The following is a 57671-nucleotide window of genomic DNA, read 5'->3' as shown; positions in this document are numbered from 1 at the left end:
GGAGGCGGCGGACGCGGACGTCGACAACGAGGCCGCCGAGGACGAGGCGAATCCGAAGGTCACGTTCCTCCCTTCGGCTACGCGCCCATACTGCGGGCGAGGTCGGATTCGGGGGAGCGCGCACCGCAGCGGAGCCCAGCCGGATCACGGACGAGCCGTGCGGGGAGCGGACCTCAATTCTTCCTGCCGAACTTGGTTGCGGCAACGAGCAATTGAGGCCGCCGACTGTTATCAGGTGGTGCGTGGCTTATATCCCTACCCAAAGGGTTGGCCGGTGACGCCTGAGGCGCCCCACCGGCCCCCGGCGATCCGCCGCGCGCGGCCCCGCGGACCTCCTTGGACTCCCGAGGACCAGCCACAACACACCGCTCGGCCACCGGGAGGCGCAGAAGGTGACGAGTCGGGGTCACCCCTGAACGGCGAGGACCAGAGGCAACACGCCGCGCGCCCCGGACTTCCGGAGCAGGCGTGCCGCGATGGCCAGGGTCCAGCCCGTCTCCGTGAAATCGTCGACCAGCAGCACCGGACCCTGCGCCTCGGCCAGCGCCGACGCCAGGCCGGGCGGCACCGTCAGCGCGCCGTCGAGGGCCTTCAGGCGCTGCGCGCTGTTGCTGCGCGGCAGCCGGGGCGCGTCGCCGGCGTATTCCACCGAGCCGAGCAGCGGGAGCCGGCCGATCTCGGCGATCCGCGCGCCCAGCGAGTGGACCAGCCGGGGGCGGCTGCGCGAGGCCACGGTGACCACGCCCACCGGCCGGGCGTGCGCGTCGGACGCACCGGAAGCCCAGCCGCCGGGACCTCGGGCCCAGTCCGCCAGGACATCGACCACGGCTCGCGCCACGTCGTCCGGCACCGCTGCGTCCGGGGTCTGGGGCGCGAACAGCGGGCGCAGCCGGTTTCCCCAGCCGATGTCCGACAGGCGCCCCAGAGCCCGTCCCGCCGAGGCCTGTTCACCGGCCGGGATACGGCCCTTGAGGTCGATACCGATGGCGGGGAGGCCGGTCGGCCACATGCGCCGGGGCTCCACCTCCACTCCCGGACGCCCCAGGTCGCTCCGCGCCGCGTCCAGCGCCGTGGCGGACAGGTCGGATGTGAAGCGGGGGCCCGCGCAGTTGTCGCAGCGGCCACAGGGTTTGGCGCCCTCGTCGTCCAGGTGGCGCTGCAGAAACTCCATCCGGCACTCGGTGGTGGTCGCGTACTCGCGCATCGCCTGCTGCTCGGCCGCGCGTTGCCGGGCCACCCACGCGTAGCGCTCGGCGTCGTACGACCAAGGCTGCCCGGTCGCGATCCAGCCGCCCTTGACGCGGCGCACCGCTCCGTCCACGTCGAGGACCTTCAGCATGGTCTCCAGACGTGAGCGGCGCAGCTCGACCAGCGGTTCCAGGGCGGGCAGCGAAAGGGGGCCCTCCGCTCGGCCGAGGACGTCCAGCGTGCGCCGCACCAGGTCCTCCGCGGGGAAGGCCAGCGAGGCGAAGTACTCCCAGATCGCCTCGTCCTCCTTGCCTGGCAGCAGCAGTACCTCGGCGTGGTCGACGCCGCGGCCGGCACGTCCGACCTGCTGGTAGTAGGCGATGGGGGAGGAGGGCGAGCCGAGGTGGACCACGAAACCGAGATCCGGTTTGTCGAAGCCCATGCCGAGCGCGGAGGTGGCGACCAGGGCCTTGACGCGGTTGGCGAGCAGGTCGTCCTCCGCCTGCTGCCGGTCGGCGTTCTCCGTCTTGCCCGTGTACGAGGCGACGGCGTGCCCGCGCTGCCGCAGGAAGGCGGTGACCTCCTCGGCGGCGGCGACGGTGAGCGTGTAGATGATGCCGGAGCCCGGCAGATCGTCCAGATGGTCCGCGAGCCAGGCCATCCGGTGCGCGGCGTCCGGGAGGCGCAGCACGCCGAGGCTCAGACTCTCCCGGTCGAGCGGCCCGCGCAGCACCAGCGCGTCGGAGGTGCCTCCCGTGCCGAGCTGCTCGGCGACGTCCGCGGTCACCCGCGCGTTGGCCGTGGCGGTGGTGGCCAGTACCGGGACGCCGGGCGGCAGGTCGCCGAGCATGGTGCGCAGGCGGCGGTAGTCGGGGCGGAAGTCGTGGCCCCAGTCGGAGATGCAGTGGGCCTCGTCCACGACCAGCAGGCCGGTGGCGGCGGACAGCTTGGGCAGGACCTGGTCGCGGAAGTCGGGATTGTTCAGCCGCTCCGGCGAGACCAGCAGCACGTCGACATCGCCCGCCGCGATCTCCGCCTGGACGGCCTCCCACTCCTCGGTGTTGGCCGAGTTGATGGTCCGGGCGTGGATACCGGCCCGGCCCGCGGCCTCCACCTGGTTGCGCATGAGGGCGAGCAGCGGCGACACGATCACCGTGGGCCCGCTTCCCCTGGCCCGCAGCAGCGACGTCGCCACGAAGTACACCGCGGACTTGCCCCATCCCGTGCGCTGCACGACCAGGGTCCGGCGCCGGTCGGCGACCAGTGCCTCGATCGCCCGCCACTGGTCCTCGCGCAGCCGGGCGGCGCCGGTGGCATCCCCGACGAGACGGGCGAGGACGGCGTCTGCCTGTGTGCGGAGATCCGCGTTGCTCGTGTGCTCCATGCGTCCCATACAACAGGACGGGACCGACAACCGGGCAGGCCCGGGACGGGTCTGTGGACAACGAGATCGGGCTTGTCGTGTCCCTGATTCGACTTATCCACAGGCCCAACCGGAATCTCAAGATCCGCGAGATCGTCGGTGCATGACGAACCACAGCGAAACCACCGGACCCAACGAAAGCAATGACATCTTCGGGCAGGAGCCGCTGATCGGACCGACCGAGCACGCCACGCAGGTCACTCTGCGCACCCCGGCCGAGCTGGCCGACGCCCTGCCCTACCTGCTCGGCTACCGCCCCGAGGACAGCATGGTGCTCGTCGCCCTGCACGACCACGCAGGCCGCGGCAGGTTCGGCGGCCGCGCCCGGCTCGGCATCCCCGCCAACGACGAGGACTGGGAGGCGGCCGCCCGGCAACTGGCCCGCGGGCTGGTGACCGGCAGCGAGCGGCGCGGCGGCCGACCCGAGCGGATGGTGGCCTACGTCTGCCAGGAGCCGGGCCCCGGGGAGTCCGGCCGGGACGTCAAGCGGCGCCTAGAGAGGCTGTCCCACCTGATGCGCATCGAGTGCGGCACCCTCGACGTGCCGGTCATCGAGGCCCTGTGCATCTCGGACGGCCGTTACTGGTCGTACTGCTGCCCGGTCGAGGGCTGCTGCCCCGAGGACGGCTCACCGATGGGCCTTCCCGGCACCTCCGTGCTCGCCGCGGCGGCCACCTACGCCGGCATCCAGGTGCGCGGCACCCTGCGAGAGCTGCGCGCCCGGCTGCAGCCGTGGGAGACCAGCGCGGCACTGGAACAGGAGATCGTCCTGGACGCGGTAGGCCTGATCCTGGTGCCCCGCATGCTGGACGAGACGAAGCGCCTCGAAGTGGCGGACGAGACCATCGCCCTCGCGGAGAGGCTCATCCGCCGCTACGCCTCGGCGGCACGTGTCCACGGCACACACCCCGCGGACGTACGCGACGACGACCTCCTCGCGGACGACGAGGCGGCCTCCCTGATCCTCGGCCTACAGGACCGCACGACCCGCGACCGGGCCGCCGCCTGGATGGAAGGGGACGAGGCAGGCCCGGCGCTCCGGCTCTGGCGCGCCCTGGCCCGTCGTTGTGTCGGTCCCTACGGCGAGCACGCCGCAGCACCGCTCACCCTCGCGGGCTGGGTCGCCTGGTCCATGGGCGATGAACTGGAAGCGCGTGAAGCACTGGCCATGGCCCTGGCCGCAGACCCCGACTACCTGTTCGCCCGGCTTCTGCACCAGGCCTGCAACGAAGGACTCGACCCCGAATCCATCCGCCGCTGCCTGCGCGTGGAACGGGCGGAGCGCACGCCGAAACAGCCGACGGAACACTTCCCGGCATCCGCGACTGCTCACTCCGAGCCCTTGCAAACCCCGCCGCTGACCTCCGGAGCCAACACGCAGGAGAGCGACCAGCCTGCCGAACCCGGCTCACGTAAGCGTGCGCAGCGCCGCCGCCGTGCGCGTGGCGCGGAGGAAGACGGCCGCCACACGGCCAGGGCGAAGCGAGACCGACGCAGGCCGGCAGACTCCCGCCCCCGAACACTCACCAGTGACGCCACCGGGCCGGGCACCACACGCGCGCATGCGGCGGCGTCGGGCGAGGCCACGCCTGATGGCGTTCCGTCGGAGAGTTGACGGCCTGAGGTGGACGGGTGAGCGTCGTGCCGGTGGAAGTCGCGCAGATGCGGGGCTCACCGGAACCGCGCGTCACGCCGCCCGGCGGACGCGGCTCGGCTTGGCCGGCACGCGTACGGATGCGGCGGCTCGCGACGACACCACGACCGACGCCGTGCCGTCGGGCAACCGACTACCGGCAACCGGCACCCAGCCCGTAGGAGTAACGACTCCCGCGCGCCTGCACTGGTGCTGGCGCTCACCGGACACCTCGCCGGCGGCCACCGGAGGCGGCACCGCAGCAACCGGAGCGCACTCCCGGCGCAGGGGCGAGGCAGGGAGACGAGTGTGCTCCGACGTCCGCCCCCAGTCGACGGGTCACACCTTCTTTCGGTCGGCTTACGCCGGGCGAGCCGTGACCCCGACGAGTCCGCTTCCGTTCACCTGAGTGGCGGAACGCCTGGACGGGCCCCGCCGCCGTACCTCTCCTGTCCTCTCCTGTCCTCCGAGGCGACCCACCAGCCGCCCAGCACGCCCAAGGCCCACCGAGCGCAGAAGAAGCGATCCCATGCACCGACAGCCGACTCCGCCCTCCGCCGCCGGCGAACGTCCGCCCCGGAGCAGGCACGAGCCGTTCCCGACGGCAGGCACCCACCCCGACACACCGACGGCGGCCGGCGATCCGCCGCCGTCGCCCGCGGACCCGCGTCCACCGACCCCGGACCCCCAGGGGAGCCCTCCGACTCCCGCAACCACCCGACCCCGCCGTCCCACCACGGCACCGCCGCAACGCACACCCCCGGCCCGCCGCCTCGCACCCGAGCTGCCGCCCACGCACATGGCGCTGATCTGCGTGGCCCTGCCCGGCCTCGTCATCTCCGGAGAGCCGGGGCAGCTGACCGGCCAGGGCCTGGACGGTTTCTACCGAGGCGGCAGACGACTGCTCTCCCGGTGCCAGGTCCGCGTGGCCGGCCGCGAACCGCTGCCAGTGCAGGCCAGGATGACCGGAGCCGACACCGCCCGCTTCGTGGGGACGCTGCGCGTGTCCCCGGCCGCAGGCCCCGACCCCGATGTCGTCGTCGAACGAACCCGCCAGGCCGACGGCACCGAACGCATCACACTCCGCAACGCCGCCCCATGCCCACTGCGCCTCCCCGTCGAGGTCACCCTCGGCACCGACCTGGCGGAACTCGCCGCCATCGCCGCCGGTGCCGCAGCGCCCGAACTCCCGGCCAGCGTTCACGACTCGGGCCTGCGCTGGGCCACGGCCGACGCAGCAGCCTGCGTCACCACCGATCCGCCGCCCTCCGACGCCCTGGCGTCCGCCGGACTGCTGCGCTGGGAACTGGATCTGCCGCCGGCCGGGACGGCAACGGTGGAGCTGCGGGTGCGGCCAGAAGGCGCAGGCCCCCTGCGGCCGGCCGGACACGCTGCCACCAGCCCCCTGGCCCCCGCGCGAGCGGCAGGCGACGACCCCCGAGTGGCCCCACTAGTGCACGCGGCCATCGCGGACCTCCGGGCACTGCTCCTGCGCGACCCCGCACACCCCTCCGACACCTATCTCGCGGCCGGCGCCCCTTGGCGCTGCGGAATGGCTCCGGCCGAGGCCATCGCCGCCGCCCGCATGACGCTTCCCCTGGGCACCCGCCTCGCCGCGAGCACTCTGCGCACCCTGGCCCGCACCCAGCTGCAGGGCCTTGGCCCCCGGGCCGGCATGATCCCGGGCCCCCGGCGCGACGCCGGCCCGCACCTCCCACCGGGCTGCACCGGAACGGACGCCACCCTGCTCTTCCCCGTCCTGCTCGCCGAAGCCCGCCGCTGGGGGCTGCCCGAGCAGGAGACACAGGAACTGCTGCCCGCGGCCGAGCGCTGCCTGAGCTGGCTGCGGACGACCGTCGGCGACGGCACCTACCTCCCCGATCCGCACCCCGATGGCCCGGCCCGTTGTGAAACGCAGGCCCACGCCTACCGCGCCGCCCTGATCGGCGCCGATCTCCTCGACGCCTACGACAGACCGGGCGCCACGGAGTTACACCAATGGGCCCAGACCCTGCGTACCGCCTTCCAGACCGACTTCTGGGTGGAGGACCACGGCGGCGGACGCCCGGCCGCGGCCCTGGCCCCCGACGGCCGCCCCGTGCCCCACCTTTCCGCCACCACCGTCCACCTCCTCGACACCGGCCTGCTCGGCGGCGGCCGACTCGCCCCCGGCCTGCTCGACAAGGTGCACACCGAACACCTCGCCCGGCTGCTCGGCACCCCCGCCATGGACGCGGGCTGGGGACTGCGCGGCCTCGGCGCCAAGGAGGCGGGACACAACCCGTTCGGCCATCGGACCGGAGCCGTTCGAGTCCAGGAGACCGCACTCGCGGTCGCGGGACTGGCGGCGGCCGAGTACGACAAGGAGGCGGCCGGACTGCTGAAGGGGCTGCTGGAAGCCGCGGAACACTTCGGTCACCGGCTGCCCGAGATGTTCGCCGGCGAACAGCGTTCCACCGGCACCGCGCCCCTGCCGCACCCCGCTGCCTGCCGCCCGGCCGCCACAGCCGCGGCCTCCGTGGTCCTGCTGCTCACCGCCCTGGCGGGTATCCGGCCCGACGTCCCGGCCCGCACGGTCACCCTGCGTCCCCTGCGGAGTGCCCCGCTCGGCGAACTCAACCTCAGCGGAATGCGTGTCGCGGGCGCCCCCTTCGCCGTACGGATCAGCCGACTGGGACTGGCCATGGTGGAAGAGGCGGCGGACGGCCTGCAACTGGGCGCGTGACCTCCCCACCAGGCCGGTGACCTGGAACGACACCGCCGGACCGGCCCACCGGGAGCCGGCCTTGCGGGCCGTACCGGAATGAAGCGGAACCACGACCGATACGGCCGACCGAGGGAGTGTTTATCGTCAGGAAGACGACTATGATCGCGGCATGCCCTACGACCCGTCAGCCTTTCCGCCCTTCGCCGTCACCGTGGACCTGGTCGTGCTGACCGTGCGTCGCCATGCCCTGTGCGCGCTGGCGGTCCGCCGGGGCGAGCCCCCCTTCCAGGGGCGCTGGGCGCTGCCCGGCGGCTTCGTACGGGACGACGAGGACCTGTCCCAGGCGGCGGCGCGGGAGCTGGCCGAGGAGACCGGGCTGTGCGCCCACGACGCCTCGGTCCCGGCCCAGGACAACGGGGCCCACCTGGAACAGCTCGCGACCTACGGCGACCCCAAGCGGGACCCGCGCATGCGCGTGGTCAGCGTCGCGCATCTCGCGCTCGCCCCCGACCTGCCGGCACCGCGCGCCGGAGGCGACGCCAGCAACGCCCGCTGGGCCCCGGTCGAGGAACTGCTCCAACAGGGTGGTTACGGCCGCGACGGCGAACCCGTGGCGCCGCTCGCCTTCGATCACGTCCAGATCCTCGCCGACGGAGTGGAACGCGCCCGCTCCAAGATCGAGTACTCGTCGCTGGCCACCGCCTTCTGCCCGCCCGAGTTCACCGTCGGAGAGCTGCGCAGGGTGTACGAGGCGGTGTGGGGCGTGGCACTCGACCCGCGCAACTTCCACCGGAAGGTCACCGGAACCCCCGGATTCCTCGTCCCCACCGGCGGTACGACCACACGCCAGGGAGGCAGGCCGGCCCAGCTCTTCCGCGCCGGCGGCGCCACCCTGCTCAACCCCCCGATGCTGCGTCCCGAGGTCTGACCCGAGGCCTGAGGGACGTAGCGGGACCTGCTGCACGGCCGGCGGGTGCCGGTCGCCCCTGTGGAGGGCACGTTCCGCCGAACGGCGGACAGATGAGGCGACAGATCACACGGCATATGGTCGCAAGTCGCCCTATACCGGAAAAACCGGATACGTAGCGCTATCTTGCTGCAGGTGATCCAGGCCTTCGGACTGACCAGCAATCCCCGCAAGGCGCACCCGCCCGCCGTCGACGACGTCTCCTTCGAAGCGCGTGCCGGGCATGTCACCGCGCTCCTCGGGAGCGCCGGCGCGGGCAAGACGACGACGCTCAGACTGGCGCTCGAGCTCCAACAGGGGCGCGGCATCACGCACTTCAGAGGCCGACCCCTGCACCTGATCGCCCATCCGTCGCGGGAAGTCGGCGTACTGCTCGGTGACGTACCCGGCCACCCGTCCCGCACGGTCCGCGGACACCTGCGCATGCTGTGCGCCGCGGCCGGAGTCACCGCGCGACGAGCCGACGAGGTCCTCGAAGTGGTCGGCCTCGTCAGCCTCCGTGAAGAGCGCCTCGGCACGCTGTCCCGCGGCATGGACCGCAGACTCGGCCTGGCCTGTGCCCTGCTGCCCGACCCGCACACGCTCGTCCTGGACGAACCCACAGACGGTCTCTCCGTCCGGGAGGCCCAGTGGTTGCACAGCATGTTGCGGGCCCACGCCACCCAGGGCGGCACGGTGCTCTTCACCACCGCCGACCCCAAGGAGGCCGCGCGCACCGCCGACCGGGTCGTCACGCTCGACGGCGGCAGACTCGTCGCCGACCAGGAGGCCAAGGCCTTCGCCCGTACCCGGCTGCGCCCACGCGTGGCCGTCCGCAGCCCCCACGCCGCCCGCTTGGCGGCCCTGCTCACCAAGGACGCCCGCACCGCCCGCCGCTCGGTCGAAGTCGTACGCGAGAGCGGCAACCGACTGTCGGTGTACGGCACGACGACCGCCGACGTCGGCGAGATCGCCTTCCGTCACGGCATCCTCGTCCACCAACTGGCCAACGAGGTCGGTGATATGGGGCCGGACGCCGGTACCGACGGCGATGACGGGAAGTGCCTCGCCGAGCCCCAGCAGGCCCTGGAGGGCCCGTCGGCGGACCGGGAGGCCCATCCGGAGGACGGTCCGGCGGAAAGGGCCCCGGCAGCTCACGACGACGCGTATGACGACGCGTATGGGGAGCGGGAGCACGCCTCGGCCTGCCGCACGCGGGCGGGTGGCGAAGGCGTGGAGTCGCGTGTATCCGCGCCGGAATCCGGCCCCGCCGCGCTCGGCGGTTCACCCGCGGACCGGAGCCGAGCCGTGGACGAGACGCACACCACCGGGCTGACGGCGGAATCCGGCACCATGGCGCCCGGCCCGGGGGCAGCGGCCGAGCCGCGCACCGGCGCCCTTGCCTTGTCCGCGCCGGGACCGGACACCCCGGCGTCAGCGTTTGCGGCAGGAAACGCCACAGGTTCCGGGCGCATGCGGGGCGGGGGAGAACACCGCACCCCGGCCGACCCGTCGGAGTCGGAGCCCGCCACCCGGATGACGGCCGGCCTCCTTCCGGTCGGACCAGAGGAACCGGAATCCGGCCAAGCAGTCGTTCAAGAACCCACGTCGGACCAGCCGTCGACCCGCGACGCCTCACCCGCCGCCACGGCCTCGCAGGAGGACGGCACGGCACGCGAAGCCACCGCATCCGGTGAGAAGAGCGCCGCCGGTGGTGGCTCCGACGAGCCACCCGCCAGGGCCCTCGCCGGCCCGTCCCACGGTCCGTCGACCACACCCGGTGCCGGCTTGGGCGCAGTGGTGACAGCCCCCGAGCCGCGGACCGACAGTGCCCGCACCCCGACCAAGACCGTCACCCGCGCCCGCACCTTCCTCCCCGGCGCCAGGAACCCGGACGCCCGGCAGTGGCAGGCCGGACGCGCGGCCCGCACCGACGGTGTCCGCCCCCTCGCCGCCCCCTCCCCCCTCCCACCCCCCATCTCCGTCCGCCCCGCCCGCAGTCCCCTGCGCCCTCTGCGCTACGAACTCCGGCGCGCCACCGGAATCGGCACCGGCTTCCTCATCTGCGGTGCCGTCCTGGTGGTGTCCGCGCTCACCGCCGTACTCCTGGCACGACTCGGTCACACTCCCAAGGAACGGCTGTTCGCGGCATGGCCGCGGGAGCTGCCGCTGCCGCCCGCGGCGCTCGCGGCAGGGCTGCTCGGCGCGCTGGCCTTCGGAGACGAGTTCCGCCACCCCGCCCTGGCCGCGGACCGCGGCACCGTCCCCCGCAGGCTGGGGCTGCTCACCGCGAAACTGCTCGTCTCCGGAGCCACCGCGGTGCTGCTGGCCTTCCTCACCGTGGGCTGCGACGCCGAAGTGCTCTACATCGTCTACGGACGGGAGCTCTCGCAAGTTCCCGCGGACTGGCTTTCGCTCACCGCGAGTTGGTTCGGGCTGGTCCTCGGCTGCGCCTGGGCCGGTGTACTGGCGGCCGGCGTGTTCCGGTCCACGACGGCCGGACTGGCCGCCGTCCTCGCCGTACCCGTGCTCGTCGTACCCCTCGTACACAAGGCCCTGCAGGGGCCGGCTGTGCGGATGGCGGCCGACTTCCCGGTGCGGTTGCGGGAGGTCCACCTGCTGCGGTGGCCGTTCGGAGGGGAGCGGTACCTGCTCGCGGCGGCACGAGTCCTCGCTCAACCCGTCGGTGCAGCAATGGCGTTGTCGCTCGCGGCGCTGCTCTGCGCCTATCTGTTCACGGCACTGCGCAGCCGGCTCCGCTGACTACCATCCGTATACCCCCGGTTTCGAACTGCACACAACTTCCCGCAGAAAGCTCACTTCTTTCCGATAAGGCGTCAATTGCGACGGCGTGAGCGATCACCCTTTCGTGTGCTTTTCACCAAAGACCTCAAGGGAGTTGTAAGCGACGCCGACAAAGGATCCGTGAGTACCCTTGCGCACACCATGATGACCGCCGCCCGCTCCGCCGACTCTGGTCTGGCCGGCCCGGGCGAAATCGACCGCTACCCCTACGCCGAGGCCCCGGTGGTAGCCGACCGCGTCGGCGCGCCCCACTGGGACACCGGGGAGCCGGAGCTGGGCCGCGTCGGCCGGCGGGCCGCGGGCAGCCGCGGACGCGGGCTGCACGGCCAACTCGTCCAGCAGCTGGGGCAGATGATCGTCTCGGGTGACCTGGGCGCGGACCGCCCGCTGGTGCCGGAGGAGATCGGCCAGCGTTTCGAGGTGTCCCGCACCGTCGTCCGCGAGTCCCTCCGCGTCCTCGAGGCCAAGGGCCTGGTCAGCGCCCGCCCGAACGTCGGCACGCGCGTACGCCCCGTCAGCGACTGGAATCTGCTTGATCCGGACATCATCGAGTGGCGGGCCTTCGGGCCGCAGCGCGACGACCAGCGCCGGGAACTGAGCGAGCTGCGCTGGACGATCGAGCCGCTCGCCGCCCGTCTCGCCGCCGGGCACGGGCGCGAGGAGGTGCAGCAGCGCCTCTGCGACATGGTCGAGATCATGAGCCACGCCATGGCGCAGGGCGACGTGCTCACCTACTCGCGCGCCGACGCCGAGTTCCACGGGCTGCTCATCCAGATCGCGGGCAACCGCATGCTGGAGCACCTCTCCGGCATCGTCTCGGCGGCCCTCCAGGTCTCCGGCGGCCCGGTCACGGCCTGTGACCGACCGAGCGAGGCGTCCCTGGCGCAGCACGCGCGGATCGTCGACGCGCTGGGCACGGGCGACGGCACGGCGGCGGAGGCGGCCATGCGCCAGCTGCTGACGGTCCACCCCGAGGTGGAGCGCGTGGTGCCTGCCCCGCGCGAGCACTGACCCCGCGAGGGGTGCGGTGTGGTCGCCGGTGTGCGGCGTGTGCGTGGTGCTCGCGGCGGCGCCGGGCCATGGGCGCCGGCCTCGCCGGACCCGCCGGACCTTCTGGAGTCCGGCGGGCCCGGCGGGTCCGATGGTGTGACGACCGGACCGTGTGGTGGGTGTGGTCGGGACGAAGGTCGATGATGTCCCTCTCTGTGCATATCTGACAGCTTTTGAACGCTTACGGGGTGTGACTCGGGCCACGTAGATTGGGCGTAACGCTCGTGGAGACAGCGCGATGACCTAAGAGGTATAGCCGCGGAGGGAATACGGACGCCGTACAAGGCGCTGTGCATCTCCCCGGCCCCGCCCGCGCCGTCGGCCGATCCCCAGGCCGGTGGTCGGCTCCTGTCCGCAGTGGACGGTGCCGGAAGCCGTTTTCCAACGTTCCGAGAGGTTGTTCGTGTCGGCCAGCACATCCCGTACGCTCCCGCCGGAGATCGCCGAGTCCGTCTCTGTCATGGCGCTCATTGAGCGGGGAAAGGCTGAGGGGCAGATCGCCGGCGACGATGTGCGTCGGGCCTTCGAAGCTGACCAGATTCCGGCCACTCAGTGGAAGAACGTACTGCGCAGCCTCAACCAGATTCTTGAGGAAGAGGGTGTGACGCTGATGGTCAGTGCCGCAGAGCCCAAGCGCACCCGCAAGAGCGTCGCAGCGAAGAGCCCGGCCAAGCGCACCGCCACCAAGACGGTCGCGGCGAAGACGGTGACCACCAGGAAGGCCACCGCCAACACGGCCGCCCCCGAGGTACCCGCCCCCCCGGCCGTCGCCGAGTCCGCCGAAGAAGCCGCACCCGCCAAGAAGGCGGCCGCGAAGAAGGTCACCGCCAAGAAGACGGTCGCGAAGAAGGCCGTCGCGAAGAAGACGGCAGCCAAGAAGACCACGGCCAAGAAGGACGACGTCGAGCTCCTCGAGGAAGAGGTTCTCGAGGACACCAAGGTCGCCGACGAGCCCGAGGGCACCGAGAGCGCCGGCTTCGTCCTGTCCGACGAGGACGAGGACGACGCGCCCGCGCAGCAGGTCGCCGCGGCCGGTGCCACCGCCGATCCGGTCAAGGACTACCTGAAGCAGATCGGCAAGGTCCCCCTGCTCAACGCCGAGCAGGAGGTCGAGCTCGCCAAGCGCATCGAGGCCGGCCTGTTCGCCGAGGACAAGCTGGCGAACTCCGACAAGCTCGCCCCCAAGCTCAAGCGCGAGCTGGAGATCATCGCCGAGGACGGCCGCCGCGCCAAGAACCACCTGCTGGAGGCCAACCTCCGTCTCGTGGTCTCCCTGGCCAAGCGCTACACCGGCCGCGGCATGCTCTTCCTGGACCTCATCCAGGAGGGCAACCTCGGTCTGATCCGCGCGGTCGAGAAGTTCGACTACACCAAGGGCTACAAGTTCTCCACGTACGCCACCTGGTGGATCCGCCAGGCGATCACCCGCGCCATGGCCGACCAGGCCCGCACCATCCGTATCCCGGTGCACATGGTCGAGGTCATCAACAAGCTCGCGCGCGTGCAGCGCCAGATGCTCCAGGACCTGGGCCGCGAGCCCACCCCGGAGGAGCTGGCCAAGGAACTCGACATGACCCCGGAGAAGGTCATCGAGGTCCAGAAGTACGGCCGTGAGCCCATCTCGCTGCACACCCCGCTCGGCGAGGACGGCGACAGCGAGTTCGGTGACCTCATCGAGGACTCCGAGGCCGTCGTCCCGGCCGACGCGGTCAGCTTCACACTCCTGCAGGAGCAGTTGCACTCCGTTCTGGACACCCTCTCCGAGCGCGAGGCGGGCGTCGTCTCCATGCGCTTCGGTCTCACCGACGGTCAGCCGAAGACCCTCGACGAGATCGGCAAGGTGTACGGCGTCACACGCGAGCGCATCCGCCAGATCGAGTCCAAGACCATGTCGAAGCTGCGCCACCCGTCGCGTTCGCAGGTGCTGCGCGACTACCTCGACTAGGTCGCCCGCGGCCAGGCCGCTACGACGGCGAAGGCCCGGCCCCCCTCGCGGGGGCCGGGCCTTCGTGCTGCGCGCGTGCGCGACCTGGATCACTCTGGGTGTCCCATGAGCACCACTGAGTGAGGAGCATGCATGCGCCGTTCCATTGCCCGGGTACTGATCCGGCCGCTGGCCCTGGCGGCCGCCGTGACTGCGATACCCCTGGCGAGCCCCCCTCCCGCAGCCGCCGGCAGTGTGGTGGTCGGAGGGTTTCCGATAGACGTTTCCCAGGCTCCCTGGACGGTGGCGCTGGCCAGTCGTGACCTGTTCGGAGGAGCGAGGGCGGGCCAGTTCTGCGGTGCTGTGGCCATCGGGCGCACCACAGTGGTCACAGCCGCCCACTGCCTGGCCGAGGAGGCCCTCGGGGCGCCGCTGAGCCACCTGCGCGACCTCAAGGTCATCGCGGGCCGCACGGACCTGCTGTCGGCGCAGGGCCAGGAGATCGCCGTACGGGAGGTCCGGGTCAATCCCGCGTACGACGTCACGACCAACTCCGGCGACTTCGCGGTCCTCGGACTGGCCGCCCCCCTGCCGCAGAACGCGGTCGTCGCCATGGCGGGCCCGGGCGACCCGGCCTACGCGCCGGGCACCGAGGCCCTGGTGTCGGGTTGGGGTGACACGACCGGCGCAGGAGCGTACCCGCGCCGGCTCCGCGCCGCACGCGTGCGCGTCATGCCCGACGAGCAGTGCGCCCGCGCCTACCCGGGCGGTCTGAACGGGGCCTACCGGGCCGGCACCATGCTGTGCGCCGGTGAGGCCGCCGGGGGCCCCGACGCCTGCCAGGGGGACAGCGGGGGGCCTCTGGTGGCCCAGGGGCGGCTGATCGGCCTCGTGTCGTGGGGGAGCGGCTGCGGACAGCCGGGGCTCCCCGGCGTCTACACGCGCGTCTCCGAGGTCGTACGAGCGCTGCGGTCGGCCTCGGCGACCGCGCGTCCCTCCGGGCACGTCTGAGCGCGTGAGGGCATGAGCACGGGCGGCCGCTCCCTGGTGAGGAGCGGCCGCCCGTTCACCGGCCTGTGCCGGAGCTGGCTCGTCGTGGGTGCGAGATTCAGCGCTCTTCTTCCGAAGTGGTGTTCGGAACGGAGGTGAGTCGCTCCGTCTCGTCCTGTATCTCAGCGGCGATCTTCTTGAGTTCCGGCTCGAACTTGCGACCGTGGTGGGCGCAGAAGAGCAGTTCTCCGCCGCTCAGCAGGACGACGCGCAGGTATGCCTGGGCGCCGCAGCGGTCGCAGCGATCGGCGGCCGTCAGCGGGCTCGCGGGGGTCAGAACAGTAGTCACGTCGCCTCTTCTCTAGCTCGACGAGCTGTCGTACCAGGGTCAACATCCAACCAGCCCGAAAACGTTCCCGCTCGTGGCTTTTCCTCGAAAAAAATCTTCCGGGGCGGCTGTCTGCTGCCGGTTGGCGGCGAATGTGCCGTATTGCGTCTCTTGTGTGCTTACGGGTTCGCGCTGTCTTGCTCTCGGTCCTCCCGGCCGGGTTGCCGGTTGTTCATGAGGACGTGCCCGGAGCCTAAATGGTTCATGCCTCGAAGGGAACGTGATGTGTACTTCACTCCATCGAGGGATCGAACGTGTATGCGAGCGTGGACTAGTGTGAGTTGCCGACGAGGGTGGCGTTACACCGGCTCTACCAGGGCTCGGTACCCTCTGAGCGGCGACCGAAGCCGCCCCCTTACCCAAAAGGGGGCCACCTGAAATTCAGCGAGGAGCGAACCGCGTGACCGCCGATACGTCCGTGCCGTCCACAGCGCTGCTGGCAGGAGCAGACCGCGACGGTTCCAACTACACCGCGCGGCACCTGCTCGTCCTCGAGGGTCTTGAGGCGGTGCGCAAGCGCCCTGGCATGTACATCGGCTCGACCGACAGCCGCGGCCTGATGCACTGCCTCTGGGAGATCATCGACAACTCGGTGGACGAGGCCCTCGGCGGCTACTGCGACCACATCGAGGTCGTCCTCCACGACGACGGCTCCGTCGAGGTCCGCGACAACGGCCGCGGCATCCCCGTGGACGTGGAGCCGAAGACCGGCCTGTCCGGCGTCGAGGTCGTCATGACCAAGCTGCACGCGGGCGGCAAGTTCGGCGGTGGCTCCTACGCCGCCTCCGGCGGCCTGCACGGCGTCGGCGCCTCCGTGGTCAACGCCCTCTCCGCCCGTCTCGACGTCGAGGTCGACCGCGGCGGCCACACCCACGCCATCAGCTTCCGGCGCGGCGTGCCCGGCGCCTTCGCCTCCGACGGCGCCGACGCGAAGTTCGAGGCCAAGAGCGGTCTCCGCAAGGCGAAGAAGATCCCCAAGACGCGCACCGGCACGCGCGTGCGGTACTGGGCCGACCGGCAGATCTTCCTCAGGGACGCCAAGCTCTCCCTGGAGAACCTGCACCAGCGCGCCCGGCAGACCGCCTTCCTGGTGCCGGGGCTGACGATCGTCGTCCGTGACGAGTTCGGTCTGGGCGAGGGCGGCAGCAAGGGCGAGGAGTCCTTCCGCTTCGACGGCGGCATCAGCGAGTTCTGCGAGTACCTGGCCAACGACAAGGCGGTCTGCGACGTCCTCCGCTTCTCCGGCAAGGGCACCTTCAAGGAGACGGTTCCCGTCCTGGACGAGCACGGCCAGATGACCCCCACCGAGGTCACCCGCGAGCTGGGCGTCGACGTCGCGCTGCGCTGGGGCACCGGCTACGACTCGACCGTCCGGTCGTTCGTCAACATCATCGCCACGCCCAAGGGCGGCACCCACGTCGCCGGCTTCGACCAGGCGCTCACACAGACGATGAACGACGTGCTGCGCGCCAAGAAGATGCTGCGCGTGGCCGAGGACAACATCGTCAAGGACGATGCCCTGGAGGGTCTCACCGCCGTCGTCACGGTTCGGCTGGCCGAGCCGCAGTTCGAGGGGCAGACGAAGGAGGTCCTCGGTACCTCGGCGGCCCGCCGCATCGTGAACGGCGTGGTCAGCAAGGAGCTGAAGGCCTTCCTGACGGCGACCAGGCGTGACGCCGCCGCCCAGGCCCGGGTCGTCATGGAGAAGGTGGTCGCCGCCGCCCGTACCCGGGTCGCGGCCCGCCAGCACAAGGACGCCCAGCGCCGCAAGACCGCCCTGGAGTCCTCGTCCCTGCCGGCCAAGCTCGCCGACTGCCGCAGCGACGACGTCGACCGCAGCGAGCTGTTCATCGTCGAGGGCGACTCCGCGCTCGGTACGGCCAAGCTGGCGCGCAACTCCGAGTTCCAGGCGCTGCTGCCGATCCGCGGCAAGATCCTCAACGTGCAGCGGTCGTCGGTGACCGACATGCTCAAGAACGCCGAGTGCGGCGCGATCATCCAGGTCATAGGGGCGGGCTCCGGCCGAACCTTCGACATCGACCAGGCCCGCTACGGCAAGATCATCATGATGACCGACGCCGACGTGGACGGCTCCCACATCCGCTGCCTGCTGCTCACGCTGTTCCAGCGCTACATGCGGCCCATGGTCGAGGCCGGCCGGGTCTTCGCCGCGGTGCCGCCGCTGCACCGCATCGAGATCGTCCAGCCGAAGAAGGGGCAGGACAAGTACGTCTACACGTACTCCGACCGCGAGCTGCGCGACAAGCTCATGGAGTTCCAGAGCAAGGGCATCCGGTACAAGGACTCCATCCAGCGCTACAAGGGTCTGGGCGAGATGGACGCCGACCAGCTGGCCGAGACCACGATGGACCCGCGCCACCGCACCCTGCGCCGGATCAACCTGTCCGACCTGGAGGCCGCGGAACAGGTCTTCGACCTGCTGATGGGCAACGACGTGGCACCGCGCAAGGAGTTCATCTCCAGCTCGGCCGCGACGCTGGACCGGTCGCGGATCGACGCGTAACCGCTGCGCTGGGCTTCGGGCGGCGGGGGCGCGGGCAGGGGGTGACGGACTTGGTGCGCTTCCCCGGCCCCTGGGCAGGAACGCTGCCCAGGGGCCGGGGAAGCGGCTACGGTCCCGCTGGCCGGGCTGGGCTGCTTGGCAGCACGACTCCTGCCCCGCACGACTCCTGCCCCGCGCGTCCTCCGCCCCGCACGACCTCTCCACCCGTGGGTGGAGGCGAGCCGCTTCGAGGTTCCACCCTTGATCCACCCTGGCTCCGATCCCCTGGGCTGCTCGTTTCCGTAACTTCGAAGGCGTCGGCAGCGCTCGCTCCCGGCACCGCCTTCTCGTTCACGGGGGTTCTGATGTCCGGGCTCGTCAACGCATTGGTGATCGTGGCCGTCGCCGCGACAGTGATCGTGCGGCAGTTCCGCGCCCGGGCGATCAACACGGACCGGCGCTGGTGGCTGCTGCCCGTGGTGCTCGCCGTCGTCGCACTGCGCGAGCCCGGCGTCCTCGACGCCCACCACCGCGTCGAATCCGCCGCCCTGCTCGCGGTGGAACTGCTCATCGGGCTGGCCACCGGCATCGGCTGGGGCTTGACCACCCGCATCTGGACGGCGCCGGACGGCGTCCTGTGGACCAAGAGCACGAAGGCGAGCATCGCCGTCTGGGCCGTGGGCATAGCCCTGCGAGCCGGCCTCTTCGTCCTCGGTTCCGCACTCGGCCTGCACCAGGACAGCTCCGCGCTGATGCTGGGCCTCGCCGGCACCCTGCTGGTGCGCGGGGGGATCCTGGCATGGCGGGCCCAGTCAGCCGGCGTCGTGAGTCGTCCCGCCCCGGCGTACGGTGCGGACGAGCGGTCGGCCTGGAAGGAGCGCGTGTGACAGAGAACGCCTGGACACGCTGGCCGTCGCGGGAAGCGCTCGGCCGCGCGGGAAGGACCCGGCCCCGGCGCGTGCTCGTCTGGGCGGTCCGGCTGGTCGTGCTGGCCATGCTCCTGTGGGGTGCCTTCACCCAGAGGTCCGTCGGTGTCTGGGAGGCGGTCGCGGCAGCGGCCGGAGTCGTCCTCGCCGCCCTCGTCGCCTGGGCCTTCTTCCGGACCACCTATGAGCACCGGCTGCTGCACTCCCTCGCGCTCGTGAGCATCCTCCTGTGCATCGCGGTCGCCGCCGAAGCCACGGGATTCAGAGGACCCGCCCTCGTGATCTGGTGCGGCTGCGGCGTCGGTGCACTGGAGCGGCTGCCGCTCGGCGCCGCGGTCCCCGTCGCGTCGGCGGCACTGGCCTCCTACGCCGCGTTCACCAACGACGTCTGGCTGTCCACGGCCGCCACCGTGGCCGGTATGGCCCTCGCCGGGTACGTGCTGCGGCTGGACGCGGAGGCCCGGGGCAATGCGCAGAGGCTGCTCGCCCAGGAGCGTGCCGCCCGCGTGGCCGAGGCCGAGTCCGCGGCGCTGGCCGAACGGGCCCGCATCGCCCGAGAGATCCACGACGTACTGGCCCACAGCCTCTCGGCGCAGCTCGTGCACCTGGAGGCGGCCCGGCTGCTGATCCAGAACGGCGCGGACCGCGAACGGATCCTGGAGCGGGTGGTGGCCGCCCGGGGCATGGCCCGCGACGGACTCGACGAGACCCGTCAGGCGCTGTCCGCCCTGCGGGGGGAACTGACCCCGCTGGAGGAGTACCTGACCGGACTCGTCAGCTCGGCCGACGGGGCCGAGGTCACCGTCACAGGTGAACGCCGCCCCCTGCCGGCCGAGGCGTCCCAGGCCGTACGGCGGGTCGCGCAGGAGGCGCTGACGAACGTCCGCAAGCACGCCGAGGGCGCCAAGGTGGCCGTGTGGCTCGACTACAGCGAACACGAGGTGACGCTGAACGTCCGGGACTCGGGCGGACGGCCGGGCGAACTCCGGGGAGCCGGAGGCGGGTACGGTCTGCTGGGCATGCGCGAGCGCGCCGAACTGCTGGGCGGTTCACTGGACGCGGGGCCGGACGAGGAGGGGTTCGTGGTGACGCTGAAGGTGCCTGTATGACGGAGACGGAGGGAGGGAAGAAGCCCGCACGGGTGGTGGTGGCCGACGACCAGACCGTGGTCCGTGAGGGCATCGTGATGCTGCTCGGGCTGTTGCCGGGTGTGGAGGTCGTGGGGGCCGCGGGAGACGGCGAGGAGGCCGTGCGGCTGGTCGGCGAACTCGCTCCGGACGTCGTGCTGATGGACCTCAGAATGCCCCGCTGCGACGGCGTGGAGGCCACCCGGAGGATCCGGGCCCGGTACCCCGGAACCCAGGTCGTGGTGCTCACCACCTTCGCGGACGACGAGTCGCTGTTCCCGGCGCTGCGGGCCGGCGCCCGGGGGTACCTGACCAAGGACGCGGGCGGCGACGAGATCGTGCGGGCCGTGCACAGCGTGCTCTCGGGGGACGCGGGGCTGTCGCCGAGTGTCCAGCGACGGCTGCTGGAGCGGCTGTCGCAGGCGGAGCCCGTGCCGGCGGCGGCAGCCGAGGCGCCCGACGGACTGACCACGCGCGAGATCGAGGTCCTGGTGCTGATCGCCGAAGGCCTGAGCAACCAGGAGATCGCCCGCAGACTGCAGGTGTCGACCGCGACCGTGAAAACCCACATCAACAACCTCTTCGCCAAGACGGGCCTCAAAGACCGGGCGCAGGCCGTGCGGTACGCCTACAGCAGGGGACTGGTGCGGCCGCCCACCGGCTGAATCACCTGATGGGGTGAAGGGCGCGACGAAGAAGAGTCAGCGATCCTGCCGTTCTGTCCATCCTTGGGCATGCAGTCAAGCAACGGTCGCCCCGGGGGCGCCGGGGACGGCCCCGAGAGCTCCGCCGAGCACCAGGCAGACCACGCCGCGCCCTCCCGGGAGGTGCGGTACGAGGACCCGTGGTACGACGCGCTGGCCTCGGGCTGGGGCGAGCCGGACGGCACGGGCAGGCCCGCGCCGGCCGTGCCGCCCGCGCGCGCGGAGCCCGGTGCGACGGCGGCGGACGCCCGCGACGTGTATGTCCGGGTGCAGCGCAGCCAGGCGTTCCAGGAGGTGCGCGGCAGGTACCGGCGGTTCGTGGTGCCGGGGGTCGTCGGCTTCCTGGTCTGGTACGTGGGGTATGTGGTCGCCGCGACGGCCGCGCCGGGATTCATGGCCCGGCCCCTGGCGGGGGCGGTGAACGTGGGGATGGTCGCGGGGCTCGGGCAGTTCCTGAGCACCTTCCTGCTCACCTGGGCCTACGCCCGGCATGCTCGGCTGCGCCGGGACCGGGTGGCGCTGGAGCTGCGGTGGGACACCCAGGAACTGGCCCGCGGTGCGCGAGGAGGCGCGTCGTGACCGGTCACCAGACGCCGGCGCTGTTGCTGTTCGTCGGGTTCGTGGCGGTCACCCTCGGGATCACGACCTGGGTGAGCCGCAGGCGGCGCGGGTCGGCGGAGGAGTTCTACGCCGGCGGGCGGCTGTTCTCCCCGATGGAGAATGGTTTTGCCATCGCGGGCGACTACATGTCGGCCGCCTCCTTCCTCGGGATCGCCGGGCTCATCGCGCTGTACGGGTACGACGGGCTGCTGTACTGCGTGGGGTTCCTCGTGGCGTGGCTGCTCGTGCTGTTCCTGGTGGCCGAACTGGTGCGCAACTGCGGGCGGTTCACCCTGGCCGACGTGGTGGCCGCGCGGATGCGGGAGCGGCCGGTGCGGATCGCGGCGGGAACGTCCGCGGTCACGGTGTCCGTTCTGTATCTGGTGGCGCAAATGGTCGGGGCGGGCAGTCTGGTGGCGCTGCTGCTGGGGCGGACGGGCGGAGCAGCCCAGGCCTGGACGGTCATCGGCGTCGGTGCGCTCATGGTGATCTATGTGTCGTTGGGAGGGATGCGGGCCACCACGTGGATCCAGATCGTGAAGGCGGTCCTGCTGCTCGGCGGGACGGTCGTACTGACCGTTCTCGTCCTCCTGCGCTTCCACGGTGACGTCGACCGGCTGCTGCTCACGGCCGCGGAGCGCAGCGGTCACGGGACGGCGTTCCTGGCGCCGGGCCTGAAGTACGGCGGGGACTGGACCGACCGGCTCGACTTCATCAGCCTGGGCCTCGCGCTGGTGCTGGGCACGGCCGGACTGCCCCACATCCTGTCGCGCTTCTACACCGTGCCGACCGCCCGGGCCGCCCGCCGCTCCGTGGTGTGGTCCATCGCTCTGATCGGCGGCTTCTACCTGATGACGATCGTCCTCGGATTCGGCGCGGCGGCGGTGGTCGGGCCGGAGGCCGTACGCGGATCCAACGCGGCCGGGAACACGGCCGTGCCGCTGCTCGCCCTCGACCTGGGCGGCGGGGCGGGTTCCACGGGGGGCACGGTGCTGTTCGCTGTGGTCGCCGCCGTGGCCTTCGCGACGATCCTCGCGGTGGTCGCGGGCATCACGCTCGCCTCCTCGGCGTCGGTGGCCCACGATCTGTACGCGTCGCTGCGCAGACCGCATGGCAAGCCCCGCAGCGAGGTCGCGGTGGCACGGTGGGCGGCGGTCGGCATCGGCGTCGTCGCGATCGTGCTCGGCCTGCTGGCCCGCGATCTCAACGTCGCCTTCCTCGTCGGCCTCGCCTTCGCGGTCGCCGCGTCCGCGAACCTGCCCGTCCTGCTCTACTCGCTGTTCTGGAGCGGCTTCACGACGCGTGGCGCGGTGTGGGCGGTCTACGGCGGGCTGCTCCCGGCGATCGGGCTGGTGCTGCTCTCCCCGGTGGTGTCCGGCAGCCCGGACTCCCTCTTCCCGGCCGTCGACTTCCAGTACTTCCCGCTGGACAACCCGGGCATCGTCTCCATCCCGCTCGGCTTTCTGGCCGGGTGGCTGGGCACGGTCACCTCGGACGAGGCCGCGGACGAGGCCAAGTACGCCGAGACGGAGGTGCGTTCGCTGACCGGGGCCGGAGCCGCGTAGCGCGGGCACGGCGTCTCGCTAGGGTGCCACCCAGGCGTACCGGTGTTCCGGGCGGCCGGTGTCGCCGTACTTCAGGGAGAGGCGGAGCCGGCCCGCCTGTTCCAGGTGGCGCAGGTAGCGCTGGGCGGTGGAGCGGCTCAGGCCGGTCCGGGCGGCCACCTCGTGGGCCGAGAGCGGATGGTCGGCGCGGTGCAGGACGCCGCAGATCAGGTCGGTGGTGGGCTCGGAGTGGCCGGTCGGCAGACCGGGCGCGGAGGGGGCGGGAGCGGTGCGCAGGGCGCCGAAGATCCGGTCGACCTGTTCCTGGCCCGTCAGACCCCGGCCGCCCACCCGGTCGACCGTGCGGCGCAGGGCGGCGTAGGAGTCCAGGCGGGCGCGCAGCGCGGCGAAGGTGAACGGCTTGACCAGATAGTGCAGGGCGCCCAGGCGCATCGCCTGCTGGACGGTCGTGACGTCACTCGCCGCCGTGATCATGATGACGTCCGTGCCATGGCCCTGCTCCCGCATGCGGTGCACGAGTTGCAGGCCGGTGCGGTCCGGCAGGTAGTGGTCGAGCAGGACCAGATCGATGCCGCCGCGTTCGACGGCGGCCAGGGCCTGGGCGGCGCTGTGTGCGCGGGCGGCCACCCGGAAGCCGGGAACCTTTCCCACGTACTTGGCGTTGATCTCTGCGACGCGGAAGTCGTCGTCCACCACCAGGACGTCAATCATCAGGCCTCTCCTCCAAGGCCGGCGAGCATCGAGCCCGTGTTCGGCTCCGCAGTTGTAGCGCGAGCAAAACGAGCACAACAGGTCCTTGCGAGCAAAAGAACGGCTTGCGCCCACAAGACTGCTGCTGTGGCGGGGGCCACACCTACCGTCCCGGCCCATGAGCGCAGACACCAGCCCCGCCATCGAGCTGCGGGGCGCGAGCAAGATCTTCAAAACCCCGTCCGGGGGACTGCACACGGCCGTGCGCGGTCTGGACCTCGCCGTCGGGCGGGGCGAGTTCGTGGCCGTCGTAGGGCCGACGGGCTGCGGCAAGTCCACCACGCTGACCCTGGTCAGCGGCCTGGAGGAGCCGAGCGAGGGCGAGGTGCTGGTGGCCGGGGAACCGGTCGACGGCGTCGGCGACAAGGTCGGTTTCGTCTTCCAGCAGGACGCCACCTTCCCCTGGCGGACGGTGCTGTCCAACGTCATGGCGGGTCCCCGCTTCCGGGGCGTGCCCAAGGCGGAGGCCAAGCAGAAGGCCCGCGAGTGGCTGGCCCGGGTGGGGCTCGCCGCCTTCGAGGACCGCTATCCGCACCAGCTCTCCGGCGGTCAGCGCAAGCGCGTCGCCCTGGCGGCCACGTTCGTCAACGACCCCGAGATCCTGCTGATGGACGAGCCGTTCTCCGCGCTCGACGTGCAGACCCGGGCACTGATGTCGGACGAGCTGCTGGAGCTGTGGGAGGGCACCGGTGCCTCCGTCGTCTTCGTCACCCACGACCTGGAGGAGTCCATCGCGCTGGCCGACAAGGTCGTCGTGATGACCGCCGGACCCGCGACCGTGAAGCAGGTCTTCGATATCGACCTGCCCCGCCCGCGGAAGGTGGAGTCGGTGCGTCTGGAGCCGCGGTTCATCGAGATCTACCGCGAGATCTGGGAGTCCCTCGGCGAAGAGGTCCGCATCACCCGCGAGAGGGGTACCGCCCATGTCGCCTGAGGTTCTCAGCACCCCGGTCGTCGGCACCGCCAAGGCACCCGGCCGCGCGCAGACCCGCGCCCAGGCCGCCCGCCGGCGCAAGCTCCTCGTCGGCGTCGCGCGCGTGGTGCTGCTGGTGGTCGTCCTCGGACTGTGGGAGACGCTGTCCCGCGCCAAGGTCATCGATCCGTTCAACTTCTCGATGCCCTCGAAGATCTGGGACCAGATCTACACCTGGGTGGCCCACGGGACAGCGCTCGGTTCCCTGGGGGAGCAGATCTGGTACACGCTGCACGAGGCACTGCTCGGCTGGGTCATCGGTGTGGTCGCCGGCGTGCTCTTCGGCATTGCGCTCGGGCGGATCCGATTGCTCGCCGAGGTTCTTGGTCCATACATCAAGGTGCTCAACTCGATTCCCAGGATCGTGCTGGCGCCCATCTTCCTGATCTGGTTCGGCCTCGGCCCGTCCTCCAAGGTGGCCTCAGCCGTCGTGCTCGTCTTCTTCCCGGTGTTCTTCAACGCCTTCCAGGGCGCCCGCGAAGTGGACCGCAACCTGGTGGCCAACGCCCGCATCCTGGGCGCGAGCGACCGCAGGGTGACCCTCCAGGTGGTCATCCCGTCGGCCACCTCCTGGATCTTCACCAGTCTCCACGTCAGCTTCGGTTTCGCGCTCATCGGCGCCATCGTCGGCGAGTACATCGGTGCGACCAAGGGCATCGGCCTGCTGGTCGCGCAGTCGCAGAACACCTTCAACGCGGCAGGCGTGTACGCCGCGATGGTGATCCTCGCCGCCGTCGCCCTCGTCGCCGAAGGGCTGCTCACCTTCGCCGAGCGCCGCATCTTCCGCTGGAAGCCCAGCGGCTCCGACAGCTGACCGGCCCCTCGCCGCCGCTCCTTCCTCCCGCACCGCCCTCTCACAAGGACGTGAACCGCATGCGCAAGACCGCCAGATACGCCTCCCTCACCACTGCCGGACTGCTCGCCCTCACCTCCCTCACCGCCTGCGCCAACGACGCTGCGAGCTCCACGGCCGACACCGGCAGCGGTGGCGGCGGCAAGGGCGAGAGCGTCAAGATCATGGTCGGCGGCCTGGACAAGGTCATCTACCTGCCCGCGATGCTCACCCAGCGCCTCGGCTACTTCCAGGCCGAGGGCCTGAACGTCCAGATGCTGAGCGAGCCCGCCGGCGTCCAGGCCGAGACCGCGCTCGTCTCCGGCCAGGTGCAGGGGGCGGTCGGCTTCTACGACCACACCCTCGACCTGCAGGTGAAGGGCAAGTCGGTGGAATCGGTCGTGCAGTTCTCGCACGCACCCGGCGAGGTCGAGGTCGTCTCCGGCAAGGCCGCGGGCGACCTCGCCTCCCCCAAGGACTTCAAGGGCCGCAAGCTCGGCGTGACCGGCCTCGGCTCCTCGACCGACTTCCTCACCAAGTACCTGGCGGTCAAGAACGGGGTGAAGGTCAGCGAGTTCACGCCGGTCGCGGTGGGGGCGGGACCGACGTTCATCGCGGCGCTCCAGAACGGCGCGATCGACGGCGGCATGACCACCGACCCGACCGTCGCGACGATCCTGGACAAGAAGGCCGGGAAGGTCCTCATCGACATGCGCACCCCCGAGGGCTCGCAGGAGGCGCTCGGTGGGCCGTACCCCTCGTCAAGTCTTTACATGCAGACGGACTGGGTCAACGGACACAAGGACACCGTCCAGAAGTTGGTCAACGCATTCGTCAAGACGCTCAAGTGGATGTCCACGCACAGCGCCGACGAGATCGCCGCCAAGATGCCCGCCGACTACTCCCAGGGCAACAAGGCCCTCTACACGCAGGCCATCAAGAGCACCCTGCCGATGTTCACTGACGACGGTGTGATGCCCCAGAGCGGTCCCGAGACCGTCGAGAAGGTGCTCAAGGCGTTCAACCCCACCATCAAGAACGCGAAGGTCGACTTGAACAAGACGTACACGACGGAGTTCGTCAAGGCGGTCAAGTGACCGCTGCATGAATCGCGCTCAGGCGCGGGTCGCCCACACGTAACGGTGTTCCGGGCGGCCCGCGTCGCCGTACTTGAGGGTCAGCCGGGCCCGGCCGGTGCGCTCCAGCAGCTTCAGATACCGCTGGGCGGTCTGCCGGCTCACCCCCGTCCGCTCGGCGATCTCCTGGGCGGAGAGCGGCCGTTCCGCGCTCAGCAGCGCCTGACGCACCAGCTCCGCCGTCGTCGGGGAGTGCCCCTTGGGCAGCCCGGGCTCCGACGGGGCGGACAGGGCGCCGAAGATCCGGTCCACCTCCGCCTGCTCGGCCTCCCCGCCGCCGTCCAGGGTGCGCCGCAACTCGGCGTACGCCTCCAGCTTCGCCCGCAGGCCGGCGAACGCGAACGGCTTCACCAGGTACTGCAACGCCCCCTGGCGCATGGCCGCCTGAACGGTCGACACATCCCGCGCCGCCGTCACCATGATCACGTCGGTCTGGAGGCCGCGCCGGCGCATCTCCTGGACGACCGCGAGCCCCGTGTCGTCGGGCAGGTAGTGGTCCATCAGGACGAGATCCAGCCGCGGCAGGGTCGCCACCCGGTGCAGCGCCTCGGCCGCGCTGTGCGCCTCGCCGGCCACATGGAAACCGGGCACCTTCTCCACGTAGGCGGCGTTGACGCGGGCGACACGGGTGTCGTCGTCCACGACCAGGACCTCGATCATCGCGCCTCCTCCTCGGCGACGGCAGCGGTCCCGGAGGACTCGCCGGTCACCGCGGGTTCCAGTTCCGGTTCGGTCAGCGCCTCGGGCAGGACCACGGTGAACTCCGCGCCACCGCCGGCCGCCGTGGCCACGGTCGCGCTCCCGCCCTGCCGCTCGGCGAGCCGGTGCACCAGGGACAGTCCGATGCCCCGCTTGCCGTGCGCGGGCGGCTTCTTGGTGGACCACCCCTCCGTGAAGATCAACTCCCGTTGGTCCTCCGGGATACCGGGGCCCGTGTCGTGCACGGTCAGGACGACCGTACGGCCCTCCGCGCGCAACTCGACCTCCACGCGCGCGTGGAGGGTGCCCGCGACCGCGTCGAGGGCGTTGTCCACGAGGTTGCCCACGACCGTGACCAGGCCCCGGGGGTCGATCAGCCGGTCCGGGAGCCGGGTGCGCTCCGACACCCACAGGGCGACCCCGCGCTCGGCCGCCACGGTCGCCTTGCCGACCAGCAGCGCGGCCAGGAGCGGGTCCTGGATCTTCTCCGTGACCTGCTCGGCGGTGGCCCGGTGGTCCCCGACCACCTCGCCGACGAACTCCACGGCGTCGTCGTACATCTCCAGCTCCAGCAGCCCCAGCAGCGTGTGCATGCGGTTGGCGTGCTCGTGGTCCTGCGCGCGCAGGGCGTCGATCAGCCCGCGCGTGGAGTCGAGTTCGCGCCCCAGCTGCTCCAGTTCGGTGCGGTCGCGCAGGGTGGCCACGGCGCCGCCGTCGTCGGTGGGCATGCGGTTGGCGACCAGGACGCGATGGCCGCGCACGGTGAGCAGATCGGTGCCGGTCACGCGGCCGGCCAGCACGTCCGTCGTACGGCCGGTACCGAGCGCCTCGTCCAGGGTCCGCCCGACGGCCTCGTCACCGATGCCCAGCAGCCGCCGCGCCTCGTCGTTGAGCAGGCGGATACGGCCGCCCCGGTCGAGCGCGACCACGCCCTCCCGGATGCCGTGCAGCATCGCCTCGCGCTCCGCGAGCAGTGCGGAGATGTCGGAGAAGGCCAGGTCGCGGGTCTGCCGCTGGACCCGGCGGGAGACCAGCCAGGCGGCCAGCGCGCCCACCGCGAGCGCACCACCGGCGTAGGCGAACAACCCCGGGATCGCACTGATCAACCGGGCCCGCACGCTGTCGTAGGCGATACCGACCGAGACCGCGCCGACGATGCGGTGGTCGGCGTCGTACAGCGGCACCTTGCCGCGCGCCGAGCGTCCCAGGGTGCCCTGGTCGATCTCCATGACCTCCTTGCCTTTCAGGGCGTCGGAAGGGCTGGTGGAGACGCGCCGGCCGATCTCCGAAGGCGTCGGGTGCGACCAGCGCACCCAGTTCCGGCCCACCACCACGATGTACTCGGCGTGCGTGGCCCGCCGGATCCGCTCGGCCTCCCGCTGCACCGGGCCCTTCCTGGACGGCGGCGTGGTGAGGACCCCCTCGGCGATGTGCGGGTCCTGGGCGGTGGTCTCCGCGATGGCCAGCGCGCGGCGCATCGCCTCCTGGTCCAGCTGCTTGCTGAGCGGTGCGAGGAAGAGCCCGGTCGCGAGGACCGCGACTCCCGCGGCGATCGCCAACTGCATCAGCAGCACCTGGGAGAACATCCGCCGGGGCAGCCCGAGGCGCAGTCGGCGGGCGGGGGGAGTCGGGCTCATACCCCAGACGGTACGTGGGGCGCCGGTGACCACCCCAGGGGGTGTGGTGTGGATCTCTTGATCCCCCCGGGATCAATGGTTGACGGCATCCGTGTGCGGCTGACGCGCCGGCGCCGTCGGCCTCAGCTCGCGCAGCTCGAGCACGTCCATGCGCGCGGGCGTGCCCAGCACCTCCGCGCCGCAGCTCTCCGGGCGGGGCGGCAGCGACGCCCCCTGCGCCACGGTGACCCGCCAACGGCGGCCGTCGGTGTGCGCGACGGTCACCTCCCAGCGCGGGCCCGTGCCGGCCGTCCGTACGACCCTCAGCACGCCCGCCCGGTACTCGCCCGCGGCCGACCGGACGGCGAGCTCCGCCGCCTGGCCGGGCCGCTCCCACGCCGAGCACCCCCGGCACCCCTCGACGATCACGCGACCCTCCTGGGCGCCGTGCAGGGCCTCCTTGACGGTGTGTGCCTCGGCGCGGCCGTAGGCGTAGCCGTACGGCAGCACGAGCACCGTGGGCGCGAACCGGTGTCCACCCAGATGGGTGACCTCCCAGACGCCGCGCACCCCGGAGGCGACCAGCTCTGCGGCGAGGGGGCGGCCCAGGAGGGCGCAGCAGCGGTCCCGCTTGCCGTTGGTGCACACCAGCGCCAGCGGGTCACCGCGGTGCGGCTGCCCGCCGAGCAGCGTGCCGAAGGAACGGTGGTCGCCGGTCCCGAGGCCGGCGAAGTCCAGGTCGAGCAGCCGCTCCGGATCGCGGGTGGTGGCACTGTGCAGCCACACGTTCCCCGGAACGGTGTGTGCGGCGTACACCCGCCGGACCTGGGGTGTGCCGGGGTCGGCGTGGCGGCCGGGGTGCCGGATCAACGCGATGCGCACGCCGGTGCCGTCGGCGGCCGCCTCCAGCGCCCGGCCCAGCGCGGGGTCGAGGTGGCTGGAGGTGAGCGCCTTGACGCCCCACGGACCGGGCTGTTCCAGCAGCAGCCACGTCGTCGCCGTGGCCGCCGTACCGGACACCGGCTCGTCGAGGCTCCGGGAGACGGTCGCACACCTACTCACAGAGGTGAGCCTAACCTGACTCCGCTCGGGGGCACTTCCGGCCGGTGCCGTGTCCTACTCCGGGAGGGGCTGCGGCGGGCGCGGACCGACGTAGTGTCCGCTGGGGCGCATGCGCAGCGGACGCTCGCCGTACTCCTCCAGGGCGTGGGCGATCCAGCCCGCGGTCCGGGCGACGGCGAAGATCGTCTCGCCGGCCGTGGACGGCATGCCGCAGGACGCGGTGAACACCGCCAGGGCGAGGTCCACATTGGCGTGCAGCGGGGTGTGCCGGGCGGTCGTCGCCACGATGTCGCGGGCCGCGAGCAGCGCGGACTCCGCGCGCGGGAGCTGCTCCAGGAGGCCGAAGAGCACCCGCGCGCGGGGATCCTCGCCCGCGTACAGCCGGTGGCCGAGGCCGGGCACGCGGCGGCCGGCGCGGAGTTCGGCGGCGATCACGGGGACCGCCGTGCCCTGGTCGAGCACGTCCAGCAGCATCCGGTGGGCGAGGCCGCTGGCGGCGCCGTGCAGCGGACCCTCCAGCACGCCCAGTCCGGCCGAGACGGCCGCGTAGGCGTGCGCGCGGGCCGAGGCGGCGACCCGTACCGCGAGCGTCGACGCGGCCAGGTCGTGGTCGGCGAGCAGCGCCAGCGCGGTGTCCAGGACGCGCAGGGAGGCATCGTCGGCTGGGAGGCCGGTCAACCGGGCCCACAGGCGCTGGGCCAGCGGACCGTCGTCCTTGCGCGTGTGCGCGGCCGGCGGCAGCGCGGCGACCAGGGTCGGGATGAGGATGCGTGCCGTGCTCAGGACGGCCTCCTCGGACAGGTCGAAACGCAGGGGGTCCTCGGCCGCCGCGGCGACCGCCGCCACCCGCAGCCGGTCGATGGGGGAGGCGTGCTCGGACAGCGCGTCCACCGCGCGGCGGGCCACCTGCACGGTGCTTCCGGGCGCGGAGAAGGCCGCCCCGGGGCTCGGCCGGCCCGTCCACAGCCACTCCGCGACCTCCTCGTAGGGGTGGCGGGCGGCCAGCTCGACGGCGTCCACGCCCCGGTAGAAGTACCGGTCCTGCTCGATCAGCGTGATCCGGGTGCGGACGGACAGGTCCCCGCCGGAGCCGGGGCTCCCGGCTGCCTCGCGCCGGTTGCGGCGGGCGAGGGACTCCACCTCCCGGGCCTCGAAGGTGCTGGCCCGGCCGCCGGGCTCGCGTCTGCTGCTGAGCAGGCCGCGGCTCACGTACGCGTAGACCGTCTCGGGCTTCACGCCGAGGAGTTCGGCGGTCTCCTTGGTGGTCATCCGGCGCCCGGGGCGGTGGGGAGCGGTGTCGTGATCGCGCATGGACGCCACGGTAGCGGTCTCTGCACAGGTTGATGACTACACATTGATTCAATCAATATTGACAAGAAAATAGTCAAGCATGGACAGTCGGATCAAGTTCAGGGAGGAAAGCCATGGCCATCAACAGGACCGCCACCCCGCTCGTCGACGCCCCGCGCGGTCTCGCGGGCGTCGTCGTCGCCGAGACCGAGATCGGTGACGTCAGGGGCCGGGAGGGCTTCTACCACTACCGCCAGTACCCCGCGGTCGACCTCGCCCGCACCCGCAGCTTCGAGGACGTCTGGCACCTCCTGGTCCACGGCACGCTGCCGGACGCGCGACGCGGAGCGGCCTTCGCCGCCGAGACGGCGGCCCTGCGGCGGCTGCCCGACGCCGTCGGCGCGGCACTGCCCGCGATCGCCGGGGCCGGGCGGCGCTCCGGACCACTGGCCGGACTGCGCACGGCACTGTCCCTGCTGGGCGCCGCCCAGGGCTTCCGGCCGGTGTACGACATGGACCAGGATGAGCGGCGCGCCGACACCCTGGCCGCCTGTGCGGCCGTACCCACCCTGCTGACCGCGCTGTACCGGCTGGGCCGGGGCCTCGATCCCGTGGAGCCCCGCGAGGACCTCTCGTACGCGGCCAACTACCTGTACATGCTGTCCGGTTCGGAACCGGATCCGCGTCGGGTCCGTGCGGTCGAGCACTACCTGATCTCAACCATTGACCACGGGTTCAACGCGTCAACCTTCACCGCCCGCGTCATCGCGTCCACCGGCGCCGACGTCACGGCCTGCCTGACCGGCGCCGTCGGCGCCCTCTCCGGTCCGCTGCACGGGGGCGCGCCCAGCCGGGCCCTGGACACGCTGGACGCCATCGGCACGCCCGACCGGATCGACGCCTGGATCCGCGCGCGCGTGCTCGCCGGCGACCGGATCATGGGGTTCGGCCACGCCGTCTACCGCACCGAGGACCCCCGTTCACGGATGCTGCGCGAGATCGCCCTCGACTTCGGCGGTCCCCGGGTCGACTTCGCGGTGGAGGTCGAGCGCCGGGTGGAGGCGATCCTCGCGGAGCTGAAGCCCGGCCGCGAACTCCACACGAACGTCGAGTTCTACGCCGGGGTGGTCATGGAACTGTGCGGCCTGCCCCGGGAGATGTTCACCCCCACCTTCGCCGCGGCACGGGTGGTCGGCTGGAGCGCCAACATCCTGGAACAGGCCGCCGACCCGAAGATCATCCGCCCGGCGGCGCGGTACGTGGGTCCGGAACCCCAGCCGGCGGTGGCCCCCGGCCGTTGACGCGAGCAGGCGACCCGGCCGGCGGGCACCGGCACCGCCGGTCCCCGCTCGTATCCTGGACGACCAGTCCACGCCCGCCCGTGCGCCGGACCGCGAGCCGGTGCGCGCTGGTACGTCAGAGAGGTCGCCCGTTGGGGAACAGCACGGTACACAGCGGCAGTCCGCAGCAGATCCCGGTCGTCGTGCTCGCCGGTTTCCTCGGCTCCGGGAAGACCACGCTCCTCAACCATCTGCTGCACCGCAGCGGAGGCAGCCGGATCGGGGCCATCGTCAACGACTTCGGGTCCATCGAGATCGACGCCATGGCCGTCGCGGGAGCCCTCGGCGACTCCACCGTCTCCCTCGGCAACGGCTGCCTGTGCTGCGCCGTCGACGCCGGTGAACTCGACCTGTACCTGGACCGGCTCGCCGCGCCCGCCACCGGCATCGACGTGATCGTCATCGAGGCCAGCGGGCTGGCCGAACCGCAGGAGCTCGTGCGGATGGTGCTCGCCAGCGAGCATCCCGGCATCGTCTACGGCGGCCTGGTCGAGGTGGTCGACGCCGCCGAGTTCGACGACACGCGGGCGAGGCACCCCGAGATCGACCGGCACCTCGCCCTCGCCGACCTGGTCGTCGTCAACAAGCTCGACCGCGCGCCCGACACCGACCGGGTGCTGGGCCTCGTCCGCTCGCTCACCGACCGCGCCGCCGTCGTCCCCGCCACCTATGGCCGCATCGATCCCGAGTTCCTCTTCGACTGCCGGCCCGGCGAGGAGCGCGTCGGGCAGCTGTCCTTCGACGACCTGCACGACCACGGCGCCGACGACCACGGGCACCTGCACACCGGCTACGACAGCCTGTCCTTCAGCGCCGACGTCCCGCTGGAGCCCCGCCGGCTCATGCGGTTCCTGGACAGCCGGCCCGAGGGGCTGTACCGGATCAAGGGGTACGTCGACTTCGGACCGTACGACCCCCGCAACCGGTACGCCGTACACGCCGTGGGCCGGTTCCTGCGCTTCTACCCGGAGCCCTGGGCGCCCGGGGAGGCCCGTCTCACCCAGCTCGTGCTCATCGGCTCCGGCATCGACACGGACACCCTCGGCAAGGAACTCGGGGCGTGCAAGAACGACGCCCCACACGCCGACGAGCACGGCATGTGGGGCGTTCTGCGCTACGTACAGGACCCGGACGGAACGCGAGGCGGGGCGGAAGACGAACCCCACGGCGAGACGGAAGCGGACCTGGAGGATCCGCCCGTCTAGCCCCGGGCCGCCCGTCTAGCCCCGGGCCGCCCGCCTAGCCCCGGGCCGCCCGTCTCACAGCACCGGGCCCGCGACCACGGCCACCGTCTTCGGCAGCGAGGTGCCCGAGCCGTCCCGGCGCGGGTCCACCTCGGGCAGGTCCACCGGCGTGCCGTTCTTCTGCGCCGCGCGCGCGGGCAGCGGGCCCGCCCAGGCCAGCGACAGGCAGTCCTCGCCCTTCAGGAACCGCTGGCAGCGCACACCGCCCGTGGCCCGGCCCTTGCGCGGGTACTGGTCGAACGGGGTCAGCTTGGCCGTCGTCTGCACCGAGTCGTCCAGCGTGCCGCGCGAACCCGCCACCGTGAACACCACCGCGTCGGCGGCCGGGTCGACCGCCGTGAAGGAGATCACCTTCGCGCCCTCGGTGAGCTTGACGCCCGCCATACCGCCCGCCGGACGGCCCTGCGGCCGGACGATCGAGGCCTGGAAGCGCAGCAGTTGCGCGTCGTCCGTGATGAAGACCAGGTCCTCCTCGCCGGTGCGCAGCTCCACCGCGCCGACGATCCGGTCGCCCTCCTTCAGCGTGATGACCTCCAATTCGTCCTTATGGGACGGATAGTCGGGCACCACCCGCTTGACCACGCCCTGCTCGGTGCCGAGCGCGAGCCCCGGTGACGACTCGTCCAGCGTGGTCAGGCAGACCACGGTCTCGTCGTCCTCCAGGGTGACGAACTCCGCCAGCGGGGCCCCTCCGGAGAGGTTGGGGGCGGCCACCGGCTCGGGCAGCTGCGGCAGGTCCACCACGTTGATCCGCAGCAGCCGGCCCGCCGAGGTCACCGCGCCGATCACTCCCCGCGCGGTCGCCGGCACCGCCGAGACGATGACGTCGTGCTTGACGCGCTTGGCGCCCGCGGCCTCCGGGAACGGCTCCGCGGTCGCCGTACGGGCCAGCAGTCCCGTCGAGGACAGCAGCACCCGGCACGGGTCGTCGGCCACCTGCAGGGGCACCGTGGCCGCCGGGGCGCCCGCCGACTCCAGCAGGACCGTGCGCCGGTCGGTGCCGAACTTCTTGGCGACGGCGGCCAGCTCGGCCGAGACCAGCTTGCGCAGCTCCGCGTCAGACTCCAGGATCCGGGTCAGCTCCTCGATCTCCGCGGTGAGCTTCTCCTTCTCCGCCTCCAGCTCGATCCGGTCATACTTGGTGAGCCGGCGCAGCGGCGTGTCGAGGATGTACTGCGTCTGCACCTCGCTCAGCGAGAAGCGCTCCATCAGGCGCTCCTTGGCCTGCGCGGAGTTCTCGCTGGACCGGATGATCCGGATGACCTCGTCGATGTCGACCAGCGCGGTCAACAGGCCCTCGACCAGGTGCAGCCGGTCGCGCTTCCTGCCGCGGCGGAACTCGCTGCGGCGCCGGACCACGTCGAAGCGGTGGTCCAGGTAGACCTCCAGCAGTTCCTTCAGGCCCAGGGTGAGCGGCTGGCCGTCGACCAGGGCGACGTTGTTGATGCCGAAGGACTCCTCCATGGGGGTCAGCTTGTACAGCTGCTCCAGGACGGCCTCCGGCACGAAACCGTTCTTGATCTCGATGACCAGGCGCAGGCCGTGTTCGCGGTCGGTGAGGTCCTTGACGTCGGCGATGCCCTGGATCTTCTTCGCGTTGACCAGGTCCTTGATCTTCGCGATGACCTTCTCGGGGCCGACCGTGAACGGCAGTTCTGTGACCACCAGGCCCTTGCGGCGGGCCGTCACGGGCTCGACCGAGACCGTGGCGCGCATCTTGAAGGTGCCGCGGCCGTTCGCGTACGCGTCCCGGATGCCGTCCAGGCCGACGATCCGGCCGCCGGTGGGCAGGTCCGGGCCCGGGACGTGCTTCATCAGCGCGTCCAGGTCGGCGTTCGGGTTCCGGATCAGGTGGCGGGCGGCGGCGACGACCTCGCGCAGGTTGTGCGGCGGCATGTTCGTCGCCATGCCGACCGCGATTCCCGAGGCGCCGTTGACCAGCAGGTTCGGGAAGGCCGCGGGCAGGGCCAGCGGCTCCTGCTCCTGGCCGTCGTAGTTCGGCGCGAAGTCGACCGTGTCCTCGTCGATCGACTCGGTCATCAGGCCGGCCGCCTCGGCCATCCGGCACTCGGTGTACCGCATGGCGGCCGGCGGGTCGTCGTTGCCCAGCGAGCCGAAGTTGCCGTGGCCGTCGACCAGCGGCACCCGCATGGAGAAGGGCTGCGCCATGCGCACCAGGGCGTCGTAGATCGACGCGTCGCCGTGCGGGTGCAGCTTGCCCATGACCTCGCCGACGACACGCGCGCACTTCACATAGCCGCGTTCTGGACGCAGCCCCATCTCGTTCATCTGATAGACGATCCGGCGGTGCACCGGCTTGAGACCGTCACGGGCGTCCGGCAGGGCGCGCGAGTAGATGACCGAGTACGCGTACTCGAGGTAGGAGCCACGCATCTCGTCCACGACGTCGATGTCGAGGATCCTCTCCTCGAACGAATCGTCGGGCGGCGGGGTCTTCGTGCTGCGGCGGGCCATCGCTGCCTGGCTCCTTCTGATCTGGTCGCTCGCCTACGGGGCGCTCGTGCTGCTGAAGCGTTTGACGGATCTGACGCGGACCATTGTGGACCTAGGCACTGACAACCCGTGCCACCACCCGGTCCGGGCGGGCCCGCCGGACCGGCGGAGCGGAGTCCGACGCAGGCTACGCGATCCGCTGTGGGCGTACGTCCCGCGGGAACTCCGCCGGGGCCCCGCACGCTTTGCATACAGTGGCAGGAACGGCAGGAAAAGCGCGGTTTCCATCAACCGCCTCCGCTCGCGAAGGGACGTACATGCCCATGGGTCACACGACCACAGCCGAGGCAGGCTCCGGGGGCCTGACAGCGACCGAGCACCGCCTGGCCAACGGTCTGCGCGTGGTGCTCTCCGAGGACCACCTGACCCCGGTGGCGGCGGTCTGCCTCTGGTACGACGTCGGCTCCCGCCACGAAGTCAAGGGTCGTACCGGCCTGGCTCACCTTTTCGAGCACCTGATGTTCCAGGGCTCCGCGCAGGTGAAGGGCAACGGCCACTTCGAGCTGGTGCAGGGCGCCGGCGGCTCGCTCAACGGCACCACCAGCTTCGAGCGCACCAACTACTTCGAGACCATGCCCGCCCACCAGCTGGAGCTGGCGCTCTGGCTGGAGGCCGACCGCATGGGCTCCCTGCTGGCCGCCCTGGACGACGAGTCCATGGAGAACCAGCGGGACGTCGTCAAGAACGAGCGCCGCCAGCGCTACGACAACGTGCCGTACGGCACGGCCTTCGAGAGGCTGACCGCGCTCTCCTACCCCGAGGGCCACCCCTACCACCACACGCCGATCGGCTCCATGGCGGACCTGGACGCGGCCACCCTGGAGGACGCCCGCGCGTTCTTCCGCACCTACTACGCGCCGAACAACGCGGTGCTCTCCGTGGTCGGCGACATCGACCCCGAGCAGACCCTCGCCTGGGTCGAGAAGTACTTCGGCTCCATCGCCTCCCACGACGGCAAGCCCGCGCCCCGGGACGGCTCCCTGCCCGACGTCATCGGCGAGCAGAAGCGCGAGGTCGTCGTGGAGGAGGTCCCCGCGCGCGCCCTGATGGCCGCCTACCGGCTCCCGCACGACGGCACGCGCGCGTGCGACGCGGCCGACCTCGCCCTGACCATTCTCGGCGGCGGCGAGTCCTCCCGCCTGTACAACCGGCTGGTGCGCCGGGACCGTACGGCCGTCGCGGCCGGCTTCGGCCTGCTGCGCCTGGCCGGCGCGCCCTCCATGGGCTGGCTGGACGTGAAGACCTCGGGTGACGTCGAGGTGCCGGTCATCGAGACCGCCATCGACGAGGAGCTGGCCCGGTTCGCCGCGGAGGGCCCCACGCCCGAGGAGATGGAGCGCGCCCAGGCGCAGCTGGAGCGCGAGTGGCTGGACCGGCTCGGCACGGTCGCCGGCCGTGCCGACGAACTGTGCCGGTTCGCGGTCCTGTTCGGCGACCCTCAGCTCGCCCTGACCGCCGTCCAGCGCGTCCTGGAGGTCACCCCGCAGGAGGTCCAGGAGGTCGCCAAGGCCCGCCTGCGGCCCGACAACCGCGCGGTGCTCGTCTACGAGCCGAAGTCCCCGCAGGCCGTGGAGGACGCCGACATCCCCGGGGACCCGGAGCAGGAAGCCACCGTAGAGGCCGGCAACGAGAACGAGGAGACGGCCAAGTGACCGAACTCGCCACCATGGACTTCCACCCCCGGCCGCAGCCCGGCGAGGCCCGGCCCTGGGCGTTCCCGGCTCCCGAGCGCACCGCGCTCGACAACGGCCTGACCGTGCTGCGCTGCCACCGTCCCGGCCAGCAGGTCGTCGCCGTGGAGGTGCTGCTGGACGCGCCGCTGGACGCCGAGCCGGCCGGCCTGGACGGCGTCGCCACGATCATGGCGCGGGCCTTCTCGGAGGGCACCGACAAGCATTCCGCCGAGGAGTTCGCCGCCGAGCTGGAGCGCGCGGGCGCCACCCTGGACGCGCACGCAGACCACCCCGGCGTCCGGCTCAGCCTGGAGGTCCCGGCCTCCCGCCTGGCCAAGGGCCTCGGTCTGCTCGCCGACGCCCTGCGCGCGCCCGCCTTCGCCGAGAGCGAGGTCGAACGGCTGGTCCGCAACCGCCTGGACGAGATCCCGCACGAACTGGCCAACCCCTCCCGCCGGGCCGCCAAGGAACTCTCCAAGGAGCTGTTCCCGGCGACCTCCCGCATGTCCCGGCCGCGCCAGGGCACCGAGGAGACGGTCGAGAAGATCGACGCGGCGGCCGTACGCGCCTTCTACGACCGCCATGTGCGGCCCGGCACGGCCACCGTGGTCGTCGTCGGCGACCTGACCGGCGTCGACCTGGACGGCCTGCTCGGCGACACCCTGGGCGCCTGGACCGGCACCCCGGGCGAGCCCCGGCCGGTGCCGCCGGTGACCGCCGACGACACCGGGCGCGTGGTCATCGTGGACCGGCCCGGCGCCGTCCAGACGCAGCTGCTCATCGGCCGGATCGGCCCCGACCGGCACGACCGCGTGTGGCCCGCCCAGGTGCTCGGCACGTACTGCCTCGGCGGCACCCTCACCTCCCGCCTGGACCGCGTCCTGCGCGAGGAGAAGGGCTACACCTACGGCGTGCGCTCCTTCGGACAGGTCCTCAGGTCCGCGCCGGACGGCACGGGCGCGGCGATGCTCGCCATCAGCGGCTCGGTGGACACGCCGAACACCGGCCCGGCGCTGGACGACCTGTGGAAGGTGCTGCGGACCGTCGCGGCGGAGGGCCTGACCGACGCCGAGCGGGACGTCGCCGTGCAGAACCTCGTCGGCGTGGCGCCGCTGAAGTACGAGACCGCGGCGGCCGTCGCGAGCACGCTGGCCGACCAGGTCGAGCAGCACCTGCCCGACGACTTCCAGGCGACGCTGTACCGGCAGCTGGCCGCCACGGGAACGGTGGAGGCCACCGCGGCCGTCGTGAACGCCTTCCCGGTGGACCGCCTGGTGACCGTCCTCGTCGGTGACGCGGCCGCCATCAAGGCGCCGGTGGAGGCGCTCGGCATCGGTGAAGTGACCGTGGTGGCGGCCGAGTAACGGCACGCGCGCGCAGGGCCCTGGCAACGCGTCGGTCGTCAGGGCCCTGTTGTTCCACTCGCTCCCTCAGATGCCCGTTTTGGGGCGGAGGTTGCCTGTCTGCCCTGTGGGATGCGCTACAAAAGGCCGCTTCCGTTTGAGGACGGGGAGCGGGCCGCCGTAGCGTCATCCGGGCTGTTCGTCAGGCAGTGCGCCGCGCCCGCGGCACCGGACAGTCATCGCCGAGTCCCCGTACGGCGCGAGCCAGGGGAGCCGGGGACCCACGCAGTCCCTGGGGTGAATCGGGCGCCCGCGCGCGAGTGGGGGAGCCCGTAGGAGACCTTCCTGCTCCGAACCCGTCAGCTAACCCGGTAGGCGAGAGGGAAGGAAAGGACCAGCCACTTCATGGCGTTCATGTGCGCCACCGGGAAGCACCGCAAGCCCGGCCGGGTCAAGCGGACCACCGCTCAGGCGGCCGGTATCGCGGCCCTCACCACCACCGGCGTGATCGGCACCCTCGCCGCCTCCCCGGCGCTCGCCGCCGAGAACCCCACGGAGCAGACCGGGCTCGTCCCCGTCCTCGCCGTGACCCAGGACGTTCCCGAGCAGATCGACGCGCAGGCCGCCGCCCAGCAGCAGGCCGCCGAGCTGAAGGCGGCCGAGGAGGCCGCGGCGAAGGCCGCCGCCAAGCGGGCCGCGGAGGTGCGCGCGGCCAAGGCCCGTGCCGCCCGCGAGGCCGAGCGCAAGCTGCTGAACACCTTCGTCGCCCCCGTCGCGCACTCGTACGTCTCCACGGGCTACCAGGCCAGCAGCTCCCTGTGGTCCTCCGGTTCGCACACCGGCATCGACTTCCACGCCGCCAGCGGCACGGCCGTCCACGCGGTGGGCTCCGGCACGGTCGTCTCCACCGGCTGGGGAGGCGCGTACGGCAACCAGATCGTGATTCGCATGGCCGACGGCATGTACACGCAGTACGGGCACCTGTCGTCCATCGGGGTCACGGTGGGCCAGAAGGTCGTCCCGGGCCAGCAGATCGGCCTGTCCGGCGCCACCGGCAACGTCACCGGGCCGCACCTGCACTTCGAGGCGCGGACCACTCCCGAGTACGGCTCCGACGTCGACCCGGTCGCCTATCTCCGCCAGCACGGCGTGAACGTCTGACACCCCGCGCACGACCGTCCGAAGCCCCGGCTCACCGAGCCGGGGCTTTCGTCGTTTTTCGCGGTGTCCGCCTGATTCGCTGACCAAAAAATATCCCTGGATCCGGGACCGCCGTCGGAAATTCCGGCCTATTGCAATAGAGTCACGGAACACGCGTCCATCGTCGGCGTTTCACGGGGATTAAGGCGGAGGTCGGTCATGCGTATTCCGGCGCACTCGGTGTGTACCGCTGTCCGGGACGACATCGTCGCGGGTGTCCACGCGCGCGGCAGCCGCCTCACCGAGGAGGTACTGGCCCGCCGGTACGGCGTCTCGCGCGTCCCCGTGCGTGAGGCCCTGCGCACCCTGGAGGCCGAGGGTTTCGTGGTGACGCGCCGGCACGCGGGCGCGTGCGTGGCCGAGCCGACCGAGGAGGAGGCCGCCGACCTGCTGGAGATGCGGATGCTGCTGGAGCCGCTGGGCGCCGCCCGGGCCGCCCAGCGCCGCACCGAGGCCCATCTGAAGGTGCTGCGCGGCCTGGTCCGGCTGGGCCAGGAACGGGCCAGGAGGGGCGGCAGCGAGGACCTTCGCTCGCTGGGCGGCTGGTTCCACGAGACGCTCGCCCAGGCCTCCGGCAGCCCCTCGCTGACCGCGATGCTCACCCAGCTGCGGCACAAGATCGCCTGGATGTACACGGTGGAGGCGCCGGTCAGCCCGATGGAGTCCTGGACGGAGCACGGCGCCATCGTGGACGCGGTGGCGCGCGGCGACGCCGAGCGCGCGCGGGCCCTCACCACGCTGCACGCCGAGCGCGCGACCGGCGCGCACCGGCTGCGGTTTTCCGGCGGCGCGGAGCGTGTGAGGACTTCGCAACGAGCCGTAAACATGTCGGGCCGACGGCATTAACACGGGGGCCGTATACAAAGAGGAGTTATTCGGGGCGGGGTCTTTTCCGCTGCCCGAATTAACGGCGCGGTAATTCGGCGGGTGGCTTTTCCGGTGGGAAAGCCACCCCGCACACGCCGAAGCCGCGCCACCCGAAAAGGCGGCGCGGCTCCGGCGCTTCTGTGCGGTGCTCGCTCAGACGGTCTCGGGCAGCTCCTCCAGGCCCTCGGAGACCAGCTTGGCCAGCCGGTCGAGTGCGGCGTCCGCACCCTCGGCGTCGGAGGCGAGGACGATCTCCTCGCCGCCCTGGGCGCCCAGGCCCAGAACGGCGAGCATGGAGGCCGCGTTGACGGGGTTGCCCCCGGCCTTGGCGATCGTCACCGGGACGCCTGCGGCCGTGGCGGCTCGGACGAAGATGGAGGCGGGGCGGGCGTGGAGGCCCTCGGCCCAGCCGACGTTGACGCGGCGCTCAGCCATGTGTTGCTGCCCTTCGGTGTTCAGGGTTGTCTAGACCAGTTTCCCATATCGTGAAGCGTGCCCGGAGGGGACGTGCGTCCCGCTCCGGTGTGGGGCCGGACCGCGGCCTCGGTCCGGCTTGTCGTCCTCCACAGACTGCCTCGCTCCGTTGTCGTACGCGAGCCGTACTCTGGGGCTCATGCAGACCTCGGCGGACCGGCAGGACCGGCACCACTACCCCGCCCACTGGGAGGCGGACGTGGTGCTGCGTGACGGGGGCACCGCACGCATCCGGCCCATCACCGTTGATGACGCCGACCGCCTGGTCAGTTTCTACGAGCAGGTCTCGGACGAGTCGAAGTACTACCGCTTCTTCGCGCCGTACCCACGGCTCTCCGCCAAGGACGTCCACCGCTTCACGCACCACGACTTTGTGGACCGGGTGGGACTCGCGGCCACCATCGGCGGCGAGTTCATCGCCACCGTACGCTATGACCGCATCGGCACCGACGGCATGCCCGCCTCCGCGCCCGCCGACGAGGCCGAGGTCGCCTTCCTGGTCCAGGACGCCCACCAGGGCCGCGGAGTGGCCTCCGCCCTGCTGGAGCACATCGCGGCCGTGGCGCGCGAGCGGGGCATCCGCCGCTTCGCCGCCGAGGTGCTGCCCGCCAACACCAAGATGATCAAGGTGTTCACGGACGCCGGCTACACCCAGAAGCGCAGCTTCGAGGACGGCGTCGTCCGCCTGGGGTTCGACCTCGAACCCACCGACCGCTCCCTCGCCGTGCAGCGCGCGCGGGAGCAGCGCGCCGAGGCCCGCTCGGTACGGCGGCTCCTCGCGCCCGGCTCGGTCGCGGTCGTCGGCGTCGGCCGCGCCCCCGGCGGAGTGGGCCGCGGCGTCCTCGGCAACCTCCGCGACGCGGGCTACGCGGGCGGTCTGTACGCCGTGAACAAGCTCTTCCCGGAGGACCTCACGCAGCTCGACGGGGTGCCCGCGCACCGCTCGGTGCGGGACATCGGCGGCCCCGTGGACCTCGCCGTCGTCGCCGTGCCGGCCGAGCAGGTGCCCGCCGTGGTCGCCGAGTGCGGCGAACACGGCGTCCAGGGGCTGGTCGTGCTCTCGGCCGGGTACGCCGAGAGCGGCCCCGAGGGGCGCGAGCGGCAGCGGGCCCTCGTGCGCGCCGCGCGCGCGTACGGCATGCGGATCATCGGCCCGAACGCCTTCGGGGTCATCAACACCGCCCCGGACGTCCGGCTGAACGCCTCGCTGGCCCCCGAGATGCCCCGCCCCGGCCGCATCGGCATGTTCGCCCAGTCCGGCGCCATCGGCATCGCCCTGCTGTCCCGGCTGCACCGGCGCGGCGGAGGCGTCACCGGGGTCACCGGCGTCTCCACCTTCGTCTCCGCCGGCAACCGCGCGGACGTCTCCGGCAACGACGTCCTGCAGTACTGGTACGACGACCCCGAGACCGACGTCGTCCTCATGTACCTGGAGTCCATCGGCAACCCCCGCAAGTTCAACCGCCTCGCCCGGCGCACGGCGGCCGCCAAGCCCCTGGTGGTCGTCCAGGGGACCGGCACGGCACCGCAGGGCCACGCGGTCCGGGCCACCCGGCTGCCGTACGCGACCGTCTCCGCGCTGCTGCGGCAGGCCGGCGTGATCCGGGTCGACACCATCACCGAGCTGGTCGACGCGGGGCTGCTGCTCGCGCGCCAGCCCCTGCCCGCGGGCCCGCGCGTGGCCATCCTCGGCAACTCCGAGTCGCTGGGCGTGCTGACGTACGACCGCTGTCTGGCCGAGGGGCTGCGGCCGGCCCGGCCCGTGGACCTGACGACCGGGGCGACGGCGGAGGACTTCCACCGGGCGCTCGCCGCCGCGCTGGCCGACGGCACGAACGACGCCGTCGTCGTCACGGCGATCCCCGCGATCGGGGAGGGCTCGCCGGGGGACGCCGAACTGGCCCAGGCACTGCGGTCGGCCGCGGCGGCGGTGCCGGGGAAGCCGGTGCTCGTCGTCCACGTCGAGCTGGGCGGACTGGCCGAGGCGCTGTCGGCTGCGGCGAGCACCGCACCCGGGGCCGGTGAGAGGGCGCAGGGATCCGCGGGAGCGGCCGTACCCGGGGCCGGTGAGAGGGCGCAGGGATCCGCGGGAGCAGCCGTACCCGGGGCCGGCGAGAGGGCGCAGGGATCCGCGGGAGCGGCCGCACCCGACCTCACCACCCCACCCGAGGGCACCCACCTCATCCCCGCCTACCCCGCCGCCGAACGTGCCGTCCGGGCCCTCGCCGAAGCCGTGAAGTATGCGGGGTGGCGGCGCGAGGCGACCGACCCCGGCAGGGTGCCGGAGTACGACGACATCGACGAGAAGGGCGCCGCCCGGCTGATCGGCGAGCTCCTCACGCGCGGGCAGGGGCTCGCCGTCTCCGACGCGGAGACCTGCGCGCTGCTCGGCAGGTACGGCATCCCCGTGCGCCGCGCCCTGCCCGCGCCCACCCCGGGGGCCGCCGTCGAGGCCGCCCGCTCCCTCGGCTACCCGGTCGCCCTCAAGGCCACCGCCCCGCACCTCAGGCACCGCGCCGACCTGGGCGGGGTCCGTCTGGACCTCGCGGACGAGGAGCAACTGCTGCGGGCGTACGCCGAGTTGACCGAACTGTTCGGGCGGCCGGAGGAGCTGCGGCCGGTGGTGCAGGGCATGGCACCGCGCGGGGTCGACACGGTCGTACGCGCGGTGATCGACCCGGCGGCCGGCGCCGTGCTGTCCTTCGGCCTGGCCGGAGCAGCCTCCCAGCTGCTCGGTGACATGGCCCACCGGCTGATCCCGGTCACCGACCGGGAGGCGACCTCGCTGGTGCGGTCGATCCGGACGGCCCCCCTGCTGTTCGGCTGGCGCGGCTCCACCCCGGTGGACACCCCGGCCCTGGAGGAACTGCTGCTGCGGGTGTCCCGGCTGGTCGACGACCACCCCGAGGTGGTCGCGGTCACCCTGGAGCCGGTCGTCGTCGCCCCGCACGGCGTGAGCGTCCTCGGCGCCACCGTCCGGCTCGCGCCCCCACCCGCCCGCGACGACCTGGGCCCGCGCACGCTGCCGGCCTACTGAGCGGGACGGGGGGCACACCACAGGGAGATCGCCGGACGGAAGCCGCTGCCCGAGGACGGCGGTGGGACGGACCGGGGATCCGGGCCGGGGCCCGTGCCGAGGCCCCCGCGCGCGCGTGTACGGGCCGCCCCGGTCCGCACGACTGGCCCGGACCGCCCCCGCCCACGGATTAGGATGGACGCCATGGCCAAGACCAGTACGACGACCCAGGGGCTGCGCGCGGCGATCGAGCGCAGCGGCTACTACCCGGCCCTCGTGGCCGAGGCGGTGGAGTCCGCGGTGGGCGGCGAGCCCGTGCGGTCGTACCTGGTCCACCAGGAGACGACGTTCGACCAGAACGAGGTGCGCCGGCACGTCACCGTGCTGGTCCTCACCGGCAACCGCTTCATCGTCAGCCACACCGACGAGCAGGCCGCCGACAGCACGTCCCCGACGCCGTACGCCACCACCTCCACCGAGTCCGTGAAGCTCGACCGGATCTCCTCGGTGGTGGTCAGCCGGGTCGTCGCCAACCCGGAGCAGTACACGCCGGGCACGCTGCCCCGCGAGGTCGTGCTGACCATCGGCTGGGGCGCGGTCAGCCGTATCGACCTGGAGCCCGCCGCCTGCGGCGACCCCAACTGCGACGCCGACCACGGCTACACGGGCAGCTCCACGGCGGACGACCTCAGCCTGCGTGTCAGCGAGGCCGGGGACGGCCCGGAGACGGTGCGCCAGACGCTCGCCTTCGCGCAGGCCATCTCGGAGGCGACCGCGGACCTCACGCGCTGATGTCCCAGCTCTCCGCCTGGGACCACCCGGAACCCCTCGCCCTGGACACCGCGCCGCTGCCCGAGTACGGCAGCGGCTCCCTGGCCGACCTGCTGCCCACCCTGGCCGCCGGCATGGGCGTGCCCGGTCTGACCGCCACGATCGGCGAACTGACCGCGACCGACCGGGTCTGCGTCTTCCTGATCGACGGGCTCGGCTGGGAGCAGCTCCGGGCACACCCGGACGAGGCCCCCTTCCTGACCTCCCTGCTCGGCAGCTCGCGCGGCGGCACCGGCCGCCCGCTCACCGCCGGCTACCCGGCGACCACCGCGACCTCCCTCGCCTCCGTCGGCACCGGCCTGCCGCCCGGCCTCCACGGCCTGCCCGGCTACACCGTGCGCAATCCGGACACCGGCGAGCTGATGAACCAGCTCCGCTGGCAGCCGTACACCGCACCGCACGCCTGGCAGCCGTACCCCACCGTCTTCCAGCTGGCCCACGACGCCGGGGTGCACGCCGCGCAGGTGTCCTCGCCCGCCTTCCAGCACACCCCGCTCACCAAGGTGGCGCTCAGCGGCGGCACCTTCCACGGCCGGCTCACCGGCGAGGACCGCATGGACCTGGCGGCCGAGCAACTGGCCGCCGGGGACCGCTCGCTGGTGTACACGTACTACTCGGAGCTGGACGGCGCCGGACACCGCTACGGCGTCGCCTCCGACACCTGGCGCGGCCAGCTCATGTACGTCGACCGGCTCGTCCAGCGCCTCGCCGAGCAGCTCCCGCCGCGCAGCGCCCTCTACGTCACCGCCGACCACGGCATGGTCGACGTGCCGTTCGACGACCGGCACCGCATCGATTTCGACGAGGACTGGGAGCTGCGCGCCGGCGTGGCCCAGCTGGGCGGCGAGGGCCGGGCCCGGCACGTCTACGCGGTGCCGGGCGCCGGGAACGACGTCCTGACCGTCTGGCGCGAGGTGCTGGGCGAGCAGTTCTGGGTGGCCTCGCGGGACGAGGCGATCGCGGCCGGCTGGTTCGGGCCGCGGGTGGACGAGCGCGTGTACCCGCGGCTCGGGGACGTGATCGCCGCCGCGCACGACGACGTCCTGATCATCGCCTCCGAGCGGGAACCCAAGGAGTCGGCGCTGGTCGGCAACCACGGCTCGATGACCCCTGCGGAACAACTGGTCCCGCTGCTCGAAGTACGCTCCTGAAGCGTCCCACCCCTCCCGACGACTCACCGAAAGGTGCTCAACTCCTCATGCCCGAGCTGGTGTTCTTCTCCGGAACGATGGACTGCGGGAAGTCGACGCTGGCTCTGCAGATCGAGCACAACCGTTCCGCGCGCGGACTGGCCGGCATGATCTTCACCCGGGACGACCGCGCGGGCGAGGGCAAGCTGTCCTCCCGGCTGGGTCTGGTCACCGACGCGGTGGAGGTCGAGGACGGCCAGGACCTGTACGTCTACCTCGTGGACCATCTCTCACGGGGCGGCCGGGCCGACTATGTGATCGCGGACGAGGCGCAGTTCCTCGCGCCCGAGCAGATCGACCAGCTCGCGCGCGTGGTGGACGAGCTGGACCTGGACGTGTTCGCCTTCGGCATCACCACCGACTTCCGCTCGAAGCTGTTCCCGGGCTCGCAGCGGCTGGTGGAGCTGGCCGACCGGATCGAGGTGCTCCAGGTGGAGGCGCTGTGCTGGTGCGGCGCCCGGGCCACGCACAACGCCCGCACGGTGGGCGGCGAGATGGTGGTCGAGGGCGCCCAGGTGGTCGTCGGCGACGTCAACCAGTCCGCGGGCGAGATCGGCTACGAGGTGCTGTGCCGCCGCCACCACCGGCGCCGGATGACCGCCGCGTCCGCCCGCGCGGCGGCCCTGTCCCCGGACGTGCTGCCCGTCTCGGCGTCCTGAGAACCCGTCAGGGCCCGGCCCCGGGCTCAGGGGCCTTTGCAGGGCGTCTCAGGACCCTTGAGGTGCCCTGGGACGGGACCCGCGGGCCTCAGCGCGGGTCCTGCACCACCGAGAACTCGGCGCCCTCCGGGTCCGCCACGGTCGCCACCCGCCCGTGCGGGCTGTCGTGGGCCGGGCGGAGGATCCGGCCGCCCAGGCCGGTCACCTGCCGGAGCGTCGCGCCGAGGTCGGCGACCTCGAAGTACGTCCGCCAGTACGGCCCCCGGTCCCGGGGCAGGGCGTGGCCCACGCCGTGCAGCCCCGCCACCGGCCGGCCGTCCAGGCGCAGGGTCACGTAGTCGAAGTCGGCGGAGACCACCGGCTCCTCCCCGTAGCCGAAGACGCTCCGGTAGAACTTCGCGACGCTCTCCGTCTCGTAGGTGACCAGTTCGTTCCAGACGGGCGTGCCGGGCACGCCGCTGATCGCCGTGCCGAAGTGGGCCGAGCCCTGCCAGATGCCGAACACCGCCCCGGAGGGGTCGGAGGCGATCGCCATCCGCCCGGCCTCGGCGGCGTCCAGCGGGCCGACGGCCACCGTGCCGCCGCACAGCCGTACCGTGTCGGCGGTCTGGTCGACGTCGTCCGAGGCGAGGTACGGCGTCCAGGCGACCGGCAGCCGGCGGTCCGGCGGCAGCTGGCCCATGCCCGCCACCTCCCGCCCGTCCAGCAGCGCCCGCACATACGGGCCGAGCTGCTGCGGGCCCGGCCGGAACTCCCAGCCGAACAGCTCACCGTAGAACTCCTCGGTGGCATCCAGCCCGTGCACCATCAGGCTCACCCAGCAGGGCGTGCCGGGCCCGCGCCACGCGTGCGGACCGGCCGACTCCCGTGCCTCGGTCATCGATCTCTCTCTCCCCGGCCCCTCGCGGTGGCCGTGTCGCTTCCGCTCCCCGGAAGGGGTGTCCAGGCCGCCGGCGGGTAGGCCCGTGCCGGTGCCCGCGTTCTCCGGCGGTGCCGGGGGCGCTGCCGACCCGCTCGGCCGTCACTCCCGGAGGATGCCCGATCTGCCGTCTCCCGCCGCTTTCTGACACAGCCCGACGGATGTTCGCCCGCTGTACAGCACGTGCTCGAACCGGTACGCCCGGTGATCGAGCCTGTCCGGCCGAGCAGAGTAGCCGGACCTGGACGCCGCGGCCACCCCTGGCGTATGGATGGACGCCATGACAGCCATCATCACCGCATCCGATCTCGCGCACGAGCTGACGGGGGCCGCCCCGCCCGCGCTGCTGGACGTGCGCTGGCAGCTGAGCGTGGCGAAGGCGGCGGGCGCGCCGGCCTTCGACGGCCGGGCCGAGTACGCGGCCGGGCACATCCCCGGCGCGGTCTTCGTGGACCTGGACCGGGAGCTGGCCGCCGCGCCCGGCGCGCGGGGCCGGCATCCGCTGCCCGACCTCGCGGAGTTCGGTGCCGCCATGCGCCGCGCGGGCGTGTCGGCGGGGCGGCCGGTCGTCGTGTACGACGGCGGGCAGGGCTGGGCCGCCGCGCGCGCGTGGTGGCTGCTGCGCTGGACGGGTCACCCGGACGTGCGGGTGCTCGACGGCGGGTTGCCGTCCTGGCGGGGCGCGCTGTCCACCGAGGTGCCGGAGCCGGCCGAGGGCGACTTCGTCCCGGCCCCGGCCGCAGCGGGGCTGCTGGACGCGGACGGGGCCGCGGCCCTGGCCCGTACGGGGGTGCTGCTGGACGCGCGCGCGGGGGAGCGGTACCGCGGTGAGGTGGAGCCGGTCGACCGGGTCGGCGGGCACATCCCGGGCGCGGTGTCGGCGCCGACGACGGAGAACGTGGGCCCCGACGGCCGCTTCCTGCCGGCGGTGGAGCTGAGGGACCGCTTCAAGGCCCTGGGCGTGTCCGAGGACACCGAGGTGGGCGTGTACTGCGGTTCGGGCGTCTCCGGCGCCCACGAGGTCCTCGCGCTGGCGGTGGCGGGCATCCCGGCGGCCCTGTACGTCGGATCGTGGTCCGAGTGGTCCGCGGACCCGGCGCGGCCGGTGGCGGTGGGGGCGGATCCGCAGTAGCGGGCAGGCCGGGGAGGGGCACGCGCGCGTGCCCCTCCCGTCGTCCTACGACGTCCTACTCCTGCTTCTTGCGGCGGGTGCCTAAGACGATCTCGTCCCAGCTCGGCACGGCGGCACGGCGGCCGGGGCGCACGCCGTCGGCCTCGGCCTGCCGGTCGGTCGCGCCGACGAGCCGGTCGCGGTGGCTGCCGACGGAACGCGGCATGAGGACGTCCGCGTAGGCGGAGCCGGCGGACGCGGCGGGCGCCGGCGGCTCCTCGGCGTCGGGCTCGTCGTCGGGCTCCTCCGAGGGCTCCGCCGGGCGTTCCGGGACCACCAGGTCGCCCCGGAAGCTCGGTACGGCCTCCAGCAGGCTGGTCAGCGAGTCGCGCTCGCCCGTGCTCTCCTCGTCCGGCTCCGGCGGCGGGGCGGGCAGGCCGGGCCGGTCGCGGTCGAGCCGTTCGAGCGCGCGGTCCATCGAACGCTCGCGCGGCAGCCGGGCGATGCGCGGGACGAACGGGAAGCTGGGCTCGGGCACGGCGAGGTCGTCGGACTCGCCGATCAGCGAGCGCGCCTCCTCGTCCACGGCCTGGACGAGCCGCCGGGGCGGGTCGTACGTCCAGCTCGCCGAGTGCGGTTCGCCCGCGACCCGGTAGACGAGGAGCACCTCCCAGGTGCCGTCGTCGCGGCGCCAGGAGTCCCACTGCACGGTGTCCTTGTCGGCGCCGCGCAGCAGCAGCCGCTCCTGTACGGTCTCGCCGAGCAGCGGGCCGGAGTTCTCGCCGGGCCGGCGCACCGGGGTCTTGCGTGCCCGCTCGGCCATGAAGGCGCGCTCGGCGAGTACCGGGCCCTCGAAGCGCCGTACCCGGTCGACGGGGATGCCGGCGAGCTGGGCGACCTCTTCCGCGGTGGCACCAGCGCGTATCCGCGCCTGGATGTCACGCGGGCGGAGATGGCTCTCGACCTCGATCTCGATCTGGCCGAGACGGGGACGGTCGCCGCGCACGGCGGCGCGCAGGCGTTCGTCGATCGGAAGCGTGTACTCCGTAGAGTCGGCAGCCTTCAGCACCAGCCGTGTGCCGTCATTCGAGACGGCCACGACACGCAGTTCGGGCATGGGGACCTCCCGGGTGGTGCCTGCCGACGTCACGTGCGTCGCTGCTTCCGCTAGTCGAGTGTGGCCTGCCCGGGTGCAGCCTGCCACAACCTTGCCGAGTTGCCCGGCGTGTCGGGCACGGGCCCGGGAACGCCGTTATGGCACGGTTACCTGTTCGCAACGCTAAGTGACCAACTCTGTCACCCTGTGCAACCAGCCCCCTCCCGGCGGTCCTGCAAGGCCGCGGACACCCTGGTGGGAGGCCGGACCCAGGGCTCGCAACAGTACTCCATTCGGGCCATGTGCGTGGATCGGCGCGCCGCCCAACTTCTGGCAAGGGATGCGACTTGGCGCTCCGCAACCGGTTCTGCCGATCATGAACGTGGCGAACTTCACGCGATCACCGGAAGCGGAACCATTGATTTCGCCGGGCTAGGCGCCCAGTACCCGCCGCAGGTAGTCGTTCTGGAACAGCCGGTCCGGGTCCAGCCGGTCCCGTAGCGCGGTGAACTCGCCGAAGCGCGGGTACACCCGGGCGAAGTACTCCGCGTCCCGCGTGTGCACCTTGCCCCAGTGCGGACGCCCCTCGTGCGCGGTGAAGATGCGCTCGGCGGCGGTGAAGTACGCCTGGTAGGGCGTGCCCCGGAACATGTGCACGGCGATGTAGGCACTGTCCCGGCCGGAGGCGGTGGACAGGGTGATGTCGTCGGCCGGGGCGGTGCGCACCTCCACCGGGAAGCCGATCCGCAGCGCGGAGCGGTCGACCATGGCCTTCAGCTCGCGCAGCGTGGCCACCAGGGCCGCGCGCGGGACGGCGTACTCCATCTCCACGAACCGCACCCGGCGCGGCGAGGTGAAGACCTTGTACGGGATGTCCGTGTACGTGCGCGCGGACAGCGCCCTGCTGGAGATCCGGGCGATCGACGGCACGGTCGCGGGGGCCGCGCGGCCGACCCACTGGGCCACCTGGAAGACGCCGTTGGAGAGGAACTCGTCCTCGAACCACCCGGCCAGCCGGCCCACCGGCCGTTCGGGGCCGGCGCTGCGGTTGTTGCGCTTGGTGTTGGTGCTGCCGGTGTGCGGGAACCAGTAGAACTCGAAGTGCTCGTTCTCCGCCCACAGTTGGTCGAACTCGGCGAGGACCCGTTCGAAGGGCATGGGTTCCTCGCGCGCGGAGAGCAGGAAGAGCGGCTCCACGGCGAAGGTGATCGCGGTGACGACACCCAGGGCGCCGAGGCCGATGCGGGCCGCGGTGAACACCTCCGGGTTCTCCTTCTCGGAGCAGGTGAGCACCGAGCCGTCGGCCGTGACGAGTTCCAGCCCCTTGATCTGCGCGGCGATGGAGGCGGACGCCCGGCCCGTGCCGTGCGTGCCGGTGCTGGTGGCCCCCGACACGGTCTGCTCCATGATGTCGCCCATGTTGGTGAGCGACAGGCCCTCGCGCGCGAGAGCGGCGTTGAGTCTCTTGAGCGGGGTGCCCGCCTCCACCGTGACCGTCATGGACTCCCGGTCGATGCCGCGTATGCCGGTCAACAGTTGAGGGCGTATCAACACGCCGTCGGTGGCGGCGATCGAGGTGAAGGAGTGCCCGGTCCCGACCGCCTTCACCTTCAGGCCGTCCTCCCGTGCCCGGCGCACGGCCGCGGCCAGCTCCTCCACGGAGGCCGGCGCGACCTGCCGCGCGGGCCGGGCGGAGACGTTCCCGCCCCAGTTACGCCACGTGCCGTTCTTCCCGCTCGCTGTGCTGCTCAACGGTGCCTCCCCGACCCGCGGCCGGCCTGCGCAGCCGGCGGTACCCGAGGAAACCGACCGCGACCGCGACGGCTCCGGACGCGGCCGGAACCCCGTACCCGGCCCGCGCCCCGGCCGCGTCGATCACCCAGCCGGCCACGGAGGAGCCGACCGCGATGCCGACGGCCAGGCCGGTGCCCACCCAGGTCATGCCCTCGGTGAGCTGCGCGCGCGGTACGTGCTCTTCGATGAGGGACATCGTCGTGATCATCGTCGGTGCGATGGACAGGCCCGCAACGAACAGCGCCACGGCCAGAAGCGGCAGGTTTCCGACCAGTAGGAGGGGGATCATACTCACGGCCATCCCCGTCACGCCCAGCAGCCAGCGGCGTTCCGGCGCACCGCTGAAACGCAGCAGGCCGAAGACCACGCCCGCCGCGCAGGAACCGGCCGCGTACAGCGCCAGGACCACGCTCGCGGCGCCCTTGTGGCCGCGCTCGTCGGCGAAGGCGACGGTGACCACGTCGACGGCGCCGAAGATCGCGCCGGTCGCCATGAAGGTGGCCACCAGCACCTGGAGCCCCCGCGCGCGCAGGGCGCTGCCGCCGCCGTGCCGCTCACGCGGGTGCGGTTCGGGCTCGGTGGCGCGCTGGGCGGTCAGCCAGAAGACGCCGGCCGCCAGGAAGCAGGCGGCCAGCAGGGGGCCCGCCTCCGGGAACCAGGCCGTGGACAGGCCGATGGAGATGATCGGCCCGAAGATGAAGCAGACCTCGTCCACGACCGACTCGAACGAGTAGGCGGTGTGCAGCTTCGGGGTGCCCCGGTACAGCGCCGCCCAGCGGGCCCGGACCATCGCGCCCAGGCTCGGCACCGCGCCGACCCCGGCCGCGCACACGAACAGCACCCAGTCCGGCCCGCCGAGGTGGGCGGCGAGCAGCAGGCCGGCCGTGGCGGCCAGGGCCACCAGGGTCGCCGGGCGCAGCACCCGGCGCTGCCCGTGCCGGTCCACCAGCCGGGAGATCTGCGGCCCGACCGCGGCGGCGGACAGCGCCATGGCGGCCGACAGGGCGCCCGCGAGGCCGTACCGGCCGGTGAGCTGGGAGACCATGGTGACCACGCCGATGCCCATCATCGACAGCGGCATCCGGCCGACGAGTCCCGCGGCGGAGAACGCCTTGGTGCCGGGCTCGGCGAACAGGGCTCTGTAAGGGCTGGGCACGTGGTCTCCGGGCGGTTCGGTAAGGCGCGAATGCGGCTGATACAGCTTACGAGTTAGGGCACCCTCATCGCACCCGGTGCGACGTCCGGAGAAACCGCCCTCAACCGGCTGGAACCCGACTCTTCACCCCGCTGTTTCCCCGCTGTCAGTGCCGGGTGGCAGGATCGACCCATGCCAGACGTGCTCGATGCCAGCCCGTACGACGCCCTCCTCCTGCTCTCCTTCGGCGGCCCCGAAGGCCCGGACGACGTGGTCCCCTTCCTGGAGAACGTCACGCGCGGGCGCGGCATCCCCAGGGAACGCCTGAAGGAAGTCGGGCAGCACTACTTCCTGTTCGGCGGGGTCAGCCCCATCAACGACCAGAACCGCGCCCTGCTGGACGCCCTGCGCAAGGACTTCGCCGAACACGGCCTGAACCTGCCGGTCTACTGGGGCAACCGCAACTGGGCGCCGTACCTGACCGACACCCTGCGCGAGATGGTCGCCGACGGCCGCCGCCGCATCCTCGTCCTCGCCACCAGCGCCTACGCCTCCTACTCGGGCTGCCGCCAGTACCGGGAGAACCTCGCCGACGCACTGGCCGCCCTGGAGGCCGAGGGCCTGGAACCGCCGAGGGTCGACAAGCTGCGGCACTACTTCAACCACCCCGGCTTCGTCGAGCCCATGACCGACGGCGTGCTGCGCGCCCTGGCGGACCTCCCGGAGGACGTCCGCGCGGGCGCCCACCTCGCCTTCACCACCCACTCCATCCCGACCTCGGCCGCCGACACCTCCGGCCCGGTCGAGGCCCACGGCGAGGGCGGCGCCTACGTGGAGCAGCACCTGGACGTGGCCCAGCTGATCGCCGACGCCGTCCGCGAGCGCACCGGCGTCGACCACCCCTGGCGGCTCGTCTACCAGTCCCGCTCCGGTGCCCCGCACATCCCGTGGCTGGAGCCCGACATCTGCGACCATCTGGAGGAGCGGCACGCGGCCGGCGCCCCCGCCGTGGTGATGGCGCCCATCGGCTTCGTCTCCGACCACATGGAGGTCCTCTACGACCTCGACACCGAGGCCAGGGCCAAGGCCGAGGAGCTGGGCCTGCCGGTGCGCCGCTCGGCCACCGTGGGCGCCGACCCCCGGTTCGCCGCCGCGGTCCGCGAGCTGGTCGCGGAGCGCGCCGCCGTGGAGCGCGGCCAGGAGGTCACCCCCTGCGCCCTGGGCGCGCTGGGCCCGAGCCACCACCTCTGCCCGGTCGGCTGCTGTCCCGCCCGTGCGCCCCGCCCGGCCGCCGCCGGCGCCGACAGTCCCTACGCGTGAGGAGAACCGTGACCGACGCCCCCCACCGGGACCTGCTCGCCCTCGCCCAGGAGGCCGCCCGCCGCGCCGGCGAGCTGCTGCGTGACGGCCGCCCCGCCGACCTGGCCGTGGCCAGGACGAAGTCCAGTCCCATCGACGTCGTCACCGAGATGGACATCGCGGCGGAGAAGCTGATCACCGACCTGATCTCCGGGCGGCGCCCGGACGACGGCTTCCTCGGCGAGGAGGGCGCCTCCGTCGCGGGCACGAGTGGCATCCGCTGGGTGATCGACCCGCTCGACGGCACCGTGAACTACCTGTACGGCCTGCCGACCTGGGCGGTGTCCGTCGCGGCCGAACAGGACGGCGAGACCGTCGTCGGCGTGGTCGCCGCCCCCATGCGCGGCGAGACCTACCACGCCGTGCGCGGCGGTGGCGCGTGGGCGACCGGCGCCTGGGAGGGCGAGCGGGCGCTCGCCTGCCGCCCCGCGCCCCCGCTCGACCAGGCCCTGGTGTCCACCGGGTTCAACTACGTCACCGAGGTCCGCACCCACCAGGCGGAGGTGGCGGCCCGGCTGGTCCCGCTGCTGCGGGACATCCGGCGCAGTGGCTCGGCGGCGGTCGACCTGTGCGACGTGGCCTGCGGCCGGCTCGACGGGTACTACGAGCGGGGTCTGCACGCGTGGGACGTCGCGGCCGGGGACCTGATCGCCCGGGAGGCGGGCGCGCTGACCGGTGGGCGGCCCGGAGAGCGCCCCTCGGGCGACCTGACCGTGGCGGGGTCACCCGGGGTGTTCGAGCCCCTCCAGCGGCTGCTGGAGGACTTCGGCGCCTGGCACGACTGACCGGGGTAGCGGCGGCGGTACACGGGTAGCAGCACACAGAGGGACCCCGGCGCTGGATTCGCCGGGGTCCCTCGTCGTGCTCCGGGGCGTGAGCTCCGGGTTCTGCGCTCCGGGTCGATCAGACGCGTGACGCGCCGACCTCCACACCGTGTTCGGCGGCGAGGCGTCGCAGGTCGTCGAGCTCGGCCTGCTCCACCTCGGCGAGGAAGTCGTCGCCCTCGTCACGAGCCCGCGACAGGTCGGACTCGGTCGCCTGTATGCGCTGCAGAAGTCCTGCGGTGAAAGCGTCCATGCTGCGCCCCCTCGTCCAGGGTCGTGGGTCGGTGGCACGGGGGTGTGCCGTGAGGAAGGGGCGATCACGTCTCTCGCAGGTGCCCAGCGCTGCCCGGCCGGGCGGCGACGGTGCCGGACACCCACGCCCGCTCTGCCAAGCGGATGGCGGGGTACCGCATGGTGCTGCGGCACATGCAGAGCGTGATCGCGGGGTGTAAAGCCGTCCTCCCCCCGCTCCCTTCCGCGGAAACCTCAACCGGCGCGGAAATTCACCTATTCCCGCCCCGGAACCCCGTCCCACGGGCCCGGACCCCGCCTTACAGCCGACTTATGGCCGAAAAGGGCAGGATGGGGGTCACACCCGCGAAACAGCCCTGCCCGCACGCGCTCACCGCGCGCCACGCGGGCGGACATGAGGAAGGACAAGCGACGTGCGCGTACTCGTCGTCGAGGACGAGCAACTGCTCGCCGATGCGGTGGCCACCGGACTGCGCCGGGAGGCCATGGCCGTCGACGTCGTGTACGACGGTGCGGCCGCCCTGGAGCGCATCGGCGTCAACGACTACGACGTGGTCGTCCTCGACCGCGACCTCCCGCTCGTGCACGGCGACGACGTGTGCCGCAGGATCGTCGAGCTGGGCATGCCCACGCGCGTGCTGATGCTCACCGCGTCCGGCGACGTCAGCGACCGCGTCGAGGGCCTGGAGATCGGCGCCGACGACTACCTGCCCAAGCCGTTCGCCTTCAGCGAGCTGATCGCGCGCGTGCGCGCCCTGGGCCGCCGCACCAGCGTGCCCCTGCCGCCGGTCCTGGAGCGGGCCGGCATCAAGCTCGACCCCAACCGCCGCGAGGTCTTCCGGGACGGCAAGGAGGTCCAGCTCGCGCCCAAGGAGTTCGCGGTGCTGGAGGTGCTCATGCGCAGCGAGGGCGCCGTGGTCTCGGCGGAGCAGCTGCTGGAGAAGGCCTGGGACGAGAACACCGACCCGTTCACCAACGTGGTGCGGGTGACGGTGATGACGCTGCGCCGCAAGCTGGGCGAGCCGCCCGTCATCGTCACCGTCCCCGGCTCCGGCTACCGGATCTGATCCCCCGTGGCCACGACACCCGCCCCACCCCAGGCACCCCCGAAGCCCACCTGGGACCCCAGCCGGCCGCAGCCGCCCTTCCCGTGGCTGCGCCCGACCATCCGGATACGGCTGACGCTGCTGTACGGCGGCATGTTCCTGATCGCCGGCATCCTGCTGCTGTCGATCATCTACCTGCTCGCCGCCCAGGCGATCAGCACCGGCAACCAGCCGCTGTTCAAGATCGTCAGCGGTTCGGCGATCAAGGTCACCAGCGACAACTGCCCCGCGGTCACCGCGATCAACTCCGGCCCGGTGCCGCTGTCGGACTTCAACGACGCGATCGCCCACTGCGTCGACCAGCAGCGCCAGGCGGCCCTGGACAACCTGCTCAGCCGCTCCCTGCTGGCCCTGCTGGGCCTCGCCGTGATCGCCTTCGCGTTCGGCTACGCGATGGCCGGCCGCGTGCTGTCCCCGCTCGGCCGGATCACCCGCACCGCCCGCCAGGTGGCCGGCTCGGACCTGTCCCGCCGGATCGAGCTGGACGGCCCGGACGACGAGCTGAAGGAGCTGGCGGACACCTTCGACGACATGCTGGAGCGGCTGCAGCGGGCCTTCACCGCCCAGCAGCGCTTCGTCGGCAACGCCTCGCACGAGCTGCGCACCCCGCTCGCGATCAACAGAACGCTCCTCGAAGTGCACCTGTCGGACCCGAACGCGCCGGTCGAACTCCAGCAGCTCGGCAAGACGCTGCTCGCCACCAACGAGCGCAGCGAACAGCTGGTCGAGGGGCTGCTGCTGCTCGCCCGCAGTGACAACCAGATCGTCGAGCGCAAACCGGTCGACCTGGCCGAGGTCGCCACGCAGGCCATCGACCAGGTGCACGCCGAGGCGGAGGCCAAGGGCGTCACGGTCCGCGGTGAGCGCAAACCGGCCGTCGTGCAGGG

Annotated in this window: 46 protein-coding genes and 1 riboswitch (2 of these 47 only partly in view); of the genes, 31 read left to right on the top strand and 15 right to left on the bottom strand. The window is 72.3% G+C overall.

The genetic code is table 11. From position 1 onward, the window contains the following. Positions 1-63: the 5' end (the start) of a hypothetical protein gene (locus tag ACZ3ZD_RS24800; protein WP_467401230.1), read on the bottom strand. The gene continues 558 nt to the left of window position 1, outside the view; only the first 63 of its 621 coding nucleotides appear in the window; its start codon is at positions 61-63; its stop codon lies beyond the left edge, outside the window. 343 nt (positions 64-406) lie between these two features. Further along, positions 407-2572 (bottom strand): RecQ family ATP-dependent DNA helicase, encoded by a 2166-nt coding sequence (locus ACZ3ZD_RS24795; RefSeq protein ID WP_467401227.1) that lies wholly within the window; start codon positions 2570-2572, stop codon positions 407-409. Positions 2573-2714: 142 nt separating this feature from the next. Between ACZ3ZD_RS24795 and ACZ3ZD_RS24790 the strand changes: the two genes are divergently transcribed. The 7 genes from ACZ3ZD_RS24790 (at position 2715) to ACZ3ZD_RS24760 (ending at position 14687) form a co-directional block, all read left to right on the top strand. Then, positions 2715-4226 carry a DUF4192 domain-containing protein gene (locus ACZ3ZD_RS24790; RefSeq protein WP_467401224.1) on the top strand — a complete coding sequence of 504 codons (1512 nt, stop codon included), beginning with the start codon at positions 2715-2717 and terminating at the stop codon, positions 4224-4226. 817 nt (positions 4227-5043) lie between these two features. Then, positions 5044-6969, top strand: coding sequence for a glycogen debranching N-terminal domain-containing protein (locus ACZ3ZD_RS24785; RefSeq protein WP_467401222.1), 1926 nt, complete (start codon positions 5044-5046; stop codon positions 6967-6969). Positions 6970-7120: 151 nt separating this feature from the next. Then, positions 7121-7879, top strand: a complete 759-nt coding sequence (locus ACZ3ZD_RS24780) for an NUDIX hydrolase (protein WP_467401220.1) — start codon at positions 7121-7123, stop codon at positions 7877-7879. 174 nt (positions 7880-8053) lie between these two features. Next, positions 8054-10660 (top strand): ABC transporter ATP-binding protein, encoded by a 2607-nt coding sequence (locus tag ACZ3ZD_RS24775; protein ID WP_467401217.1) that lies wholly within the window; start codon positions 8054-8056, stop codon positions 10658-10660. A gap of 162 nt (positions 10661-10822) precedes the next feature. Continuing rightward, a complete protein-coding gene (locus tag ACZ3ZD_RS24770) occupies positions 10823-11713 on the top strand; it encodes a FadR/GntR family transcriptional regulator (RefSeq protein ID WP_467401215.1) in 891 nt (296 codons plus the stop codon). A 442-nt stretch (positions 11714-12155) separates the two neighbouring features. Continuing rightward, complete coding sequence (locus ACZ3ZD_RS24765) at positions 12156-13697, top strand: RNA polymerase sigma factor (protein WP_467401213.1); 1542 nt, start codon at positions 12156-12158, stop codon at positions 13695-13697. Between the two features lie 132 nt (positions 13698-13829). Further along, positions 13830-14687, top strand: coding sequence for a serine protease (locus ACZ3ZD_RS24760; protein WP_467401211.1), 858 nt, complete (start codon positions 13830-13832; stop codon positions 14685-14687). Between the two features lie 97 nt (positions 14688-14784). On the opposite strand, the gene ACZ3ZD_RS24755 is transcribed toward ACZ3ZD_RS24760, so the two are convergent. After that, positions 14785-15015 carry a DUF7455 domain-containing protein gene (locus ACZ3ZD_RS24755; protein ID WP_404053281.1) on the bottom strand — a complete coding sequence of 77 codons (231 nt, stop codon included), beginning with the start codon at positions 15013-15015 and terminating at the stop codon, positions 14785-14787. A 439-nt stretch (positions 15016-15454) separates the two neighbouring features. Here ACZ3ZD_RS24755 and ACZ3ZD_RS24750 point away from each other — a divergent pair, with 439 nt between their 5' ends. From ACZ3ZD_RS24750 to ACZ3ZD_RS24725, 6 genes are all read left to right on the top strand, one after another. Next, positions 15455-17578 (top strand): DNA gyrase/topoisomerase IV subunit B, encoded by a 2124-nt coding sequence (locus tag ACZ3ZD_RS24750; RefSeq protein ID WP_467401209.1) that lies wholly within the window; start codon positions 15455-15457, stop codon positions 17576-17578. 344 nt (positions 17579-17922) lie between these two features. After that, complete coding sequence (locus ACZ3ZD_RS24745) at positions 17923-18444, top strand: DUF1453 domain-containing protein (protein WP_467401206.1); 522 nt, start codon at positions 17923-17925, stop codon at positions 18442-18444. Further along, on the top strand, positions 18441-19592 hold the full coding sequence (locus ACZ3ZD_RS24740) for a sensor histidine kinase (RefSeq protein WP_467401204.1): 1152 nt from the start codon (positions 18441-18443) through the stop codon (positions 19590-19592). Before ACZ3ZD_RS24745 ends, ACZ3ZD_RS24740 begins: the two co-directional genes overlap by 4 nt. Next, on the top strand, positions 19589-20275 hold the full coding sequence (locus ACZ3ZD_RS24735) for a response regulator transcription factor (RefSeq protein ID WP_467401201.1): 687 nt from the start codon (positions 19589-19591) through the stop codon (positions 20273-20275). The genes ACZ3ZD_RS24740 and ACZ3ZD_RS24735 overlap by 4 nt, the downstream gene beginning before the upstream one ends. 69 nt (positions 20276-20344) lie before the next feature. Then, positions 20345-20893: a DUF485 domain-containing protein gene (locus ACZ3ZD_RS24730; RefSeq protein ID WP_467401198.1), complete on the top strand. Its 549-nt coding sequence runs from the start codon at positions 20345-20347 to the stop codon at positions 20891-20893. Beyond that, on the top strand, positions 20890-22479 hold the full coding sequence (locus ACZ3ZD_RS24725; RefSeq protein WP_467401195.1) for a solute symporter family protein: 1590 nt from the start codon (positions 20890-20892) through the stop codon (positions 22477-22479). The genes ACZ3ZD_RS24730 and ACZ3ZD_RS24725 overlap by 4 nt, the downstream gene beginning before the upstream one ends. 18 nt (positions 22480-22497) lie before the next feature. On the opposite strand, the gene ACZ3ZD_RS24720 is transcribed toward ACZ3ZD_RS24725, so the two are convergent. Then, positions 22498-23190, bottom strand: coding sequence for a response regulator (locus ACZ3ZD_RS24720; RefSeq protein ID WP_467401193.1), 693 nt, complete (start codon positions 23188-23190; stop codon positions 22498-22500). A 157-nt stretch (positions 23191-23347) separates the two neighbouring features. On the opposite strand from ACZ3ZD_RS24720, the gene ACZ3ZD_RS24715 reads away from it, so the two are divergent. From ACZ3ZD_RS24715 to ACZ3ZD_RS24705, 3 genes are read left to right on the top strand one after another with little or no spacing between them, the layout of a single operon-like run. Next, positions 23348-24163 (top strand): ABC transporter ATP-binding protein, encoded by an 816-nt coding sequence (locus tag ACZ3ZD_RS24715; protein WP_467401190.1) that lies wholly within the window; start codon positions 23348-23350, stop codon positions 24161-24163. Beyond that, the gene (locus ACZ3ZD_RS24710; RefSeq protein ID WP_467401188.1) at positions 24153-25016 is read left to right on the top strand and encodes an ABC transporter permease; all 864 of its coding nucleotides are present in this window, start codon (positions 24153-24155) and stop codon (positions 25014-25016) included. The genes ACZ3ZD_RS24715 and ACZ3ZD_RS24710 overlap by 11 nt, the downstream gene beginning before the upstream one ends. Positions 25017-25075: 59 nt before the next feature. After that, a complete protein-coding gene (locus ACZ3ZD_RS24705; RefSeq protein ID WP_467401185.1) occupies positions 25076-26131 on the top strand; it encodes an ABC transporter substrate-binding protein in 1056 nt (351 codons plus the stop codon). An 18-nt stretch (positions 26132-26149) separates the two neighbouring features. Here the strand turns inward: ACZ3ZD_RS24705 and ACZ3ZD_RS24700 are convergent, their stop codons facing one another. From ACZ3ZD_RS24700 to ACZ3ZD_RS24685, 4 genes are all read right to left on the bottom strand, one after another. Beyond that, complete coding sequence (locus ACZ3ZD_RS24700; protein WP_467401183.1) at positions 26150-26830, bottom strand: response regulator; 681 nt, start codon at positions 26828-26830, stop codon at positions 26150-26152. After that, on the bottom strand, positions 26827-28506 hold the full coding sequence (locus ACZ3ZD_RS24695; RefSeq protein WP_467401180.1) for an ATP-binding protein: 1680 nt from the start codon (positions 28504-28506) through the stop codon (positions 26827-26829). Before ACZ3ZD_RS24695 ends, ACZ3ZD_RS24700 begins: the two co-directional genes overlap by 4 nt. A gap of 72 nt (positions 28507-28578) precedes the next feature. Further along, positions 28579-29547 (bottom strand): sucrase ferredoxin, encoded by a 969-nt coding sequence (locus ACZ3ZD_RS24690; RefSeq protein WP_467401177.1) that lies wholly within the window; start codon positions 29545-29547, stop codon positions 28579-28581. A gap of 54 nt (positions 29548-29601) precedes the next feature. Beyond that, the gene (locus tag ACZ3ZD_RS24685) at positions 29602-30858 is read right to left on the bottom strand and encodes a citrate synthase (RefSeq protein ID WP_467401175.1); all 1257 of its coding nucleotides are present in this window, start codon (positions 30856-30858) and stop codon (positions 29602-29604) included. Positions 30859-30971: 113 nt separating this feature from the next. On the opposite strand from ACZ3ZD_RS24685, the gene ACZ3ZD_RS24680 reads away from it, so the two are divergent. Next, positions 30972-32138 (top strand): citrate synthase/methylcitrate synthase, encoded by a 1167-nt coding sequence (locus ACZ3ZD_RS24680; protein WP_467401172.1) that lies wholly within the window; start codon positions 30972-30974, stop codon positions 32136-32138. Between the two features lie 131 nt (positions 32139-32269). Continuing rightward, a complete protein-coding gene (locus tag ACZ3ZD_RS24675; protein ID WP_467401170.1) occupies positions 32270-33382 on the top strand; it encodes a CobW family GTP-binding protein in 1113 nt (370 codons plus the stop codon). Positions 33383-33436: 54 nt separating this feature from the next. On the opposite strand, the gene ACZ3ZD_RS24670 is transcribed toward ACZ3ZD_RS24675, so the two are convergent. Continuing rightward, positions 33437-35896: a DNA gyrase/topoisomerase IV subunit A gene (locus tag ACZ3ZD_RS24670; RefSeq protein ID WP_467401167.1), complete on the bottom strand. Its 2460-nt coding sequence runs from the start codon at positions 35894-35896 to the stop codon at positions 33437-33439. 296 nt (positions 35897-36192) lie between these two features. Between ACZ3ZD_RS24670 and ACZ3ZD_RS24665 the strand changes: the two genes are divergently transcribed. The 4 genes from ACZ3ZD_RS24665 to ACZ3ZD_RS24650 all read left to right on the top strand — a co-directional run bounded on the left by ACZ3ZD_RS24665 (position 36193) and on the right by ACZ3ZD_RS24650 (position 40997). After that, the gene (locus ACZ3ZD_RS24665) at positions 36193-37587 is read left to right on the top strand and encodes a M16 family metallopeptidase (RefSeq protein WP_467401164.1); all 1395 of its coding nucleotides are present in this window, start codon (positions 36193-36195) and stop codon (positions 37585-37587) included. After that, positions 37584-38972 (top strand): M16 family metallopeptidase, encoded by a 1389-nt coding sequence (locus tag ACZ3ZD_RS24660; RefSeq protein WP_467401161.1) that lies wholly within the window; start codon positions 37584-37586, stop codon positions 38970-38972. The genes ACZ3ZD_RS24665 and ACZ3ZD_RS24660 overlap by 4 nt, the downstream gene beginning before the upstream one ends. A gap of 209 nt (positions 38973-39181) precedes the next feature. Continuing rightward, positions 39182-39344, top strand: a riboswitch (cyclic di-AMP (ydaO/yuaA leader). Between the two features lie 12 nt (positions 39345-39356). Continuing rightward, the gene (locus ACZ3ZD_RS24655) at positions 39357-40112 is read left to right on the top strand and encodes a M23 family metallopeptidase (RefSeq protein ID WP_467401159.1); all 756 of its coding nucleotides are present in this window, start codon (positions 39357-39359) and stop codon (positions 40110-40112) included. Between the two features lie 198 nt (positions 40113-40310). Next, complete coding sequence (locus tag ACZ3ZD_RS24650; protein ID WP_467401157.1) at positions 40311-40997, top strand: GntR family transcriptional regulator; 687 nt, start codon at positions 40311-40313, stop codon at positions 40995-40997. A 174-nt stretch (positions 40998-41171) separates the two neighbouring features. On the opposite strand, the gene ACZ3ZD_RS24645 is transcribed toward ACZ3ZD_RS24650, so the two are convergent. Next, positions 41172-41453 carry an HPr family phosphocarrier protein gene (locus ACZ3ZD_RS24645; RefSeq protein WP_014675499.1) on the bottom strand — a complete coding sequence of 94 codons (282 nt, stop codon included), beginning with the start codon at positions 41451-41453 and terminating at the stop codon, positions 41172-41174. 178 nt (positions 41454-41631) lie between these two features. On the opposite strand from ACZ3ZD_RS24645, the gene ACZ3ZD_RS24640 reads away from it, so the two are divergent. The 4 genes from ACZ3ZD_RS24640 (at position 41632) to ACZ3ZD_RS24625 (ending at position 47188) form a co-directional block, all read left to right on the top strand. Then, positions 41632-44529, top strand: coding sequence for a bifunctional acetate--CoA ligase family protein/GNAT family N-acetyltransferase (locus tag ACZ3ZD_RS24640; RefSeq protein WP_467401153.1), 2898 nt, complete (start codon positions 41632-41634; stop codon positions 44527-44529). 183 nt (positions 44530-44712) lie between these two features. Next, on the top strand, positions 44713-45300 hold the full coding sequence (locus ACZ3ZD_RS24635) for a DUF5998 family protein (protein ID WP_467401151.1): 588 nt from the start codon (positions 44713-44715) through the stop codon (positions 45298-45300). Continuing rightward, positions 45300-46490: an alkaline phosphatase family protein gene (locus tag ACZ3ZD_RS24630; RefSeq protein WP_467401147.1), complete on the top strand. Its 1191-nt coding sequence runs from the start codon at positions 45300-45302 to the stop codon at positions 46488-46490. The genes ACZ3ZD_RS24635 and ACZ3ZD_RS24630 overlap by 1 nt, the downstream gene beginning before the upstream one ends. A gap of 47 nt (positions 46491-46537) precedes the next feature. After that, positions 46538-47188 (top strand): thymidine kinase, encoded by a 651-nt coding sequence (locus ACZ3ZD_RS24625; protein ID WP_467401144.1) that lies wholly within the window; start codon positions 46538-46540, stop codon positions 47186-47188. Positions 47189-47276: 88 nt separating this feature from the next. Here ACZ3ZD_RS24625 and ACZ3ZD_RS24620 read toward each other — a convergent pair whose 3' ends face one another. Further along, the gene (locus ACZ3ZD_RS24620) at positions 47277-48068 is read right to left on the bottom strand and encodes a VOC family protein (RefSeq protein WP_467401141.1); all 792 of its coding nucleotides are present in this window, start codon (positions 48066-48068) and stop codon (positions 47277-47279) included. 319 nt (positions 48069-48387) lie between these two features. Here ACZ3ZD_RS24620 and ACZ3ZD_RS24615 point away from each other — a divergent pair, with 319 nt between their 5' ends. Beyond that, entirely contained in the window at positions 48388-49239 is an 852-nt protein-coding gene (locus ACZ3ZD_RS24615) for a sulfurtransferase (protein WP_467401139.1), read from the top strand. A gap of 55 nt (positions 49240-49294) precedes the next feature. On the opposite strand, the gene sepH is transcribed toward ACZ3ZD_RS24615, so the two are convergent. The 3 genes from sepH to ACZ3ZD_RS24600 all read right to left on the bottom strand — a co-directional run bounded on the left by sepH (position 49295) and on the right by ACZ3ZD_RS24600 (position 53264). Further along, complete coding sequence (sepH, locus tag ACZ3ZD_RS24610; RefSeq protein ID WP_467401137.1) at positions 49295-50335, bottom strand: septation protein SepH; 1041 nt, start codon at positions 50333-50335, stop codon at positions 49295-49297. Positions 50336-50746: 411 nt separating this feature from the next. Beyond that, the gene (locus ACZ3ZD_RS24605) at positions 50747-52066 is read right to left on the bottom strand and encodes a D-arabinono-1,4-lactone oxidase (RefSeq protein WP_467401134.1); all 1320 of its coding nucleotides are present in this window, start codon (positions 52064-52066) and stop codon (positions 50747-50749) included. Beyond that, positions 52026-53264 (bottom strand): MFS transporter, encoded by a 1239-nt coding sequence (locus ACZ3ZD_RS24600; RefSeq protein ID WP_467401132.1) that lies wholly within the window; start codon positions 53262-53264, stop codon positions 52026-52028. Before ACZ3ZD_RS24600 ends, ACZ3ZD_RS24605 begins: the two co-directional genes overlap by 41 nt. Before the next feature lie 171 nt (positions 53265-53435). On the opposite strand from ACZ3ZD_RS24600, the gene ACZ3ZD_RS24595 reads away from it, so the two are divergent. After that, the gene (locus tag ACZ3ZD_RS24595) at positions 53436-54563 is read left to right on the top strand and encodes a ferrochelatase (protein ID WP_467401128.1); all 1128 of its coding nucleotides are present in this window, start codon (positions 53436-53438) and stop codon (positions 54561-54563) included. Between the two features lie 8 nt (positions 54564-54571). Then, the gene (locus ACZ3ZD_RS24590; RefSeq protein ID WP_467401126.1) at positions 54572-55387 is read left to right on the top strand and encodes an inositol monophosphatase family protein; all 816 of its coding nucleotides are present in this window, start codon (positions 54572-54574) and stop codon (positions 55385-55387) included. 118 nt (positions 55388-55505) lie between these two features. On the opposite strand, the gene ACZ3ZD_RS24585 is transcribed toward ACZ3ZD_RS24590, so the two are convergent. Then, entirely contained in the window at positions 55506-55679 is a 174-nt protein-coding gene (locus ACZ3ZD_RS24585; protein WP_467401124.1) for a hypothetical protein, read from the bottom strand. A 412-nt stretch (positions 55680-56091) separates the two neighbouring features. Here ACZ3ZD_RS24585 and ACZ3ZD_RS24580 point away from each other — a divergent pair, with 412 nt between their 5' ends. After that, complete coding sequence (locus ACZ3ZD_RS24580) at positions 56092-56745, top strand: response regulator transcription factor (protein ID WP_007387794.1); 654 nt, start codon at positions 56092-56094, stop codon at positions 56743-56745. Between the two features lie 6 nt (positions 56746-56751). Next, positions 56752-57671, top strand: the 5' portion of a protein-coding gene (locus ACZ3ZD_RS24575; protein ID WP_467401121.1) for a sensor histidine kinase. It continues 337 nt past the right edge of the window; 920 of the gene's 1257 nt are visible here — the first part of the coding sequence; the start codon lies at positions 56752-56754; its stop codon lies beyond the right edge, outside the window.

It is taken from the genome of Streptomyces sp. NPDC023481 (assembly GCF_055560195.1).
This window is presented reverse-complemented; position numbering and strand designations above follow the sequence as displayed.

Coding starts and splice junctions, on each gene's coding strand:
- ACZ3ZD_RS24710 (WP_467401188.1), top strand. CDS start 24,153: ATGTCGCCTGAGGTTCTCAGCACCCCGGTCGTCGGCACCGCCAAGGCA.
- ACZ3ZD_RS24655 (WP_467401159.1), top strand. CDS start 39,357: ATGGCGTTCATGTGCGCCACCGGGAAGCACCGCAAGCCCGGCCGGGTC.
- ACZ3ZD_RS24795 (WP_467401227.1), bottom strand. CDS start 2,572: ATGGAGCACACGAGCAACGCGGATCTCCGCACACAGGCAGACGCCGTC.
- ACZ3ZD_RS24620 (WP_467401141.1), bottom strand. CDS start 48,068: ATGACCGAGGCACGGGAGTCGGCCGGTCCGCACGCGTGGCGCGGGCCC.
- ACZ3ZD_RS24640 (WP_467401153.1), top strand. CDS start 41,632: ATGCAGACCTCGGCGGACCGGCAGGACCGGCACCACTACCCCGCCCAC.
- ACZ3ZD_RS24635 (WP_467401151.1), top strand. CDS start 44,713: ATGGCCAAGACCAGTACGACGACCCAGGGGCTGCGCGCGGCGATCGAG.
- ACZ3ZD_RS24680 (WP_467401172.1), top strand. CDS start 30,972: ATGGCCATCAACAGGACCGCCACCCCGCTCGTCGACGCCCCGCGCGGT.
- ACZ3ZD_RS24760 (WP_467401211.1), top strand. CDS start 13,830: ATGCGCCGTTCCATTGCCCGGGTACTGATCCGGCCGCTGGCCCTGGCG.
- ACZ3ZD_RS24780 (WP_467401220.1), top strand. CDS start 7,121: ATGCCCTACGACCCGTCAGCCTTTCCGCCCTTCGCCGTCACCGTGGAC.
- ACZ3ZD_RS24630 (WP_467401147.1), top strand. CDS start 45,300: ATGTCCCAGCTCTCCGCCTGGGACCACCCGGAACCCCTCGCCCTGGAC.
- ACZ3ZD_RS24645 (WP_014675499.1), bottom strand. CDS start 41,453: ATGGCTGAGCGCCGCGTCAACGTCGGCTGGGCCGAGGGCCTCCACGCC.
- ACZ3ZD_RS24785 (WP_467401222.1), top strand. CDS start 5,044: ATGGCGCTGATCTGCGTGGCCCTGCCCGGCCTCGTCATCTCCGGAGAG.
- ACZ3ZD_RS24735 (WP_467401201.1), top strand. CDS start 19,589: ATGACGGAGACGGAGGGAGGGAAGAAGCCCGCACGGGTGGTGGTGGCC.
- ACZ3ZD_RS24715 (WP_467401190.1), top strand. CDS start 23,348: ATGAGCGCAGACACCAGCCCCGCCATCGAGCTGCGGGGCGCGAGCAAG.
- ACZ3ZD_RS24730 (WP_467401198.1), top strand. CDS start 20,345: ATGCAGTCAAGCAACGGTCGCCCCGGGGGCGCCGGGGACGGCCCCGAG.
- ACZ3ZD_RS24695 (WP_467401180.1), bottom strand. CDS start 28,506: ATGAGCCCGACTCCCCCCGCCCGCCGACTGCGCCTCGGGCTGCCCCGG.
- ACZ3ZD_RS24670 (WP_467401167.1), bottom strand. CDS start 35,896: ATGGCCCGCCGCAGCACGAAGACCCCGCCGCCCGACGATTCGTTCGAG.
- ACZ3ZD_RS24700 (WP_467401183.1), bottom strand. CDS start 26,830: ATGATCGAGGTCCTGGTCGTGGACGACGACACCCGTGTCGCCCGCGTC.
- ACZ3ZD_RS24685 (WP_467401175.1), bottom strand. CDS start 30,858: ATGCGCGATCACGACACCGCTCCCCACCGCCCCGGGCGCCGGATGACC.
- ACZ3ZD_RS24625 (WP_467401144.1), top strand. CDS start 46,538: ATGCCCGAGCTGGTGTTCTTCTCCGGAACGATGGACTGCGGGAAGTCG.
- ACZ3ZD_RS24790 (WP_467401224.1), top strand. CDS start 2,715: ATGACGAACCACAGCGAAACCACCGGACCCAACGAAAGCAATGACATC.
- ACZ3ZD_RS24720 (WP_467401193.1), bottom strand. CDS start 23,190: ATGATTGACGTCCTGGTGGTGGACGACGACTTCCGCGTCGCAGAGATC.
- sepH (WP_467401137.1), bottom strand. CDS start 50,335: ATGCCCGAACTGCGTGTCGTGGCCGTCTCGAATGACGGCACACGGCTG.
- ACZ3ZD_RS24650 (WP_467401157.1), top strand. CDS start 40,311: ATGCGTATTCCGGCGCACTCGGTGTGTACCGCTGTCCGGGACGACATC.
- ACZ3ZD_RS24705 (WP_467401185.1), top strand. CDS start 25,076: ATGCGCAAGACCGCCAGATACGCCTCCCTCACCACTGCCGGACTGCTC.
- ACZ3ZD_RS24745 (WP_467401206.1), top strand. CDS start 17,923: ATGTCCGGGCTCGTCAACGCATTGGTGATCGTGGCCGTCGCCGCGACA.
- ACZ3ZD_RS24665 (WP_467401164.1), top strand. CDS start 36,193: ATGCCCATGGGTCACACGACCACAGCCGAGGCAGGCTCCGGGGGCCTG.
- ACZ3ZD_RS24595 (WP_467401128.1), top strand. CDS start 53,436: ATGCCAGACGTGCTCGATGCCAGCCCGTACGACGCCCTCCTCCTGCTC.
- ACZ3ZD_RS24615 (WP_467401139.1), top strand. CDS start 48,388: ATGACAGCCATCATCACCGCATCCGATCTCGCGCACGAGCTGACGGGG.
- ACZ3ZD_RS24585 (WP_467401124.1), bottom strand. CDS start 55,679: ATGGACGCTTTCACCGCAGGACTTCTGCAGCGCATACAGGCGACCGAG.